At 71.2% G+C, this 57,059-nt stretch carries 47 protein-coding genes (2 of these 47 cut by a window edge); 18 read left to right on the top strand and 29 right to left on the bottom strand.

The window, feature by feature from the left end:
* Both ACLJQZ_RS13940 and ACLJQZ_RS13935 read right to left on the bottom strand, forming a co-directional pair.
* On the bottom strand, window positions 1-550 hold the 5' portion of the coding sequence (locus ACLJQZ_RS13940) for a DUF3159 domain-containing protein (RefSeq protein WP_247049019.1). 173 nt of this gene lie to the left of the window's left edge; 550 of the gene's 723 nt are visible here — the first part of the coding sequence; its start codon is at window positions 548-550; the stop codon falls past the left edge of the window.
* 9 nt (window positions 551-559) lie between these two features.
* A complete protein-coding gene (locus ACLJQZ_RS13935) occupies window positions 560-940 on the bottom strand; it encodes an OB-fold nucleic acid binding domain-containing protein (protein ID WP_247049018.1) in 381 nt (126 codons plus the stop codon).
* 105 nt (window positions 941-1,045) lie between these two features.
* On the opposite strand from ACLJQZ_RS13935, the gene ACLJQZ_RS13930 reads away from it, so the two are divergent.
* The gene (locus tag ACLJQZ_RS13930; protein WP_410620411.1) at window positions 1,046-1,789 is read left to right on the top strand and encodes an alpha/beta fold hydrolase; all 744 of its coding nucleotides are present in this window, start codon (window positions 1,046-1,048) and stop codon (window positions 1,787-1,789) included.
* Between the two features lie 27 nt (window positions 1,790-1,816).
* Here the strand turns inward: ACLJQZ_RS13930 and ACLJQZ_RS13925 are convergent, their stop codons facing one another.
* Window positions 1,817-2,476, bottom strand: coding sequence for a DUF3710 domain-containing protein (locus tag ACLJQZ_RS13925; RefSeq protein ID WP_326947698.1), 660 nt, complete (start codon window positions 2,474-2,476; stop codon window positions 1,817-1,819).
* Complete coding sequence (dut, locus tag ACLJQZ_RS13920; RefSeq protein ID WP_326947697.1) at window positions 2,476-2,979, bottom strand: dUTP diphosphatase; 504 nt, start codon at window positions 2,977-2,979, stop codon at window positions 2,476-2,478. The genes ACLJQZ_RS13925 and dut overlap by 1 nt, the downstream gene beginning before the upstream one ends.
* A 24-nt stretch (window positions 2,980-3,003) precedes the next feature.
* On the opposite strand from dut, the gene ACLJQZ_RS13915 reads away from it, so the two are divergent.
* A complete protein-coding gene (locus tag ACLJQZ_RS13915) occupies window positions 3,004-3,486 on the top strand; it encodes a DUF3093 domain-containing protein (RefSeq protein ID WP_410620410.1) in 483 nt (160 codons plus the stop codon).
* Between the two features lie 136 nt (window positions 3,487-3,622).
* Here the strand turns inward: ACLJQZ_RS13915 and ACLJQZ_RS13910 are convergent, their stop codons facing one another.
* Complete coding sequence (locus ACLJQZ_RS13910; protein WP_086676737.1) at window positions 3,623-3,931, bottom strand: DUF4193 domain-containing protein; 309 nt, start codon at window positions 3,929-3,931, stop codon at window positions 3,623-3,625.
* A 517-nt stretch (window positions 3,932-4,448) separates the two neighbouring features.
* Here ACLJQZ_RS13910 and cei point away from each other — a divergent pair.
* The gene (gene cei / locus ACLJQZ_RS13905; protein ID WP_410620409.1) at window positions 4,449-5,132 is read left to right on the top strand and encodes an envelope integrity protein Cei; all 684 of its coding nucleotides are present in this window, start codon (window positions 4,449-4,451) and stop codon (window positions 5,130-5,132) included.
* A gap of 290 nt (window positions 5,133-5,422) precedes the next feature.
* Here cei and ACLJQZ_RS13900 read toward each other — a convergent pair whose 3' ends face one another.
* Window positions 5,423-6,244 carry an inositol monophosphatase family protein gene (locus ACLJQZ_RS13900; RefSeq protein WP_410620408.1) on the bottom strand — a complete coding sequence of 274 codons (822 nt, stop codon included), beginning with the start codon at window positions 6,242-6,244 and terminating at the stop codon, window positions 5,423-5,425.
* Between the two features lie 64 nt (window positions 6,245-6,308).
* Between ACLJQZ_RS13900 and ppgK the strand changes: the two genes are divergently transcribed.
* From ppgK to ACLJQZ_RS13885, 3 genes are all read left to right on the top strand, one after another.
* Window positions 6,309-7,076 carry a polyphosphate--glucose phosphotransferase gene (gene ppgK / locus ACLJQZ_RS13895; RefSeq protein WP_371827686.1) on the top strand — a complete coding sequence of 256 codons (768 nt, stop codon included), beginning with the start codon at window positions 6,309-6,311 and terminating at the stop codon, window positions 7,074-7,076.
* Between the two features lie 243 nt (window positions 7,077-7,319).
* Window positions 7,320-8,711 carry an RNA polymerase sigma factor gene (locus tag ACLJQZ_RS13890; RefSeq protein ID WP_410620407.1) on the top strand — a complete coding sequence of 464 codons (1,392 nt, stop codon included), beginning with the start codon at window positions 7,320-7,322 and terminating at the stop codon, window positions 8,709-8,711.
* A 103-nt stretch (window positions 8,712-8,814) separates the two neighbouring features.
* Entirely contained in the window at window positions 8,815-9,666 is an 852-nt protein-coding gene (locus tag ACLJQZ_RS13885) for an LLM class flavin-dependent oxidoreductase (RefSeq protein WP_410620406.1), read from the top strand.
* A 105-nt stretch (window positions 9,667-9,771) separates the two neighbouring features.
* On the opposite strand, the gene ACLJQZ_RS13880 is transcribed toward ACLJQZ_RS13885, so the two are convergent.
* The 10 genes from ACLJQZ_RS13880 to malQ all read right to left on the bottom strand — a co-directional run bounded on the left by ACLJQZ_RS13880 (window position 9,772) and on the right by malQ (window position 28,376).
* Window positions 9,772-10,164 (bottom strand): hypothetical protein, encoded by a 393-nt coding sequence (locus ACLJQZ_RS13880; protein ID WP_247049010.1) that lies wholly within the window; start codon window positions 10,162-10,164, stop codon window positions 9,772-9,774.
* Between the two features lie 226 nt (window positions 10,165-10,390).
* Window positions 10,391-12,601, bottom strand: coding sequence for a 1,4-alpha-glucan branching protein GlgB (gene glgB / locus ACLJQZ_RS13875; protein WP_410620435.1), 2,211 nt, complete (start codon window positions 12,599-12,601; stop codon window positions 10,391-10,393).
* 5 nt (window positions 12,602-12,606) lie between these two features.
* Window positions 12,607-13,977, bottom strand: coding sequence for a maltokinase N-terminal cap-like domain-containing protein (locus tag ACLJQZ_RS13870; protein ID WP_410620405.1), 1,371 nt, complete (start codon window positions 13,975-13,977; stop codon window positions 12,607-12,609).
* Between the two features lie 5 nt (window positions 13,978-13,982).
* Window positions 13,983-15,791: a maltose alpha-D-glucosyltransferase gene (gene treS, locus ACLJQZ_RS13865; protein WP_410620404.1), complete on the bottom strand. Its 1,809-nt coding sequence runs from the start codon at window positions 15,789-15,791 to the stop codon at window positions 13,983-13,985.
* 46 nt (window positions 15,792-15,837) lie between these two features.
* The gene (locus ACLJQZ_RS13860) at window positions 15,838-17,820 is read right to left on the bottom strand and encodes an alpha-1,4-glucan--maltose-1-phosphate maltosyltransferase (protein WP_410620403.1); all 1,983 of its coding nucleotides are present in this window, start codon (window positions 17,818-17,820) and stop codon (window positions 15,838-15,840) included.
* A gap of 178 nt (window positions 17,821-17,998) precedes the next feature.
* Complete coding sequence (gene glgX / locus ACLJQZ_RS13855; protein WP_410620402.1) at window positions 17,999-20,146, bottom strand: glycogen debranching protein GlgX; 2,148 nt, start codon at window positions 20,144-20,146, stop codon at window positions 17,999-18,001.
* Between the two features lie 70 nt (window positions 20,147-20,216).
* Window positions 20,217-21,932 (bottom strand): malto-oligosyltrehalose trehalohydrolase, encoded by a 1,716-nt coding sequence (treZ, locus tag ACLJQZ_RS13850; RefSeq protein ID WP_410620401.1) that lies wholly within the window; start codon window positions 21,930-21,932, stop codon window positions 20,217-20,219.
* Window positions 21,929-24,205, bottom strand: coding sequence for a malto-oligosyltrehalose synthase (gene treY / locus ACLJQZ_RS13845; protein ID WP_410620400.1), 2,277 nt, complete (start codon window positions 24,203-24,205; stop codon window positions 21,929-21,931). Before treY ends, treZ begins: the two co-directional genes overlap by 4 nt.
* On the bottom strand, window positions 24,202-26,322 hold the full coding sequence (gene glgX / locus ACLJQZ_RS13840) for a glycogen debranching protein GlgX (protein WP_410620434.1): 2,121 nt from the start codon (window positions 26,320-26,322) through the stop codon (window positions 24,202-24,204). Before glgX (ACLJQZ_RS13840) ends, treY begins: the two co-directional genes overlap by 4 nt.
* An 89-nt stretch (window positions 26,323-26,411) precedes the next feature.
* Entirely contained in the window at window positions 26,412-28,376 is a 1,965-nt protein-coding gene (malQ, locus tag ACLJQZ_RS13835; RefSeq protein WP_410620399.1) for a 4-alpha-glucanotransferase, read from the bottom strand.
* Window positions 28,377-28,545: 169 nt separating this feature from the next.
* On the opposite strand from malQ, the gene ACLJQZ_RS13830 reads away from it, so the two are divergent.
* Window positions 28,546-29,991 (top strand): amino acid permease, encoded by a 1,446-nt coding sequence (locus tag ACLJQZ_RS13830; RefSeq protein ID WP_410620433.1) that lies wholly within the window; start codon window positions 28,546-28,548, stop codon window positions 29,989-29,991.
* Here the strand turns inward: ACLJQZ_RS13830 and ACLJQZ_RS13825 are convergent.
* From ACLJQZ_RS13825 to ACLJQZ_RS13815, 3 genes are all read right to left on the bottom strand, one after another.
* On the bottom strand, window positions 29,969-30,751 hold the full coding sequence (locus tag ACLJQZ_RS13825) for a DUF6885 family protein (RefSeq protein WP_410620398.1): 783 nt from the start codon (window positions 30,749-30,751) through the stop codon (window positions 29,969-29,971). The genes ACLJQZ_RS13830 and ACLJQZ_RS13825 overlap by 23 nt on opposite strands.
* Window positions 30,752-30,759: 8 nt before the next feature.
* A complete protein-coding gene (locus ACLJQZ_RS13820; RefSeq protein WP_410620397.1) occupies window positions 30,760-31,059 on the bottom strand; it encodes a hypothetical protein in 300 nt (99 codons plus the stop codon).
* A gap of 161 nt (window positions 31,060-31,220) precedes the next feature.
* Window positions 31,221-32,024: an EamA family transporter gene (locus ACLJQZ_RS13815; protein ID WP_247063520.1), complete on the bottom strand. Its 804-nt coding sequence runs from the start codon at window positions 32,022-32,024 to the stop codon at window positions 31,221-31,223.
* Window positions 32,025-32,365: 341 nt separating this feature from the next.
* On the opposite strand from ACLJQZ_RS13815, the gene ACLJQZ_RS13810 reads away from it, so the two are divergent.
* Complete coding sequence (locus ACLJQZ_RS13810; RefSeq protein WP_247063514.1) at window positions 32,366-32,542, top strand: hypothetical protein; 177 nt, start codon at window positions 32,366-32,368, stop codon at window positions 32,540-32,542.
* A 166-nt stretch (window positions 32,543-32,708) separates the two neighbouring features.
* Here ACLJQZ_RS13810 and ACLJQZ_RS13805 read toward each other — a convergent pair whose 3' ends face one another.
* The 5 genes from ACLJQZ_RS13805 to ACLJQZ_RS13785 all read right to left on the bottom strand — a co-directional run bounded on the left by ACLJQZ_RS13805 (window position 32,709) and on the right by ACLJQZ_RS13785 (window position 39,857).
* Window positions 32,709-33,890, bottom strand: coding sequence for an ROK family protein (locus tag ACLJQZ_RS13805; protein WP_410620396.1), 1,182 nt, complete (start codon window positions 33,888-33,890; stop codon window positions 32,709-32,711).
* An 11-nt stretch (window positions 33,891-33,901) separates the two neighbouring features.
* Window positions 33,902-35,365: a sugar ABC transporter permease gene (locus ACLJQZ_RS13800; protein ID WP_410620395.1), complete on the bottom strand. Its 1,464-nt coding sequence runs from the start codon at window positions 35,363-35,365 to the stop codon at window positions 33,902-33,904.
* Window positions 35,366-35,385: 20 nt separating this feature from the next.
* Entirely contained in the window at window positions 35,386-36,159 is a 774-nt protein-coding gene (locus tag ACLJQZ_RS13795) for an ATP-binding cassette domain-containing protein (RefSeq protein WP_328458781.1), read from the bottom strand.
* A 138-nt stretch (window positions 36,160-36,297) separates the two neighbouring features.
* Complete coding sequence (locus ACLJQZ_RS13790; RefSeq protein WP_410620394.1) at window positions 36,298-37,437, bottom strand: sugar ABC transporter substrate-binding protein; 1,140 nt, start codon at window positions 37,435-37,437, stop codon at window positions 36,298-36,300.
* Between the two features lie 680 nt (window positions 37,438-38,117).
* Window positions 38,118-39,857 carry a DEAD/DEAH box helicase gene (locus ACLJQZ_RS13785; protein ID WP_410620393.1) on the bottom strand — a complete coding sequence of 580 codons (1,740 nt, stop codon included), beginning with the start codon at window positions 39,855-39,857 and terminating at the stop codon, window positions 38,118-38,120.
* Between the two features lie 209 nt (window positions 39,858-40,066).
* Between ACLJQZ_RS13785 and ACLJQZ_RS13780 the strand changes: the two genes are divergently transcribed.
* Both ACLJQZ_RS13780 and ACLJQZ_RS13775 read left to right on the top strand, forming a co-directional pair.
* Complete coding sequence (locus ACLJQZ_RS13780; protein ID WP_410620392.1) at window positions 40,067-41,245, top strand: YihY/virulence factor BrkB family protein; 1,179 nt, start codon at window positions 40,067-40,069, stop codon at window positions 41,243-41,245.
* 88 nt (window positions 41,246-41,333) lie between these two features.
* Entirely contained in the window at window positions 41,334-44,489 is a 3,156-nt protein-coding gene (locus ACLJQZ_RS13775) for an efflux RND transporter permease subunit (protein WP_410620391.1), read from the top strand.
* A gap of 251 nt (window positions 44,490-44,740) precedes the next feature.
* Here the strand turns inward: ACLJQZ_RS13775 and ACLJQZ_RS13770 are convergent, their stop codons facing one another.
* Entirely contained in the window at window positions 44,741-45,577 is an 837-nt protein-coding gene (locus tag ACLJQZ_RS13770) for a hypothetical protein (protein ID WP_410620390.1), read from the bottom strand.
* Between the two features lie 179 nt (window positions 45,578-45,756).
* Window positions 45,757-45,999, bottom strand: coding sequence for a DUF3039 domain-containing protein (locus tag ACLJQZ_RS13765; protein ID WP_410620389.1), 243 nt, complete (start codon window positions 45,997-45,999; stop codon window positions 45,757-45,759).
* A gap of 67 nt (window positions 46,000-46,066) precedes the next feature.
* Between ACLJQZ_RS13765 and ACLJQZ_RS13760 the strand changes: the two genes are divergently transcribed.
* The 4 genes from ACLJQZ_RS13760 to ACLJQZ_RS13745 are packed head-to-tail and all read left to right on the top strand — an operon-like array spanning window position 46,067 to window position 49,259.
* Window positions 46,067-46,855 (top strand): sporulation protein, encoded by a 789-nt coding sequence (locus ACLJQZ_RS13760; protein WP_410620388.1) that lies wholly within the window; start codon window positions 46,067-46,069, stop codon window positions 46,853-46,855.
* Window positions 46,856-46,857: 2 nt separating this feature from the next.
* Window positions 46,858-47,475, top strand: coding sequence for an HD domain-containing protein (locus ACLJQZ_RS13755; protein WP_410620387.1), 618 nt, complete (start codon window positions 46,858-46,860; stop codon window positions 47,473-47,475).
* 9 nt (window positions 47,476-47,484) lie between these two features.
* Window positions 47,485-48,390, top strand: a complete 906-nt coding sequence (locus tag ACLJQZ_RS13750; protein WP_410620386.1) for a pseudouridine-5'-phosphate glycosidase — start codon at window positions 47,485-47,487, stop codon at window positions 48,388-48,390.
* Window positions 48,387-49,259: a carbohydrate kinase family protein gene (locus ACLJQZ_RS13745; protein ID WP_410620385.1), complete on the top strand. Its 873-nt coding sequence runs from the start codon at window positions 48,387-48,389 to the stop codon at window positions 49,257-49,259. Before ACLJQZ_RS13750 ends, ACLJQZ_RS13745 begins: the two co-directional genes overlap by 4 nt.
* Here ACLJQZ_RS13745 and ACLJQZ_RS13740 read toward each other — a convergent pair.
* The gene (locus ACLJQZ_RS13740) at window positions 49,256-49,591 is read right to left on the bottom strand and encodes a DUF3099 domain-containing protein (RefSeq protein ID WP_410620432.1); all 336 of its coding nucleotides are present in this window, start codon (window positions 49,589-49,591) and stop codon (window positions 49,256-49,258) included. The genes ACLJQZ_RS13745 and ACLJQZ_RS13740 overlap by 4 nt on opposite strands.
* Window positions 49,592-49,608: 17 nt before the next feature.
* Window positions 49,609-50,874, bottom strand: a complete 1,266-nt coding sequence (locus ACLJQZ_RS13735) for an amidohydrolase (protein ID WP_410620384.1) — start codon at window positions 50,872-50,874, stop codon at window positions 49,609-49,611.
* 28 nt (window positions 50,875-50,902) lie between these two features.
* Here ACLJQZ_RS13735 and ACLJQZ_RS13730 point away from each other — a divergent pair, with 28 nt between their 5' ends.
* The 4 genes from ACLJQZ_RS13730 (at window position 50,903) to ACLJQZ_RS13715 (ending at window position 56,452) form a co-directional block, all read left to right on the top strand.
* Window positions 50,903-52,402: a methyltransferase gene (locus tag ACLJQZ_RS13730; protein ID WP_410620383.1), complete on the top strand. Its 1,500-nt coding sequence runs from the start codon at window positions 50,903-50,905 to the stop codon at window positions 52,400-52,402.
* Entirely contained in the window at window positions 52,399-52,824 is a 426-nt protein-coding gene (gene dtd, locus ACLJQZ_RS13725) for a D-aminoacyl-tRNA deacylase (RefSeq protein ID WP_410620382.1), read from the top strand. The genes ACLJQZ_RS13730 and dtd overlap by 4 nt, the downstream gene beginning before the upstream one ends.
* Before the next feature lie 286 nt (window positions 52,825-53,110).
* On the top strand, window positions 53,111-54,139 hold the full coding sequence (locus ACLJQZ_RS13720) for a sigma-70 family RNA polymerase sigma factor (RefSeq protein WP_410620381.1): 1,029 nt from the start codon (window positions 53,111-53,113) through the stop codon (window positions 54,137-54,139).
* Window positions 54,140-54,790: 651 nt separating this feature from the next.
* Window positions 54,791-56,452 carry a fumarate hydratase gene (locus tag ACLJQZ_RS13715; protein ID WP_410620380.1) on the top strand — a complete coding sequence of 554 codons (1,662 nt, stop codon included), beginning with the start codon at window positions 54,791-54,793 and terminating at the stop codon, window positions 56,450-56,452.
* A 130-nt stretch (window positions 56,453-56,582) separates the two neighbouring features.
* On the opposite strand, the gene ACLJQZ_RS13710 is transcribed toward ACLJQZ_RS13715, so the two are convergent.
* Window positions 56,583-57,059: the 3' portion of a hypothetical protein gene (locus ACLJQZ_RS13710; RefSeq protein WP_410620379.1), read on the bottom strand. Its footprint extends 198 nt past the window's final position; the window shows 477 of its 675 coding nt (coding positions 199-675); its start codon lies off the right edge, out of view; its stop codon occupies window positions 56,583-56,585.

Here is a 57,059-nt window from a genome sequence, read left to right as displayed (position 1 = left end):
CGAAGGCCAGCCAGCCGGTGTAGTCCTCCTGGTAGAGCCACCGCTGCACGACGAACCGGGCGGCGAAGATCGCCGCCATGGCCAGCGTGGCGACGTCGTAGCCGTAGCGGGACGGCTTGTCCTTGCGCCACGCCTGGCCGGTGCCGTTGAGCATGTTCCAGACGACGCCCGCGATCGGGTAGCGCACCACCACCGACAGCACGAAGATCCCGCAGTAGACGAGGCTCGCGTAGATCCCGAAGAGGAAGAACCCCTTCGCGGACCCGGTGCGGTAGGCGATGAACGCCGCGATGGCGACGCCGAAGAACCCGGAGATCGCCGGCTGCAGCGGCTCCTTGCGCACCAGCCGCAGCACGGTGATCGCCACCGCGCTGCCGATCGAGGTCCAGATGGCCGCGGTCAGGCCGAAGAAGGAGTTCGCCAGGACGAACACGATCACCGGCAGCGACGAGTAGATCAGGCCGGACACGCCGCCCATCTGCTCGAGCAGGGTCGGCTGCGGTTCGTCGGCGTCTTCGGTCTTCTTCTCGCTCGGGGCGGGATCAGTCACGATAGGTGATCAACTCACTGGGCTCTGGAGTTCGTAATAGGGGTTGTACAGCACCTTCTGGCCGTCACGCGTGGCCATCCGGCCGCGCACCTTGATCGTCCGGCCCGGCTCGATGCCCGCGATCCGGCGGCGGCCGAGCCAGATTAGCGTCACGCCCTGTGTCCCGTCGAACAGCTCCGCCTCCAGCGTGGCGGCTTCGTTGGTCGGGCAGAGCTCGACACTGCGGAGTCTCCCCAGCACGGTGACCTCTTCGCCGGAGCGGCAGTCGCAGGCGCGCTGCGCGCCTTCGGCGTCCGACCTCATCGACATCTCGTCGGCGTCGAGATCCTCGACGTCGCTGGTCAGCTTGCGAACCAACCGGCTGAAGTAGCCGCCGTCTTTGGCGGACATAGGTGCTCCTGTGCTCCGGGGCCCCCGACTTGGTCTTTGCGGCCCGAACGTTTCCAGCGTACTGCGGTCCCCGTCAGGGAAACGCCTTTGCGCAAAGATCGCAACGTGACGTCCGCAATCCCCGCTCCCGCCGCTGTGCTGCTGCCCGGCACCGGCTCCGACGAGGTGTTCGTCCGCGCGGTCTTCGCCGGCCCGCTGCGCGCCCTCGGCGTCCCGCTCCTCACGCCGGCGCCGCCACCGGGGGCGACGCTGGCCGACGGCTACCTGGCGGTCCTCGACGCGCTGGCGGACGAACACGGCGAACTGCTCGTAGGCGGCATTTCGTTCGGCGCCCACCTGGCCGCGGAGTGGGCCGTGCGCAATCCCGGCCGTTGCGGGGGCCTGCTGGCCGCGCTCCCGGCCTGGAACGGCGATCCGGGCCCAGCGCCCGCGTCGCTCGCCGCGACGCTGTCGGCGGATCTGGTGGCCCGTTCCGGGGTCGACGGCGCGCTGGCGCAGACGGCAGGCAGCCCGGACTGGCTGCGGGCGGAACTGGACCGCGCCTGGCGCCGGCACGGCGACGGCCTGGCGGCGAGCCTGCGCGTCGCGGCGGCCCGCCCGGCGCCGTCGCTGGCCGAGCTGGCGGCACTGAAGGTGCCCGCGGGCGTCGGCACGTGCACCGACGACCCGATACACCCGACGAAAGTCGCATCCGAGTGGGCCGCGACCCTCCCTCGAGCGGCTCTCGGCGCGACGACCCTGGCCGCGCTGGGCGCCGACCGCGAGTCACTGGGCCGCGCGACGGTGCTCGCCTTCCTGCGGGCCCTCGAAAGCCGTGAAGGCCCCCTTCCCGGCGCTTATGGCCGGTAAGGGGGCCTTCACGGCTTTTGTCGAGCGTCAGCCCTGTTGCTGGGCGGCGATGTGCTCCGCGACCGCCTCGGGGAGCGTGATGGTCAGCGGCGTCCGGACCGGCATCGGCGCGTCACCGCGGTCGACGATCGTGCGGCGGACGATGTCCCGCAGCACCTCCACCGCCGCCGCGGCCTCCGACTGCGGCCCGGCGATGACGCCACGCAGCATCCAGCGCGGCCGGTCGATGCCGACGAAGCGCAGCGAGACGTCGCCGACGATGGCCGAGATCTCCAGGCCCCACGCGCCGCGGCCGATGTTGACCTTGGCGCCGTCGGCCCGCAGCTGGTCGGCCAGCTCGGTGCTGACCTCCCGCCACAGCCCGCCGGTGCGCGGCGCGGCGTACGCGCTGACCGTGATCTGGCCCTGCTCGGTGACGACGTGCACGGCCCGCACGCCGCTGGTCTCGGGGTCCATCTCGACCTGGACCTGCGACCCGTCGGGCACCGGCACCTTCACCGAGCCGAGGTCGATCCGCGGGACGCCGTCGTCCTCGAAGTCCGCGACGTCGAACGGGCCGTCGGAGACGTCCGACAGCTCGGAGTCCTCGCTGAACTCGTCGTCCTCGATCGTGTCGTCGGCATCGGGCGCGGCGTGCCGTCCCGCGGACCCGCCCTCGGTCCGCCGCTTGCGTCCGAAAATCCCCACTACTTCTCCGTTCCTTCCCCAGCCACGGCGCTCGCCGCGAGCGCGTCTGCTCCCAGTGTGGCGTGTCCGCCCGTGGAGCCGTAGCCGCCGGCGCCCCGTTCGGTCGCGTCGAGCTCGGCGACCTCGACGAACTCCGCGTGCTCGACCCGCTGCACGACCAGCTGGGCGATGCGGTCCCCGCGGGTGAGCTTCACCGGGTGCACCGGGTCGTGGTTGATCAGGCAGACCTTGATCTCACCGCGGTAGCCCGCGTCGATCGTGCCCGGGGTGTTGACCACCGAGAGACCGACCCGGGCGGCCAGGCCCGACCGGGGGTGGACGAACCCCGCGAAACCCGGGGGGAGCGCGATCGCGACACCGGTGCCGACCACCCCGCGTTCCCCGGGTTCGAGCACGATATCCGAGGTCGTGACGAGATCGGCGCCCGCGTCGCCCGGTCGGGCGTAGGCGGGCAGCGGGACATCCGGGTCGAGCCGGGAGAGGAGTACCTGAACGCTGGACACGGGCGGCGAGATTACTCTCTACCCGTGGGTGAATCAGCGAAGACGGCCTCGAGCGCCGCGGTCCGGCACTCCGAGCGGCTCTACGTCCCGTGGTGGGGCTGGCCGCTGCCGGTCCTGGGCGCGATCCTGCTGGCGGCCGAGATCGACCTCGGGTACCCGGGGATCCGGGCCTGGCTGCCGTACGTGATCGCGTTGCCGGTCGTGGTGGCGCTGCTGCTGTCGCTCGGCAAGTCCCGGATCCGCGTCACCGGCGGTGACGAGCCCGAGCTGTGGGTGGGCGACGCGCACCTGCCGCTGCGCTACGTCGGCGAGGTGGAGATCTTCGACTCCGGCGCCAAGCGCAAGGCGCTCGGCCGCGACGGCGACCCCGCGGCGTACGTGCTGCACCGCGGCTGGGTCGGCCCGGCCGTGCGGATCCGGCTCACCGACCCCGCGGACCCGACGCCGTACTGGCTGTTCAGCACCCGGCACCCGGAGCGCGTCGCCGAACTGCTCAAGGGCGCCTGACCGCCCGGAGACGTGGAAGGGGGCCGGCCTGCCGGCCGGCCCCCTTGTCCCCAGCGCGCTTCGAGCCCTCCCCTGATCCCTCAGGGCTCTCCGTCGCGTCTGTTCGTCCCGAACCCTGGTCCGAGCTCCCGCGCCCTCAGGCGCAGTCGCGGCAGATCAGGCGTCCACCGCTCTCCTCGGCCAGCCTGCTGCGGTGGTGCACCAGGAAGCACACGGAGCAGGTGAACTCGTCCGCCTGCTTCGGCACCACCTTCACGGTCATGTCCTCACCGGAAAGCCCGGAGAGGTCGGCACCCGGAAGCTCGAAGTTCTCGGCGGTCGCGTCCTCGTCGACGTCGACGACGCCGGACTGGTTCTCGTTCCGCCGGGCCTTGAGCTCCTCCAACGAGTCTTCGGCCAGCTCGTCGGCTTCGCTGCGGCGCGGAGCGTCGTAGTCGGTAGCCATGTGTCCCTCACCCCTGCGATCAGCATTGTGTAGTCGTTTTCCCGGACCCTCGGGTGCGCCCGCGAGTCCGCCGTGCCGCTGGTCAACGTTCCAGGGCCGCTGTTTGTGCCCGACGGCCGGAGTGACCGAGGTCTCTCTCGTTTTGGGCCTCGTCCTGCGGCCGGAGCCCGGGAAGGGTAGCTCACGCCTTCGCGGCTTCTGCAACGAGTCAGACATTGCCGGGGATTCGTCACCCGACAGGGGGAACCCGCAGGTAAGACGCGTTGTCGTCCATTCGGGTTGCCCCCGGATGGAGAACCTCACGGGGGGCCCGTGTCCGCTTGCCCCGGCCGACCCCCGCGTGGTGCGATCGCCGCACGGGGACAGGTCCCCGGGCGGCGCCCGGGACCACGGCGGGGCCCGGGAAACCGGCGGGGTGACCCGGACCCGCGCACGCGGGTCGCAGCGCCTAGGCTGATCGGCCACGACGGTGCCGACGAGCTGCCGTCGGGTTCTGGGTTCGGGAAGGGACGGGCAGGTGGCGTCGGGGAACGGCATCGGGGACCGTGCGGCGCGGCCGTACCGCAGGCACAAGCCGCTGCCGGCGCTGATCGTCATCGGCGTGCTGGCGCTCGGCGCGATCATCGTCTGGATCAACGCCGCGGTCGGCAAGGGCGACGTCGACGAGGCCGTCCGGTGCGACCCGCAGGCCAGCCCGCCGCCGGGTGTCACGTTCAGCACACTCCCCCACAACGCCCTCGACGACCGCGCGCCGGTGCCGCCGGACAAGGTCGCGGTGAAGGTCCTCAACGCGTCGAGCACGCGCGGCCAGGGCAGCATCACGACGACGGCGCTGCACGAGCTCGGGTTCACCAACACCGGCGAGCCGGCCAACGACCCCGCCTACGAAAACCGCGAAGCGAAGTGCCGCGGCCAGATCCGCTTCGGCGAGAACGGCATCACCGCGGCCCGCACGCTCGGCCTCGTGGTGCCCTGCACCGAGCTGGTCCAGGACAACCGCAAGGACGCGAGCGTCGACCTCGTCACCGGCACCAACTTCGGCGACATCCGCCCGCGCGCCGAGGCCCGCCAGGTCCTCACCCAGCTCGCCGAGTGGTCCAAGGCCCACCAGGGCGGCGGCGGCAACGAGCAGTCGGCGGGCGCCCAGGCCCCGGTCATCGACCAGACCCTGCTGGCCTCGGCCCGCGACGTCCAGTGCTGACCCCCTAACCCGACCCTCTGCGTACGCGACCCGACCCTCCAGGCACGCGAGCCGACCCTCCAGACACGCGACCCGACCCTCCAGGCACGCGAGCCGACCCTCCAGACACGCGAACCGACCATCTGGGCACGCGAGCCGACCGGCCGGGTAAGCGGGTCGTCCGCCCAGGCGCGAGTCGTCTCCTCAATCACGCGTGTCGTCCGCCCAATCACGCGTGTCGTCCGCCCAGACACGCGCGATGCCCTCCCGATCACGCGTGTCCGGCCCTCAGGGGCCCCGCAACGGCCGTCTCAGACGTCCGCGGCCCCGCACTCCCCCAGCGCCTTCCGCAGCGGCTCCGCGATCGACGGCGCCGCCGCGTACGTCGCGTCCGCGCCGAGGTCCGGCGCCGACCCCGGCAGCACGACCGTCGCGCCCGCCTCCGCCGCGATCAGCGCGCCCGCGGCCCAGTCCCAGCGGTGCAGGCCGTGCTCGACGTACGCGTCCAGCCAGCCCGCCGCCACCGCGCACAGGTCGAGCGACGCCGCGCCGTTGCGACGGATGTCGCGCACCCGCCCGAGCAGTCCCGCCGCGAACCGCGCCTGCCGCGACCGCCGCTCCGCCGAGTACGCGAACCCGGTCCCGACGAGCGTCAGCTCCAGCCGCGACGGCGCCGAGACGCCCAGCCGGCGGCCGTCGAGCCACGCGCCCTGGCCGCGCGCGGCCGACCACACCCGCCCGCTCGCCGGCTCGACGACGGCGCCGGCCACCGACACCCCGCCGATCTGCGCGGCGACGGACACGCCGAACCACGGCAGGCCGTAGAGGAAGTTGACCGTGCCGTCGATCGGGTCGACGACCCACGTGACGCCGTCGTCGCCCGCGGTCCCGCCGCCCTCCTCGCCCAGCACCGGCTCGCCGGGCCGCAGTTCGGCGAGCCGGTCGCGGACGAGCCGCTCCGACTCGTGGTCGACGGCGGTGACCACGTCGGTGTCCGCGGACTTGGTGTCCACGGCGACCGGCCGGCCCGCCGCCATCCCGGCCCAGGCCTCGCGGACCAGCTCGGCGGCGTCCGTCGCGACCTGCACCGCGACGCTTTTCAGCAACGACTCGTCAACTCCCACGTCCGCCATGTCACCACATCCGGTTAAAGTCTCCGAGGCAGGCTTCTGAATCGTGCGAGAAGGGACCACGTCCGTGGTGGAGGCGACCCGCCGAGGTTTCGGCATCGACATCGGCGGCAGCGGGATCAAGGGCGCGTTGGTCGACCTGGACCGGGGGCAGCTCATCGGCGACCGGATCCGGATCGAGACGCCCAAGCCGTCCACCCCGTCGGCGGTGGCGGACGTCGTCGCCGAGATCGTGGCGCAGGCGGGCTGGGGCGGGCCGGTCGGCGTGACCCTGCCGGCGGTCGTGAAGAAGGGCGTCGCGCACACCGCGGCCAACATCGACAAGCAGTGGATCGGCACCGACGCCGACGCGCTGTTCGCCAAGCGGCTCGGGGTCGGCGTCGACCAGGTCGCGATGCTCAACGACGCCGACGCGGCCGGCATGGCGGAGATCCGCTTCGGCGACCCCGTCGCGCGCACCGGCGTCACGGCGCTGCTGACCTTCGGCACCGGCATCGGCAGCGCGGTGTTCCAGGACGGCAAGCTCGTCCCGAACACCGAGTTCGGTCACCTGGAGATCGACGGCCACGACGCGGAGAAGCGCGCGGCCGCGTCGGTGAAGGACAACGAGGGCCTGACCTACCCCGAATGGTCCAAGCGGGTGCACCGTTATCTGACCGTGCTGGAAAACCTGATCTGGCCGGATCTGTTCATCGTCGGCGGCGGTGTCAGCAAGAAGGCCGAGAAATGGGTGCCGCTGCTGGACATCCGGACTCCGGTGCTGGTCGCGAAGCTGCTGAACAACGCCGGGATCGTCGGGGCCGCGGCCGCCGCGGCCGAGGGCATCCAGCACTAGATCCGGCGCTGGAACGGCGCTGGAACGGCGCTGGATCCAGGGCCGGTTTCGACGCCGATTCGACACCTCCGGCAGGCCGGAGGGTGATCGCTTCGCGACGCACGCGCGTACCGCCGTTACAATGGAACACGGCCCACGGCTGCGGAGGCCAAAACCGCAGGCCGAGGCGTGTTCCCCGAATGTGGGGCAGCAGTGGCTCCTAGTCCGCTGCTCGTCATGATCGACCGCTGCGAAAGGGCGTAAGTGGCAGCCGCAAGAACCGCAACCCGAGGCGGGACGAAGACAGCGACCGCAGCCGGCGAGCCGGCCGAAGAGGCAGCCACCGGGACGGCGAAGCCAGCGGCACGCAAGACCACCACGGCCAAGAAGGCTCCGGCGAAGAAGGCACCGGCGAAGAAGCCCGGGACCAAGGGCGAGGACGGCGAGCCCGACGGTCCCGAGGGCATCGAAGGCGAGCTCGACTCGCCCGACCTGGCGGACCTGGAAGAAGTCGAGGTCGACGTCGATGTCGTCGTCGTCGACGAGACGGTCGTCGAAGAGCCGGAAGCCGACGACGACGACGAGGAATCCGACGAGGAGACCCCGGCGCAGCGCCGTCGCGGCGCGGCCGCCGACAAGGCGGCCGCGGCCAAGAGCCCCGACAGCCCGGACTTCGTCTGGGACGAGGAGGAGTCGGAGGCCCTGCGCCAGGCGCGCAAGGACGCCGAGCTCACCGCGTCGGCCGACTCCGTGCGTGCCTACCTCAAGCAGATCGGCAAGGTCGCGCTGCTGAACGCGGAGGAGGAGGTGGAGCTCGCCAAGCGGATCGAGGCCGGGCTCTACGCCGCCGAGCGGGTGCGCACGGCCGAAGAAGAGGGCGAGAAGCTCGTCACGCAGATGCGCCGCGATCTCAAGTGGATCGTGCGTGACGGCGAGCGGGCCAAGAACCACCTCCTGGAGGCGAACCTCCGGCTCGTGGTGTCGCTGGCCAAGCGCTACACCGGCCGCGGCATGGCGTTCCTGGACCTCATCCAGGAGGGCAACCTCGGCCTGATCCGCGCGGTGGAGAAGTTCGACTACACCAAGGGCTACAAGTTCTCGACGTACGCCACGTGGTGGATCCGCCAGGCGATCACCCGCGCGATGGCCGACCAGGCCCGCACCATCCGCATCCCGGTGCACATGGTCGAGGTCATCAACAAGCTCGGCCGCATACAGCGTGAGCTGCTCCAGGACCTCGGCCGCGAGCCGACCCCGGAAGAGCTGGCCAAGGAAATGGACATCTCCCCGGAGAAGGTCCTGGAGATCCAGCAGTACGCGCGTGAGCCGATCTCGCTCGACCAGACCATCGGCGACGAGGGCGACTCCCAGCTCGGTGACTTCATCGAAGACTCCGAAGCCGTCGTCGCGGTCGACGCCGTGTCGTTCACGCTGCTGCAGGACCAGCTCCAGTCGGTGCTGCAGACGCTGTCCGAGCGCGAGGCGGGCGTCGTCCGGCTGCGCTTCGGCCTGACGGACGGCCAGCCGCGCACGCTCGACGAGATCGGCCAGGTGTACGGGGTGACCCGTGAGCGCATCCGGCAGATCGAGTCGAAGACGATGTCGAAGCTGCGTCACCCGTCGCGGTCCCAGGTGCTGCGCGACTATCTCGACTGATTTTCCTTCGTTATCAACGAAGAACCCCGCCACGATCGTGGCGGGGTTCTTCGTTTTCCGGGATGGTGGGATGGAGATCATTTTCCCTCGTGAGGAGCCTCCATTGCAGATCGGCATCGGATTGCCGAACCAGGTCCGGGACATGCGCCCGGCCCTCCTTCCCAGCTGGGCCGCGCGCGCCGAGGCCGCCGGGTTCTCGACGCTCGGCACGGTCGGCCGGATCGCCTACCCCGGTGTGATGGACACCGTCGCGCTGGCCGCCGCGGCCGGCGCGACGTCGCGGATCGGCTTGGTCAGCAACGTCCTGCTCGGCACCGTGTGGCCGCCCGTGCTGCTGGCGAAGGAGATCGCCGGCATCGACGGCGTCTCCGGCGGCCGGCTCACCCTCGGCATCGGGATCGGCGGCCGGCCGGACGACTTCGTCACCGACGGGCTCGGCCCGAAGGGGCTCGGCAAGCGGATCGACGCCGACCTCGAGGTCTACCGGGACGTCTGGAACGGCGAGCCCGTCGGCGGCGGGGTCAACGCGGCGGTACCGGCCGGCACGCGCGAGGTGCCGCTGCTGTTCGGCGGGTTCGCGCCGAACGCCCTGGCCCGGATGGCGAAGCACGGCCAGGGCTACGTCGGCGGCTCGATGCCGCCCGCGATGGTCGCCGACGCCTTCGACAAGGCCCGTGCGGCCTGGCGTGACGGCGGTCGCGAGGGCGAACCGCGGCTCGTCGCCATCGTCTACTACGCGCTCGGCGAGCCGGACACCGGACGCGAGAAGGTCGGCGACTACTACAGCAACATGGGCGAGATGGCCAAGGTCGTCGTGGACAACGTCCGCACGACGCCGGAAGCCGTGCGGGCCGCGGTGAAGGAGTTCGCCGCCCTCGGTGCGGACGAGCTGATCTTCAACCCGGCCACCGACGAGATCGACGACGTCGAGCGGCTCGCCGAGATCGTGCTGTGATACCGCCGGGACGTAGTCGTCGCAGGCGGCCAGTGGCCGAGGCCAGTGGCGTCCACAACGGACAGCCGGATCACGGTGCCGCCGGGCGTACACGTCCTGTACAACTCAGGGGACGGCCAGGCCGCGCTCCCGCAGCGACTGCTCGACGCGCAGGCGTTCGATCTCGCGGTCCATGCCCTCGGGCAGCTCGGCGAGCCGGTGCGGGACGCCGATCTGCCGGCAGGCCTGGGCGAGCAGCTCGTCGTAGGCCTGCCGGGTGCCGTACCGCCGCGCGGCCGAGGTGCCGGACGGGTAGTCGACGAGCAGCCGGTGTACCCGGCGCAGGTCCGCGGCGACCCGCTCGATCGGCGGCCCTTGCGGCTGCGGCTTCGCGAACTTCTCCCGCGCCCGCCGCAGCAGGGCCGGGGCGCGCAGGGCGCACCAGAAGAGCACCGTGGGGATGATGCAGACCACGGCGAACAGGATCAGGTTCCCGAGGACGCCTCCGGCGCCGGCCATGCCCTCATCGTAAGCCCGCGACGCGGGCCCGCCGGACCCGTTTTCGCGTCAACTCCCGTGATCAGAACGCCAACTCATGTGATTGGGAGGTCAACTCGCGTGATTGGGAGGTCAACTCGCGTGATTGGGAGGTCGACACGGCCGTTGTGGCCGTGTCGACCCTCCCATCACGCGTGTCGGCTTCCGGATCACGCGTGTCGACCCTTTGAGCACGCGTGAAGGGCTGCTACGGGAGTTCGGGGACCGCCGGGGGTGTTTCCTCGGCGAGCCAGAGGACTCCGGCGGGCGGGAGCTGGAGGATCGCCGAGGCCGGCTGGCCGTGCCAGGGTGAGGTGACCGCTTCCACCGCGCCCAGGTTGCCGACGCCCGAGCCGCCGTAGGCTTCGGCGTCGGTGTTGACCACCTCGCGCCAGCGGCCCGCGGACGGGAGGCCGACCCGGTAATCGTGGTGCGGGACGCCGGCGAAGTTGGCGACGCACGCCAAGCGCGAGCCGTCGGCGCCGATACGCAGGAAGCTCAGGACGTTGCCGCCGGAGTCGTTGGCGTCGATCCAGGCGAAGCCCTCCGGCGAGGTGTCCTGGCTGAACAGCGCCGGCGTCGTCTTGTACACCGAGTTCAGCGCCCGCAGCAGGTCCTGCACACCGCGGTGCAGCGGCTCGTCGAGCAGGTGCCAGTCGAGCGACCGCTGCTCGGACCACTCCTGCGGCTGGCCGAACTCGCCGCCCATGAACAGCAGCTGCTTGCCCGGGTGGGCCCACATGAACGCCAGCAGCGAGCGCAGCCCGGCCGCCTTGTTCCAGTCGTCGCCCGGCATCCGGCCCCACAGGGATCCCTTGCCGTGCACCACTTCGTCGTGCGACAGCGGCAGGACGAAGTTCTCGCTCCACGCGTACACGAGCGAGAACGTCATCTCGTTGTGGTGGTAGGCGCGGTGGATCGGCTCGTGGGACAGGTAGCGGAGCGTGTCGTGCATCCACCCCATGTTCCACTTGAAGCCGAAACCGAGACCGCCCAAGTGGGTCGGGCGCGTGACGCCCGGCCAGGCGGTCGACTCCTCGGCCACCATCACCACGCCCGGGTGTCGCTTGTAGACGGTCGCGTTCAGCTCCTGCAGGAACCGCACCGCGTCCAGGTTCTCGCGGCCGCCGTACTGGTTCGGCAGCCACTCCCCTTCCTTGCGGGAGTAGTCGAGGTAGAGCATCGACGCCACCGCGTCGACGCGCAGGCCGTCGAGGTGGAACTCCTCGATCCAGAACAGCGCGTTGGCGACGAGGAAGTTGCGGACCTCGTTGCGGCCGAAGTCGAACACGAGCGTGCCCCAGTCGGGCTGCTCGCCGCGGCGCGGGTCCGCGTGCTCGTACAGCGCCGTGCCGTCGAACTTCGCCAGCGCCCAGATGTCCTTGGGGAAGTGCGCGGGCACCCAGTCGACGAGCACGCCGATCCCCCGCTGGTGCAGGCGGTCGACGAAGTAGCGGAAGTCGTCGGGCGAGCCGAAGCGGGACGTCGGCGCGTAGTACGACGTCACCTGGTAGCCCCAGGAGCCGCCGAACGGGTGCTCCGACACCGGCAGCAGCTCGACGTGCGTGAAGCCGGTCTCGACGACGTAGTCGCCGAGCTGGTCGGCCAGCTCGCGGTAATTCAGGCCGGGCCGCCACGAGCCGAGGTGGACCTCGTAGGCGCTCATCGGCGCCGCGGCCCAGTTGGTCGCCTCGCGCCGCGCGACCCACTCGTCGTCTTCCCAGACGTACTCGGACCGGGTGACGACCGAGGCCGTCGCCGGCGGGTGTTCCGCGCCGAACGCCATCGGGTCGGCCTTTTCCTGCCAGTTCCCGTCGGCACCGAGGATGCGGAACTTGTAGCAGGCGCCGACCTCGACGCCGGGCACGAACAGCTCCCAGATCCCGGACGAGCCGAGCGAGCGCATCGCGTGCCCGCGCCCGTCCCAGCCGTTGAAGTCGCCGATCACGCGGATGCCGCGGGCGTTCGGCGCCCAGACGGCGAACGACGTGCCCTCGACGGCTCCGCCGGGCGTGTCGTAGGAGCGCACGTGCGCGCCGAGCGCCTCCCAGAGCCGCTCGTGCCGTCCTTCGCCGATCAGGTGCAGGTCCAGCTCGCCGACCGTGGGCAGCCAGCGGTACGGGTCGTCGGCGGTGACGCTGTGGCCGTCGTACTCGACCTCCAGCCGGTAGTCGCCGGGGTGCTCCGGGACGGCGACGGCGAAGAGCGCGTCGATCACCGGCTCCATCGGGTACCGGTGCTCACCGATGCTCAGCGCGACGGCCTTGGCCCCGGGCAGCAGCGCCCGCGCCGCGAACCCCTGGCCCACGGCGTGCACGCCCAGCACCGAGTGCGGGTCGTGGTGCGAGCCGGCCAGCAGCCGGTCGATGTCGGCGGCCGGCGGGGCCGCGTCCGGGAGGTTCTCCGGTACCGCGTTCACGTGCTTCACCCATCTCCCCGCATGATCCGGGCGATCGAGGCGAGCGGGACGCCCAGCCAATCGGGCCGGTTCGCGTGCTCGTAGCTCACTTCGTAGATCGCCTTGTCCAGTTCGAATGCCCGCAACAGCTCACCCTGGTCGCGGGGGTCGGCCCCGACCGCGGCGTAGCCCTCGCAGAACGCCGTGCGGTTGCGGGCCGACCACTCGTGCGCCCGCTCGACGTGCTCCGGATCCGGCTGCCCGACCAGCATCTGCTGGGCCGCGTAGTCGAACGACCTCAGCATGCCCGCCACGTCGCGCAACGGCGACCTGAGCGCGTGCCGCTCCTCGACCGGGGCCGCGGGCTCGCCCTCGAAGTCGATGAGCAGCCAGCCGGTGACCGTCCGCAGCACCTGGCCCAGGTGCAGGTCGCCGTGGATGAACTGCATCGAGACCGCGTCGGCGGGCAGCGTCCGGAGCGTCTCGAACGACGCCCGCAGCGCCGGCGCGTACGCGGCCAGTTCCGGGACCAGCCCGGCGACGGTGTCCAGCCGCGCGATCATGGCCTTCATCGTGCGGTCCAGCTCGTCGGCGTCGACGCCCTCGGTGCCGAGCGCCGAAGCCAGATCCGCGTGCACCTCGGCGACCGCGCGGCCCAGCCGTTCGGCTTCGCCGGCGAAGTCGCCGCCGACCTCCTCGGCGTGCCGCTCCGGGCCGGCCATCAGGTCGCGGACGCTGGTGGTGGCCATCGCCCAGCCGTCGACCGCGTCCGGGATGAACTGCTGGAGCATGCCGACCGTGGTCGGCTCGCCGTCCAGGTCGCCGGTGATCGAGCCGAGCGGCTGCGCGATGTGCTTGCTGCCGATCTCCTGCAGCGCGCGGTGCAGGAGCAGGTCCTTGTTCTGGCCCGGGGTCAGCTTGCGGAACAGCTTGAGGATGTACTGCCCGCCGTAGACCAGGGAGGTGTTGCTCTGCTCCGACGAGATCGGCCGGGCGCGCAGCCCGGTCTCCAGCTCGACGCCGGGCTCGTGCCCGAAGCCGAGCGCGCCGACGCGGCCCTCGCTCGCCATCAGGTCCAGCAGCACGCCGGTCAGGTCCGCGTCCGCGGACGCCTCGTAGGCGTTCAGGTCGCCGCCGGCGACGATCCAGCTGCCCGACGCGATCTCCGGTGGGTGCGTCCGCCGGCCGACGAGCAGCTGGTAAGGCTCGCGGCGGTCGCCCTGGATCACCTCGATGACCAGGTGCAGCAGCTGCGGGTCGCCTTCGACCAGCTCGGTCACGCCGAGCGGCCGGACACCGGTCACCGGCCGGTCCTTGCCGGCGAACCAGCGCTGGGCCGGCAGCCACCGGGCCAGATCGCCGGTCAGTGCGTCGACCAGCTCACTGGTCTCGGACACGGAACTCACCTCGCTTCGCCTTCGTCTCCCGGGGTCGTCAGCTGGAACCAGTAGAAGCCGTGCCCCGGCAGCGTCAGCAGGTAGGACAGCTCCCCGATGCCCGGGAAGCGCACGCCGCCGGTCAGCTCGACCGGCACGCACCCGCGGTGCGCGGACAGGTCCAGCTCCACCGGCTGCGGGAAGCGGGAGAGGTTGTTCACGCAGAGCACCGTGTCCTCACCGCCGTCCGGGCGCCGCCACTGGCGCTTGTAGGCCAGCACGCTCGGGTTGGAGCCGCCGAGGTCGACGAACTCCCCTTCGGCGAAGGCGTGGTGCTGCTTGCGCACTTCGATCATCCGCCGGGTCCAGTTGAGCAGGGAGGAATCGTTGTTGGACTGGGCTTCGACGTTCAGGCCCTGGTAGCCGTAGACCGGGTCCATGATCACCGGGAGGTAGATCCGGCCCGGGTCGCAGGAGGAGAACCCGGCGTTGCGGTCCGGGGTCCACTGCATGGGTGTGCGCACCGCGTCGCGGTCGCCGAGCCAGATGTTGTCTCCCATGCCGATCTCGTCACCGTAGTACAGAACGGGCGAGCCCGGGAGGGACAACAGCATCGCCGTGAACAGCTCCTGCTGGTTCCGGTCGTTGTCGAGCAGCGGGGCCAGCCGCCGGCGGATGCCGATGTTGGCCTTCATCCGCGGGTCCTTGGCGTACTCCGTGTACATGTAGTCGCGCTCTTCGTCGGTGACCATCTCGAGGGTCAGCTCGTCGTGGTTGCGCAGGAAGATGCCCCACTGGGTGCCGTCGGGGATCTGCGGGGTCTGGGTGAGGATCTCCGAGATCGGGAACCGGGACTCGCGGCGCACGGCCATGAAGATCCGCGGCATCAGCGGAAAGTGGAACGCCATGTGGCACTCGTCGCCGCCGACCGCCGGGTCGCCGAAGTACTCGACGACGTCGGAGGGCCACTGGTTCGCCTCGGCCAGCAGGATCCGGCCGGGGTACTCGTCGTCGACGACCTTGCGGCAGCGCTTGAGGAACTCGTGCGTGCGCGGCAGGTTCTCGCAGTTGGTGCCCTCCTGCTCGAACAGGTACGGCACGGCGTCGAGGCGGAAGCCGTCGATGCCCAGGTCCAGCCAGAACCGCAGGGTGTCGATCATGGCGTTCTGGACGTCGGGGTTCTCGAAGTTCAGGTCGGGCTGGTGGGAGAAGAACCGGTGCCAGTAGAACTGGCCGCGCACCGGGTCGTACGTCCAGTTGGACGACTCGGTGTCGACGAAGATGATCCGCGCGTCGGCGTAGCGGGAGTCGTCGTCGCTCCACACGTAGTAGTCGCCGTACGGGCCGTCCGGGTCGCTGCGCGACTGCTGGAACCACGGGTGCGCGTCCGACGTGTGGTTGAGCACCAGGTCGGTGATCACGCGGATGCCGCGCCGGTGCGCCTCGTTCAGCAGGAAGACGAAGTCCTCGACGCTGCCGAACTCCGGCAGCACGGCCCGGAAGTCGCTGATGTCGTACCCGCCGTCGCGCAGCGGCGACGCGTAGAACGGCGGCAGCCACAGGCAGTCGATGCCCAGCCACGCCAGGTAGTCCAGCCGGCCGGCCAGGCCGCGCAGGTCGCCGGTGCCGTCGCCGTTCGAGTCGGCGAAGGCGCGCACCAGCACCTCGTAGAACACCGCGCCCTTGAACCACGCCGGGTTGCTCGGCGCCTGTTGCGCCGAGCGGAAGTCCTCGGCCTGGGGTTCGACCAGCAGCCCGTCGGCCGTCATGGCCTCACCGGTGTGCGGCACGCCCTCGAGCCCGAGCGCCGCGTCGGGGCGGGTCTCCTCCGCCATGTGTTCCACCTCTAGTCCTTCAAGTCCTTCAAGTCCCTAAGCCCGCTTACCCGGCCAGCCGGCGCCGGACCGAGACCACGTGGGCCACGGCCCGCCACGGTTCGAGCCGGACGAAGTTGACCTGTCCCCAGTCCCACGTGTCGCCGGTGACCTCGTCGTGGGCGATCAGCCGCTCGTGCGCCTCGAAACCGAGCGCGCCCGTGTCGAGCCAGAGCGTGCCCTCCTGCGCCGCGTACGGGTCGAGGCTGACGACGGTGACCACCGTGTCACCGGTGGCCGGGTCCTGTTTGGAGTAGGCCAGCAGTGCGTCGTTGTCGACGTGGTGGAAGTGCAGGGTGCGCATCTGCTGCAGCGCGGGGTGCGCGCGGCGGACGGCGTTCAGCTTCGCGATCCACGGCTCCAGCGACCGGCCCTCGGCGAGCGCGCGGTCGAAATCGCGCGGGCGCAGCTGGTACTTCTCGGAGTCCAGGTACTCCTCGCTGCCGTCGCGGACCGGGGCGTGCTCGAACAGCTCGTAGCCCGAGTAGACACCCCACGTCGGCGCGATCGTCGCGGCGAGCGCGGCCCGCAGCGCGAACATGCCCGGGCCGCCGCGCTGCAGCGACTCGTGGAGGATGTCCGGGGTGTTGACGAACAGGTTCGGCCGGCCCTCGTTCCAGTGGTCCCGCAGGTCCACGGCGAAGTCGATCAGCTCCTGCTTGCCGGTCCGCCAGGTGAAGTAGGTGTAGCTCTGGGTGAAGCCGAGCCGGGCCAGGCCCCACAGCCGCGCCGGGCGGGTGAACGCCTCGGCCAGGAACAGGACGTCCGGGTGGGCGTCCTTCACCGACTGGATCAGCCAGGCCCAGAAGTCCGGCGGCTTGGTGTGCGGGTTGTCGACCCGGAAGATCTTGACCCCGTGCTCGGCCCAGACCAGCATGACCCGCAGCATCTCCTCGTAGACGGCCTTGGGGTCGTTGTCGAAGTTGATCGGGTAGATGTCCTGGTACTTCTTCGGCGGGTTCTCCGCGTACGCGATCGAGCCGTCCGGGCGTGTGGTGAAGAACTCGGGGTGCTTGAGGACCCACGGGTGGTCGGGCGCGGCCTGCAGCGCGAAGTCGAGCGCCACCTCCATGCCGAGCTCCGCCGAGCGGGCGACGAAGGCGTCGAAGTCGTCAAAGGTGCCGAGGTCCGGGTGGATGGCGTCGTGCCCGCCCTCGTCGGCGCCGATCGCCCACGGCGAGCCGACGTCGTCCGGGGTCGCGTCGAGGGTGTTGTTGGGGCCCTTGCGGTTCACCCGGCCGATCGGGTGGATCGGCGGCAGGTAGACGACGTCGAAGCCCATCTTGGCGACCCGGTCGAGCGCGGCCGCGGCGGTGGTGAACGTGCCGTGCACGGCCTTGCCCTCGGCGTCGAGGCCGCCGGTGGAGCGCGGGAACAGCTCGTACCAGGAGCCGAAGGCGGCGCGCTTGCGGTCGACCCACAGCTTGAGCGGCTTGCCCTTGGTGATCAGCTCCCGCACCGGGAACTCGTGCATGAGCTGGCGGACCTCCGGCGACAGCGCGGGCCCGACGCGCTCCGCGAGGCTCAGCTCGTCGTTGCGCAGCGCGACGACCGCGCCGGTGAGGAGCGCTTTCTCCGCCCGGCGGTCCGGCCGGCGCGAGACGCGCTCCAGCAGCCGGGCGCCGTTCTCGATGTCGTTGGCCAGGTCCTCGGGCCCCTGCCCGGCGGCGACCTTCACCTCGACGGCGTGTTCCCACGTCGCCCAGGGATCGCTCCAGGCGTCGATCCGGTAGGTCCAGAGCCCGGTGACGTCGGGGACGATCACCGCGGCGAACTCGTCGGGGTGATCGGGTCCGCGCGGCACCATCCGCGCCTGGCGCGTCAGGCGGTCGCCGGGACCGCGCCACGCGACGGTGGCCGCGACGGCGTCATGGCCTTCTCTCCAGACCGTCGCGGTGACGGGAATGTGTTCCCCCACAACGGCTTTGGCCGGATACCGGCCGCAGCTCACGCTGGGGGAGACGTCGTCGATACCGAGCCGGCCGGTCATGGGCAACGCCCCTCGTTCTATGGGTGTGGACGCAGGCGTCGTCAGTCTGCCCGACTCGATCACGCACGATCGAGGCAGGGCTCTCTTGTTCTGTACCCAGACTCGTTCGAGTGAAACGCTTTCCGCACAAAGGTTCCCGGCGGATGTCCGGCGGGTTACGGCCGGACGGCGGTACGCGTCAGTAGGGTTCGGCCGGGGGGTCCGCGGCGAGGCGTGGGGCGCGCAGCAGGAGCAGGGAACGGGACTGGAGCGTCACCCGGCTCTTGGGCTCCAGCGGACCCGGGTTGCCCGGGCTGCCGTCGCCGGTGCTCGTGTCGAGGGTCGGCTTGAACGTCTCGCCGTACTCGCGGCCCGGCAGGACGACCTCCGTGGACTCGTCGCCCGCGTGCAGCCACAGCAGCCACGAGTGGTCCGGGACCAGCGCGCCCTCGCGGTTGCGGGCCTGGCTGTTCGAGCCGTCGATCCACATGCCGAGCGTGCGGCGGTCGGCGAACCAGTCGCTCTCGCCGAACTCCTCGCCGTCCGGGCGGAACCAGACCAGGTCCGGCTTGCCGGTCGGCGTGGTCCGGCCTTCGAAGAACTCCGGCTGCCGCAGCGCCGGGCTGTTGGCGCGCAGCCGGACGACGCGGCGGGCGAACGCGAGCATCGTCTCGGCCTCGGTGTCCCCCGGCGTCCAGTCGAACCAGGACGTCTCGTCGTCGAGACAGTAGGCGTTGTTGTTGCCGTGCTGGGTGCGCCAGAACTCGTCGCCCGCGGTGAGCATCGGGGTGCCGGTGGACAGCAGCAGCGTCGCGAACAGGTTCCGCGCCTGCCGGGTGCGCAGCTCGCGGATCTCCGCGTCGCCCGTCTCTCCCTCCGCGCCGTGGTTCCACGAGCGGTTGTCGTTGGTGCCGTCGCGGTTGTCCTCGCCGTTGGCCTCGTTGTGCTTTTCGTTGTAGGACACCAGGTCCCGCAGCGTGAAGCCGTCGTGGGCGGTGATGAAGTTGATCGACTGCCACGGCCGGCGCAGGTTGTGGTCGTACAGGTCGGACGAACCGGACAGCCGGTAGGCCAGGTCGCGGACGCCGGTCGCGCCGCGCCAGAAGTCGCGGATCGTGTCGCGGTAGCGGCCGTTCCACTCCGCCCACTGGGCGCCGAAGCCGCCGACGCGGTAGCCCTCGCCGGTCGCGTCCCACGGCTCGGCGATCAGCTTGCAGCGCGAGAGCACCGGGTCGGTGGTGATCGCGGTGAGCAGCGTCGAGGCGGCGTCGAACGCGCCGCCGCGCGGCCGGCCCAGCGTGCTGGCCAGGTCGAACCGGAAGCCGTCGACGCCCAGCTCCTGCGTCCAGTACCGCAGCGAGTCGGTCACCAGCCGGACCACGGTCGGCGAGCCGGCCTCCAGGGTGTTGCCGCAGCCGGTGATGTCGGCCATGTGGCCGCGGTCGGTGTGCAGGTAGTACACCGGCGCGTTGAGCCCGCGGAAGCTCAGCGTCGGCCCGTCCGGCCCGCCCTCGCAGGTGTGGTTGAACACGACGTCGACGATCACCTCGATGCCGGCCGCGTGCAGCGCCGCCACCATCAGCCGGAACTCCTCGACCTCGTGGCCGGGCTCGCTGGCGTAGGCCGCGTGCGGCGCGAAGAAGCCGAGCGGCGAGTACCCCCAGTAGTTGTGCCGGCCGCCGCGGACCAGGGACGGCTCGTCGAGGAAGGTGTGCACCGGCAGCAGCTCCACCGAGGTGACGCCGAGCCGGGTCAGGTACTCGATGGCCACCGGGTGGGCCAGGCCCAGGTAGGTGCCGCGCAGCGCCTCGGGGATGAACGGGTGCTGCTGAGTGAAGCCCTTGACGTGCACCTCGTAGATCACCGCCTCCTCGAACGGCACCTCGGGGTGGGCCCCGGTGTCCGGGCCGCCGGGCGAGGTGACGACCGACAGCGGCACGCTGCCCAGCGAGTCCACTGTGGACATCGGGCCGCGGTCCGGGTCGCCGGTGAAGCCCTGGGCGGCGGTCAGGTCGGTGAGCTGCCCGGTGATCTGCCGGGCGTACGGGTCCAGCAGCAGCTTGTGCGGGTTGCAGCGCAGGCCGCGGGCCGGGTCGTAGGGCCCGTGGACGCGGTAGCCGTAGCGCTGCCCGGGCGTCACGCCGGGCACCAGGCCGTGCCAGACGCCGAACGTGCGTTCGGTGAGCGCGATGCGCCGCTGCGAGCCGTCGGCGTCGATCAGGCACAGGTCGACGGCGTCCGCGACGGCGGAGGTGATGGCGAACCGGACCCCGCCCGCCTCGGGGTGGGCGCCGAGCGGGAACGGGCGTCCGGCGAGGACATGGTCGGCGGAGGGTCGGGTAGCCATTCCTGAATCGTCCCAGATCCAGGCCGGGGTGCGCGCGCCCGGCGGTCGAGTGGCCGCCGGGCAACCGCCGTCAGGGTGTCGTTTCGGCCAGGACGAAGGTCTCGGGCGGCAGGTGCGCGGCCCCACCGTCCAAGGTGGCCGGAGCCCAGGCGAGCAGCTCCTTCGTGGCCCCGAGCGGCAGTGTGACGTCGCCCGGGCCGAAGTTGCACGCCAGCCGCAGCCCGCCGCGCCGCAGCACGAGCCACGACCCGTCCGGCGCGGCGTCGATCCGCAGGTCGGGCGTCCACGGGTCGGCCAGCTCGGGCCGCTCGCGGCGCAGCCGGATCAGCGCGCGGTAGACGTCGAGGACCTCCCGGTGCTCCGGCTGGTCCACTTCGGCCCAGTCGAGCCGCGAGCGCTCGACCGTGGCCGGGTCCATCGGGTCGGGGACGTCGGTCTCGCCCCAGCCGTGCCGGGCGAACTCGCGACGGCGTCCGGTGCGGACCGCCTCGGCCAGCTCCGGGTCCGGGAAGGAGGCGAAGAACTGCCACGGCGTGCTCGCCGCCCACTCCTCCCCCATGAACACCATCGGCGTGAACGGCGAGCAGAACAGGATGGCCGCGCCGCAGGCCAGCCGGCCCGTCGGCACGGTGGCCGAGAGCCGGTCGCCGGCCGCGCGGTTGCCGATCTGGTCGTGGTCCTGCAGGTAGGCGAGGAAGCGGTGGCCGGGCACGCTCCGGGTGTCCACCGGGCGGCCGTGGGTCCGCTCGCGGAACGACGACCAGGTACCGGCGTGGAAGAAAACGTCGTGGAGCACGCGCTGCAGCGCGTCCGGCGCGGCGAAGTCCGCGTAGTAGCCCTCGTCCTCCCCGGTCAGCCGGACGTGCATCGCGTGGTGGAAGTCGTCCGACCACTGGGCCTGCAGGCCGTAACCACCGCGCTCGCGGGGCGTGACCAGCTTCGGGTCGTTGAGGTCGGACTCGGCGATCAGCGTCAGCGGCCGGGCCAGCGCCGTCGACAGCGTCTCGACCTCGACGGCGAGCTGTTCGAGCAGGTGGACGGCCCGCCGGTCGAGCAACGCGTGGACGGCGTCCAGGCGCAGCGCGTCCAGGTGGAAGTCGCGGAACCAGGCGAGCGCGTTGTCGACGACGTACCGGCGGACCTCGTCCGAGCCCGGCCCGTCGAGGTTGAGCCCGGGACCCCAGTCGTTCTGGCCGGCGAAGTACGGCCCGAACCGGTCGAGGTAGGCGCCCGAGGGCCCGAGGTGGTTGTAGACGACGTCGAGCGCCACGGCGAGGCCGCGTGCGTGCGCCGCGTCGACGAACCGCTTCAGCCCGTCCGGCCCGCCGTAGGGCTCGTGGACCGCGCCCCAGAGGACGCCGTCGTAACCCCAGCCCGCGGTGCCGTCGAAGGAGTTCACCGGCAGCAGCTCGACGTGCGTGATGCCCAGCTCCACCAGGTGGTCGAGCCGGTCGATCGCGGCGTCGAAGGTGCCGCCGGGGGTGAAGGTGCCGATGTGCAGCTCGTAGACGACGCCGCCGGCCAGCTGCCGCCCGTGCCAGGCGTCGTCGGTCCAGTCGAACTCGGCGTGGTCGTAGACCCGCGACTCTTTGTGCACGCCGTGCGGCTGCCACCGCGACCGCGGGTCCGGCAGCGGCTCGTCGGAGTCGTCGATCAGGAAGGCGTAGTTGATGCCCTCGGCTTCGGCGGACCACCAGCCGCCCTCGCCGCGGGTCATCTCGTGCACGTCGGCGTCGACCTGAACGCGGACGCGCTCGGCCGACGGGGCCCACACGGTGAACGTCATGCGTCTCCTCGCACGAGCAGGGCCACCGGGTAGCGGCCGAACAGCGTGGCCAGGTCCGGGGTGGCGTCCCGGCCGGTCAGGACGTCGGTCCAGACGCCGTCGGGCAGCGGCAGGACGGTGTCGCGCCAGCCGCCCGCGGCCGCGAGGCCGATCGGCAGCCGCGTCACGGCGACGACCAGGCCGGGGCTGCGGGTGTAGGCCAGCACGTGGTCCGCGGCGACGCCCTCGGCGCGCAGCGGGCGGTAGCCGTGGAACAGCGCGGGGTGCTCCTGGCGCAGCTTCAGCGCCTTGTGCGTCACCAGCAGCTTCGCGGCGCCCGAGGCGTCGATCTCCGGCTGCTCGCCGTCGACGACCCGGGCCAGGATCTCGCGGCGGGCCGCGTAGTCGACCGGACGGCGGTTGTCCGGGTCGACCAGCGAGAAGTCCCACAGCTCGGTGCCCTGGTAGACGTCCGGGACGCCCGGCGCGGTCAGCTGCACCAGCTTCTGGCCGAGCGAGTTGCTCCAGCCCGGACCCTCGATCCGGCCGACGAACGCCGAGATGTCCGCGGCCAGCTCGGCGTCGCCCATGACGTCGTCCGGCCAGGCCGCGACGGCCTTCTCGAACTCCTCGTCGTGGTCGGTCCAGCTGGTGCGGAGCTTGGCCTCCTTGGCCGCCTTGTCGAGGTAGTCCCGCAGCCGGGGCGGCTCGATCGGCCAGGTCGACACCAGCGTCTGCCAGGCCAGCAGGTTGAGCGACGGCTCGGCGATCCCCCGGCGCGCGGTCCAGCGGCGGACGGCGTCGGCGAACTCGCCGGGCACCTCCGCCAGCACCGTCGCGCGGGCCCGGGTGTCCTCGGACCGCTTGGTGTCGTGGGTGGTCAGCGTCGTCATCGCGGCCGGGTACCCGGCGTCGCGCGCCGCCGCCAGCCGGTGGAACTCCTCGACGTCCAGGCCGAACCGGTCCGGGTTGCCGCCGACCTCGTTGAGCGCGGCGAACCGGGTGTAGCGGTAGAAGGTGGTGTCCTCGGTGCCCTTCGCGACGACCATGCCGGACGTCTGCTGGATCCGCGTGGCCAGCTCGCCGTCCGGTTCGGCGCGCACCTGCGTGTCGAGGGCGTCGAGCGCTTCACCCAGGTCGGGCCGGGCTTCCCGGGCCGCGGCGATGGCCGTCGCCCAGTGCTGTTCGCCTTCGGGCAGGTAGGAGCGGTAGACCGGGAACGCCACCATGGTCTCGGCGACGGCTTCCCTGGCGGCCTCGACGTTCTCGTGACGAAGCAGCGCCGCGATCCGCCGGACCTCGGCGACCAGGATCCGGTCGGTGACCAGGCGGCGGGCCTCGGCCTCGACGTCGTGGTAGCCGGTCCGGACGCCGAGCTCGTCCGCCAGCGCGGTGTACGCGGGCTCGGCGGCCGCGTCGACGAAGACCCCGGCGATCTCGCGCAGGGCGTCGTAGCCGGTGGTGCCGTCGACCGGCCAGGTCTGCGGCAGCGGCTCGCCCGGGTGCAGGATCTTCTCCGCGACGATCCACGCGCCGGGCGCGTTCTCCCGCAGCCGCCGGAAGTAGCCACCCGGGTCGGCGAGGCCGTCCGGGTGGTCGACGCGCAGGCCGGTGACGTCCCCGTCGGCGACCCAGCGCAGCACCTCGCCGTGCGTCTCGGCGAACACCACCGGGTCCTCGACGCGGACCGCGGCCAGGTTCGTGATGTCGAAGAACCGGCGGTAGGTCAGCTCCGCGTTGCCGCGCCGCCAGCCGACCAGCCGGTAGTGCTGGCGCTCGTGCACCTCCTGCGGCGTGCCGTCGCCGGTGCCGGGCGCGATCGGGAACCGGTGGTCGTAGTAGACGAGCTCGTCGCCTTCCACGGTCAGCTCCGACACGGCGTCGTCGTCACCCAGCACCGGCAGCAGGATCGGGCCGCGGTCCCAGTCGACGTCGTAGAAGGCGGCGTGCGCCGAGTCGCGGCCGTGCGTGAGCACGTCCCACCACCAGCGGTTCACCTTCGGCGTCTCCACCGACATGTGGTTCGGCACGATGTCGACGACCAGGCCGAGCCCGGCCTCCCGGAGCCGCTTGGACAGCTCCTGGCGGGCTTCCTCGCCGCCCAGCTCGGGCCGCGCCCGGGTCGGGTCGACGACGTCGTAACCGTGGGTCGAGCCCGGCGTCGCGTCGAGCACCGGCGACGCGTAGAGCGCGCCGATGCCCAGGTCGCGCAGGTAGCCGGTCAGCTCGGCGGCGTCGGCGAAGGTGAACTCCGGGCGCAACTGCACCCGGTAGGTCGACTCCGGAACCGTCATTCCGTCTCCGTTCGCTGCAGCACGATCAGGGACCGGGCGGGCAGCGTCAGCTTGCCGCCGCCCTCGATGGGCTCCGCGTCCGTGGGCTCGACCTCGCCGGTCGCGGAGTCGACGACGACCGTCCACGCCTCGCCGTAGCCGTTGCCCGGCAGCGTCGCGTCGATGTCCTCGTAGTGCGCGTTGAAGGCGAGCAGGAACGAGTCGTCCTCCACCGCCATGCCGCGCGGGTCGAGGTCGGGGATGGCCTTGCCGTTGAGGAAGACCACGACGGCCTTGCCGAAGCCGTCGTCCCAGTTCTGCTCGGTCATCTCCTCGCCGGCCGGGGTGAACCAGGCGATGTCGCCGAGCTTGTCGCCCTTGCCGACCGGGCCGCCCTGGAAGAACCGGCGGCGGCGGAACACCGGGTGCCGGTGCCGGAACGCCGTCAGCCCGCCGACGAACTGGACCAGGCCGGCGTTCTGCTTGGCCAGCTCCCAGTCCATCCAGGCGAGCTCGGAGTCCTGGCAGTAGACGTTGTTGTTGCCCTGCTGGGTACGGCCGATCTCGTCGCCGTGCAGGATCATCGGCACGCCCTGCGACAGGAGGATCGTGGCGAGCATGTTGCGCTGCTGGCGGATGCGCAGCTCGTTCACTTGCGCGTCGTCGGTCTCGCCCTCGACACCGCAGTTCCACGAGCGGTTGTCGTCGGCGCCGTCGCGGCCGTCCTCGCCGTTGGCCTCGTTGTGCTTCTCGTTGTAGGACACCAGGTCCCGCAGCGTGAAGCCGTCGTGCGCGGTGACGAAGTTGATCGACGCGAACGGGCGGCGGCCGTCGTCCTGGTAGAGGTCCGACGAGCCGGTGATCCGCGACGCGAACTCGCCCAGCGTCGACGGCTCGCCGCGCCAGAAGTCGCGGACGGTGTCGCGGTACTGCCCGTTCCACTCCGTCCACAGGGGAGGGAAGTTGCCGACCTGGTAGCCACCGGGGCCGACGTCCCACGGCTCGGCGATGAGCTTGACCTGGCTCACGATCGGGTCCTGCTGCACGAGGTCGAAGAACGTGGACAGCCGGTCGACGTCGTAGAACTCCCGCGCCAGCGCCGAAGCGAGGTCGAAGCGGAAGCCGTCGACGTGCATCTCGGTCACCCAGTACCGCAGCGAGTCCATGATCAGCTGCAGCGTGTGCGGGTTGCGCACGTTCATCGAGTTGCCGGTGCCCGTGTAGTCCATGTAGTACTCGGGCTCCCCCTCCACCAGCCGGTAGTAGGCCTCGTTGTCGATGCCGCGCATCGACAGGGTCGGCCCGAGGTGGTTGCCCTCCGCGGTGTGGTTGTAAACCACGTCGAGGATCACTTCGATGCCGGCCTCGTGGAAGGCCTTGACCATGCCCTTGAACTCCTGGACCTGGCCGCCCTCGCCGGGCATCGCCGCGTACGCGTCGTGCGGCGCGAAGAACCCGATCGTGTTGTAGCCCCAGTAGTTCGTGAGGCCCTTCTCCTCCAGGCCGTGGTCGGAGACGAACTGGTGCACCGGCAGCAGCTCCACGGCGGTGACGCCGATCTTCTGCAGGTGCTCGACCACGGCGGGGTGCGCCATCCCGGCGTACGTGCCGCGCAGCGCTTCCGGCACGAACGGGTGATTCACCGTCATGCCCTTGACGTGCGCCTCGTAGATGACCGTCTCGTTGTAGGGCCGCCGCGGCTGGCGGTCGTTGCCCCAGTCGAAGAACGGGTTCGCCACCAGCGAGTACGGCACGCGCCCCGCCGAGTCGGCGTCGTTGCGCTCCTCCGGGTTGTCGAACTGGTAGCCGAACAGTGATTCGTCCCACTTCACGCCGTGCGAGACGGCCTTCGCGTAGGGGTCGATCAGGAGCTTGTTCGGGTTGCAGCGCAGGCCGCGGCTCGGGTCGTACGGTCCGTGCACGCGGAAGCCGTAGCGCTGGCCGGGGCCGACGTTGAGCAGGTAACCGTGGTGGACGAAGCCGTCGACCTCTTCGAGCGCGTGCCGCGTCTCGTTGCCTTCGCCGTCGAACAGGCACAGCTCGACCTGCTCGGCCACTTCGGAGAACAGGGCGAAGTTCGTCCCGACTCCGTCGTAGGTGGCGCCGAGCGGATAGGGCGTTCCGGGCCAGGGCCGCACTGGTGTCTCCTCGAGCTTCGGGTGGTACCGGGGGAGCGTCCACATGCGCGGACGCGAATCACAGGGGGTCGTGCGCTGCCGTATACCCGCTATCCGGGTAAAGGACGCGCCGCAGCCAGCGGCGCCACCGCGGCGCGCACTCCCCTCGCGGTGAAGAAGCCGTCGACGCTGACGGGAAGGGGAATCCGCCAGTTAGGATACTGGTCGACCGTGCCGGGCAGATTCGGCTGCCGCACCTGGCCCGCGACGTCGGCCGGCGAGGTCAGCACCAGGCGGGACGCGGCCGAGGCCAGCAGCGTGTGCAGCGCGACGACCGGGTCGTCGTCCGGGATCCCTTCCCGGGCAAGGAGTTCCCACAGGGCTTGACGTTCCTCCGCCGCGGCTGCGCGTTCGGCCTCGACGCCGCGGTCCAGCAGGCCCAGCTCGGCACGCACCCGGACGTGCTCGGCGGCCAGCCAGCCGGCGGCCGTCGGCAGGTCGTGGGTGGAGATGCTGGCCATCGCGTCCGGGTCCCATTCGGACGGCGGCGTGAACGGCTGGCCCGGCTCGTCCCAGTCGCGCTGGAACCACAGCACGGCCGAGCTGAGCATGCCGCGCTCGTGCAGCGTCTCGGTGACGACGTCCTCGACCGTGCCGAGGTCCTCCCCCACGACCACCGCGCCGGCGCGGTGCGCTTCGAGCGCCAGTACGCCGACCATCGCCTCGGCGTCGTAGTGCACGTAGGTGCCGCGGTGCGCGGGCTCGCCCGGGGGGATCCACCACAGCCGCCAGAGCCCGGCGATGTGGTCGACGCGGATGCCGTCGGCGTAGCGCAGCACACCCCGGATGACGTCCCGCAACGGCGCGTACCCGGCCTCGGCGAGCTTGTCCGGCCGCCACGGCGGCAGGTTCCAGTCCTGGCCCTGCTGGTTGAAGGCGTCCGGCGGCGCGCCGACCCGCACGTCGGCGGCGAAGACGTCGCGCACGGCCCAGGTGTCGGCCCCGCCGGGGTGCACGCCGACCGGCAGGTCGTGCACGATCCCGACGGTCATCCCGGCGTCACGCGCGGCGCGGCGGGCCTCGGCCAGCTGCTCGCGGCAGAGGTGCTGGAGCCAGACGTAGAAGCCGACACGGTCCTTCAGCTCTTCGCGTGCTTCGGCGACTTCGGGGCCGGCCGGGTCGCGCAGCGGCCCGGGCCAGTCCCGCCAGTCGGCGCCGTGCTGCTCGGCGAGAGCGCAGAAGACGGCGAAGCCGCGGAGGTCGTCGTCCTCGGGCAGGTCTTCGACGCGGTGCGGCCAGAGCAGCTCGAGCGCGGCACGCTTGGCCGTCCAGACGGCGTCGTAGTCGATCAGTTCGCCGTCGCGGTCCGGGGCCAGCGAGCGGACGGCCTCCTGCGTCGCGTCGTCGGCCCGCTCGAAGGTCTCGGTGGCGGTGACGCGCAGGTAGACGGGGTTGGCGAAGCGACGGCTCGCCGGCGAGTACGGCGAGCGCTCGACGGGGTGGGCGGGGCTGAAGGCCTGGACCGGGTTGACCAGCAGCACGCCCGCGTCGAGCTCGGCGGCGGAGCGGGCCGCGAACGTCGCGAGGTCGGCGTAGTCGCCGATGCCCCAGGAGCCGGCCGAGTGCAGGGAGTAGAGCTGCAGCATCCAGCCCCAGGCGGGGTGGACGGCGGGCAGCTTCGCCGGGACGACGGCGAGCACGACGTCCTGCTCGGCGGTGACCACCCGGTGCCAGCCGAGCGGCAGGTCCGCCGGCAGCTCACCCTGAACTCGCCGGCGGGTGCCGTCCTCGAGCACGACCTCGGCGTCCGTGCCGAGCGCCCGGGTGACGCCCTCCTGGACGACGATGGTCGGCGGCAGCGCGCCCGCCGGCCGGGCTTCGCGCACGGCGGCCAGGGCCGCGCCGATCGCGTCCTCGCCGGTCGCGTCGACCCCGAACTGCCGCAGCACGGCGACGACGACGTCGTCGTCCACCTCGACCCACACCTGGTCCGAGTTCTCGTACCGGGTGGCGATGCCGTGGGCGTCGGCGAGCTCGTGCAGGGGGCTGCGGGCGGGGCGGTCTTCGGGAGGCATCACGGGGGGCATCTCGGGGGGCACTGGCACAGCATTCCGGTGCCCGGCCGTTCGCGCCATCCGCACCCGCCGACATCACTCGGCACCGGCGGTGGTTGCTTCCTGCCGATCTGCGAAAAGGCTCGTGACCTTCTAACTTCTCCTCATGGGTGTGCGGAGAACGTTGAACGTGGACGAGGTCCTGAAGCGCCAGGACTCGGGTGAGCTCAAACGGCGGCTGCGCGGCCGCGACCTGATCGGGTTCGGCATCGGGATCATCATCGGGACCGGCATCTTCACCCTCGCGGGCGTCGAGGCGAAGACGCACGCCGGGCCGGCGGTGACGCTCTCGTTCGTGCTCGGTGCCGCCGTCGCCGGGCTGGCGGCGCTCTGTTACGCCGAGCTCGCGTCGAGCGTCCCGACGGCGGGAAGCGCCTACACGTACGCCTTCGCCACGCTCGGCGAGATCTTCGCCTGGATCATCGGCTGGGACCTGCTGCTCGAATTCGCGCTCGGTGCCGCCGTGGTCGCCCGCGGCTGGTCCGGTTACCTGGCGAACCTGCTCGGGCTGTCGCCGGACTGGTTCGGCGAGGACGCGAAGGTCAACGTCGGCGCCGTCGCCATCATCGCGGTGCTGACCGTGGTCGCCGTGCTGGGGATCAAGGAGTCGGCCTGGCTGACGAACCTCCTGGTGTGCGTGAAGGTCGCCGTCTGCGTCCTGGTCCTCGCCGTGGGCCTGTTCTTCGTCAAGGGCTCGAACCTGACGCCGTTCATCCCGACGGCGAAGCCGCCCGAGGGCGGGTCGAGCGTGCTGGAGCAGCCGATCGTGCAGGCGGCCCTCGGTCTGGAGCAGTCCGTCTACGGCATCGCCGGCATGATCACCGCCGCCGCCGTGGTCTTCTTCGCCTACACCGGCTTCGAAGCGCTCGCGAACCTCGGCGAGGAGACGCTGAACCCGAAGAAGGACCTGCGGGTCGGCATCCTCGGCGCGCTGGCCGTCTGCGCGGTGCTCTACATCGGCGTCTCGATCGTCCTCACCGGGATGATCCCCTTCACCGACATCGACACCGGCGCGCCGCTGGCCGACGCGTTCGACAAGGTCGGCCAGCACTGGGTCGGCGCGCTCATCTCGCTCGGCGCGGTGACCGGCCTGACGTCGGTGATGATGGTGGAGCTGGTCACGATCGGCCGGATCGGCTTCGCGATGGGCCGCGACGGCCTGCTGCCCAAGAAGCTCGGCACCGCGCACCCGAAGTGGGGCACCCCGCACCGGATGACCATCGGCGGGGCGGTGCTGATCGCCGTGCTGGCCGCGTTCATCCCGATCTCCGAGCTGGCCGACATGGTGAGCATCGGCGCGCTGTCGGCGATGATCATCGTCGCGGTGGCCGTCCCGGTGCTGCGCCGCCGCCGGCCCGACCTGGACCGGCCGTTCACCGTGCCGTTCTCGCCGGTGATCCCGATCGTCGCGGCGGTGGCGTGCTTCTACCTGATGCTGAACCTGAACGTGCTGACGTGGATCCGGTTCGCGGTCTGGCTGGCGCTCGGGCTGGTCATCTACTTCACCTACGGCCGCCGCCACTCCCGCTTCGCGCCCGAGAACGCCGGCAGCGTCAATCCCAAAACGACGGAGTGAGGTCAGCGGCGCGGACCGCCTCGCGGGCCACCGCGGCGCGGTCCGCGTCGACGACCACCATGACCCCCAGCTCGGCCAGCGCCGCCGTGAGCCATTCCAGCGGCTGGTCGTGGATCCCGTTGTCCCCCAAGGAAGCGTACGTGTCCACAACGGACACCAGCGTCCCCTCGGCGCCGATCCGGACGCCCGCCAGGAGCACGAAGTGGCCGCCCGGCGGCCGCCAGCGCGACGTCCACAGTGGCGGGACGCCGGTGTCGAGGTAGTCGAGCAGCGCGCGTTCCGGGGTGTCGTCGGCACCGAGCTCCGCACCGTCGATCCGGGCGACCACCGCGACGCGCGGCAGGTCCCACAGCCCGGCCAGCAGGGCGAGCAGCGACTCGGTGCTCCACTCCCCCGCCGCGGGCACCGCGGCCAGCGCGCCGCCGGACAACGCCGCTACGGCCGTCGCCAATCCGGACACGCGCGTGCCCGCCGCGAGCGGATCGCCGACGACTTTCGGCGGCAACCGGAAGTCAGTCCGCCCCGGCTCGCCCGGAGGACGCACCGCCGGCCCGCGGACAGTGCCCGCGGCCGCCGCGACGGCGTCCTGGTCGAGCACGTCGACGCCGGCCGCCCGCAGCGCCGCGAGGCCGCAGAACGCCGCCGCCAGCCCGTCCTTCTGCGGCAGCTCGGCCTGGGCCACCGCGGCCAGCCGGGCCCCGCCCGGCAGCCACCGCACCCCGGACAGGTCGAGCTGCCCGCCGTCGATCCCCGAAGACATCGATCCCCTCAGTACCCTCCTGCCGCCAGGCTCGAGTATCCCCGCCCGGCGGCGACGACGGCCATCACGATCCGGCGCCCATCGGCGGAGCCGCCAGCCGAGCGGCCCTCACCAGCCAACACAGTGACCAGAACGGCCAACACAGTGACCAGAGCGGCCAACACGCCCGGGACTACCGGCGTGTTGGCCGCTCCGGTCGGCGTGTTGGCCGCTCCGGTCGGCATGTTGGCCGCTCCGGTCGGCATGTTGGCCGCTCCGGTCGGCATGTTGGCCGCTCCGGTCGGCATGTTGGCCGTTCCGGTCGGCATGTTGGCCGTTCCGGTCGGCGTGTTGGCCGTTCCGGGTGGCTGCAGCCGGCTTCGCCGGAGCCCTGACCCTCTCCGGGGCGGCCCGCCCGGAACCGGCTCTCGGCCGCGAGGTCGGCCGCGTCGAACGTGACCAAACTGGTGCTGGATTCGCACGGCCGGACCTAGCCCGGCGGCTCCGGGGACGGCCGGGAAGGGGCCTCACGTCGCCGCAGGGCCACGCCGGCGACCACCGCCAGGGTCCCCAGCGCCTCCGGCAGGGTCGGCACCTGGTGCAGCAGCAGGAAGCCCGTCACGCCCGCCGTCACCGGGAGCAAGGCCAGCAGCACCGCGAACCGGGCCTGGCCCAGGCGGCGCAGGACCACCTGGTCGAGCGCGTACGGCACCACCGTCGACAGCACGCCCACGCCGATGCCGAGCAGGAGCATGCGTGGCGAAGACCACACTTCTCCCGTGCCGAACGCCAGGGGCGAGAGCACGACCGTCGCCGCGGCGAAGCCGATCGCGAGGCTGTCGATGCCGTCGCCGTCGGTCGCCACCCGCTTGCCGATCAGGATATAGCCCGCCCACGCGGCCGCCGCGGCCAGGGCGAACAGCACCCCCAGGGCACTGCCGGACAGCCGGACGTCGGCGATCGCCACCACCCCGGCGACCACCAGCAGCAGGGCCAGCACGTCGCGCCGGGTGCGGGAGCCCGCGGCGGCCACCACCACGGGCCCGGCGAACTCCAGCGCGACGACCGTGCCCAGCGGGAGCCGGGCGATCGCCTCGTAGAACAGCACGTTCATGCCCGCGGTCACGATCCCGAAGACGCACGCCAGCAGCAGCCGCCGGCCCCGCCAGGCCGCGCGCGGCGGGCGCCGCCAGGCCAGCAGCACCACCGCCGCGCCCAGGCACCGCAGCCAGGCCACCCCGGCCGGCGTCGCGTGGCCGAAAAGGTCGACCGCGATGGCCGCTCCGGCGTACATGGAAATTCCGCTGAGAACGAACAACAGCGGGGCGGGTACCGCGGAAACCCTCCGGACCGGCGTCAAGGAACTCACGACTCCATGGTGCCTGACCACGGAAAATGTGACTCTCCGGGTAATCCACTCCTGCATTGCGGGATCCGGCTACGACATCCGGGGTAAATCGACGTGACTCGGGTCCCACCGGCGCGGGAACACTTGCGGGCCGCGAAACGTCTGGAAGAGTGGAAGCACGAACACCGCGGAGCCGGAGACGATCGCCGTAGCCGACATCAGTCCGAAGTGGGCGTAGCTGGATCGATGGCACCGGGCAACCGGTGCCGGGACGGAGGGAGACCCCCATGACAACGCCGACGCTCACCCGCCCCGAACTGACCGCCCTCGACCGCTGTGACCGGTGCGGGGCCGCAGCTCAGGTACGCGCCGTCCTCAAGGGCGGCGAGCTTCTCTTCTGCGGGCACCACGCCCGAGAGCACGAGGCCAAGCTCAAGGAACTGTCCGCCGACATCCAGCGGTAACGACCTAGACACACGAAGGCGGTCAGTGCGCACAGGCACTGGCCGCCTTCGTATTTCTCTAACCGGCACAGTCGACCGGTACAGCTGCAAGTTGCCGATTGCCGCGCCGGAAATCACGGACAGGCCTCGGAATGCCGTGATTCCGGACACGAAACCGGACAGGAAATCAGACAGAATCCAGCACGACTTCGAACGCGACTTCGGCGGCGCCCAAGAGCTTCACGTCGGCACCCAGCGCCGAGCTGATGATCCGCGTGCCGCCGACCGCCCGGCTCACCAGGCTGCGCCGGCGGACCTCCGCGCCGACGTGCCGCAGGACCGCCTCCGGCAGCACCGTCAGCAGGTCGCCGAGGATCACCAGCTGCGGCCCGAGCAGGTTGACGACGTTGATCAGCCCGAGGGTCAGCCACTCGGCGAACTCCGCGAGCCGCGTCATCGCCGCTTCGGAGTCCCGGCCGAGCTCGCGCAGCTCGAACAGGATCGCGCCGCGCGGGGTGTCCTCGGCCAGCCCGAGCGCCCGGCACAACGCGGCCTCGCCGACCTCGGTCTCCCAGCAGCCGCTGCTGCCGCAGTAGCAGGGGCGCCCGTCCGGCCGGATCACCATGTGCCCGATCTCGCCGACGTACCCCGCGCCGCCCCGCAGGGCCGCGCCTTCGGCGATGACACCGCCGCCGACCCCGACGTCCGCCGAGATGTACACCATGTCGGAGGACCCGCGGGCCGCTCCGCGCAGGTGCTCGGCGACCGCGCCGAGCTCGGCGTCGTTGCCGACCAGGATCGGGATCTGCAGGACACCGCCCAGCCGCTCGCCGAGCGCGACGTCGGTCCAGCGCAGGTTGGGTGCTTCGTGCACGTACCCGTCCGCGCGCCGGACGACGCCCGGGACCGACACCCCGACCGCCACCGGGCTCACGTCGAGGTCGCCGGCCAGGACGGTCGCCGACTCGATGACGTGGGTGATCACTTCTTCGGGCCGGTTCATCCGGCCCCGCAGGTTCCAGCTGTTGCGGCCCAGGATCTGGCCGCCCAGCCCCACAAGCGCGATCGCGACGTGCTCGACCTGCAGGTCGACCGCGAGCACGACCGCCGCGTGCGGCTGGGGCAGGACCAGGAGCGAGGGGCGGCCCGCCCCCCGTCCCGGCCTCGGCACCTTCTCCTCGACGACACCGGCTTCCGCCAGCCCGTCGACGAGGGTCTTGATCGTGCTCCGGTTGAGCCCCAGCTCGGCGGCCAGGGTCGCCCGGGTGCTCGGCCCGCCGACGTGCAGCAGGCGGAGCAGGGTCGTGCGGTTGTGCCGGCGCACCTCGTCCGGTCGCGCGACGGGTGAGCTGGACACGGGCTTGATCATCCCATGCTGGTTCAGCGCGTCGACGCAGCCGCGCGGCGCCGCGACAGCGCGTCGACCGTGGCGGCGAGCAGGAGGACCAGGCCGGTGATGATGTTGACCACCGCGGCCGGCTGCTTGAGCAGGCCCAGGCCGTTGATGACCACCGCGATGACCAGGCCACCGACGACGGCGTCGGCCACCCGGCCCTTGCCGCCGAACAGCGACGTGCCGCCGATGACGGCCGCGCCGACCGAGTACAGCAGCGTGTTGAGGCCACCGGACTGCGGGCTGACCGAACCGACCTTCGACGCGGCGACGATGCCGCCGATGGCCGCGACCGCCGAGCCGATGACGAACACGCTCGCCCGGATCTTCGGCACGTCGATACCGGCGCGGCGGGCGGCTTCCTTGTTGCCGCCGACCGCGTAGACGTAGCGGCCGTACTTGGTCCGGTTGAGCACGTAGGTCCCGGCCACCAGCAGCACCAGCATGATCGGGATGACGTACGGGACGCCCTCGATCGTGACGACCGCCTTGTTCGGCGAGCGGTTGATCGTCAGCAGCCAGGTGCCCACCGCCGACAGCACGACGAGCGCGCCGACCTTGACCAGCACCAGCGCCGTCGGCTGCACGACCAGGCCGCGCTGGAGCCGCCGGAAGTGGCTGATCAGGGTGATCACCGCGAACCCGCCGGCGGCGACGAGGAAGAAGATCCAGCTGCCGAGGATGTTCAGGTTGCCGTTGGCGATCTTGTACAGGATGTCCGAGTTGGTGATGCCGATCGTGCCGCCTTCACCGATGAACTGCAGCAGGACGCCCTGCCACACGATGAACAGCGCCAGCGTCACGACGAAGGACGGCATGCCGATCTTCGAGACGAGGAAGCCGGTGATGCAGCCGATCGCGGTGCCGACGCAGATGGCCAGCAGGATCTCGAGCCACGCGCTGGCCGGGACGCCGACCGCGACGAGCAGCAGGCCGATCAGCGAAAGCACGGCGCCGGCCCAGATCCGCTGGTAGGCCGACAGCAGCATGGCCACGGCGAGGACCGCGATGAACGTGATGAACACGCCGGAGCCCAAGGTGCCCAGCAGGTTTCCGGCGTGCACGTAGTGCAGGGCCATCACCGACGCGGCGGTGCCGGAGGCCACACCGGCGGCGAGGTCGATCTCGCCGAGCAGCAGCACGAAGACGATGCCCATCGCGATGATGATCACGCCCGCGCCCTGCGGGAACACGTTGGCGATGTTGGCCAGCGTGAAGAAGTTGTCCGACAGCGCGCTGAACAGGACGACCAGCACGAGCAGGCCGAACAACGACGGCAGCGAGCCGAGCTCACCGGCCCGGATGCGGGCGAAGTAGTCACGGAGCGCTTCGCCGGTTGACATCGATGTCGTGTCGATGCCGAAGTCGGTGATCGCCGCGGTGGGGTTCTGGGTCTGCGCGAGCGCGTCGGCGGGAGAGCCGACTTCGTGCTTGGCAGGGGTTTCAGTCATTTCCGGTTCTTTCTTCCCGCTCACAGGACCACGGCTTCGGGCCGGGCCAGGCCGAGGTCACCGGAGCGACCCGCGGTGATCAGTTCCACGACCTGGCCGTGGCTGACGTCCTTCGTGTGCACCTCGGCGACGAGGCGGCCGAGGTAGAGCACCGAGATGCGGTCGGCGACCTCGAACACGTCGGCCATGTTGTGGCTGATCAGCACGACGCCGAGGCCCTGCTCGGCCAGCCGGCGGACCAGGTCCAGCACCTGCCGGGTCTGCGCGACACCGAGGGCGGCGGTCGGCTCGTCCAGCACGACGACCTTGCTGTTCCACAGCACCGACTTGGCGATGGCCACGGTCTGGCGCTGACCACCGGACAGCGAGGAGACCGGCGTCCGGACCGACTTCACGGTGCGCACCGACAGGGAGGCCAGCGTCTCGCGAGCGGCCTTCTCCATGCTGGCTTCGTCCAGCTTCCAGCTGCTCCCGCGCTCACGGCCGAGGAACATGTTCTGGACGATGTCGAGGTTGTCGGCGAGGGCGAGATCCTGGTAGACGATCTCGATGCCGAGGTCCGCCGCGTCGCGCGGGCCGCGGATGTGGGCGTCCTCGCCGTTGAACCGCACGGCCCCCGAGTCGTACGGGTGGATGCCGGCGATGCACTTGACGAGGGTCGACTTGCCGGCGCCGTTGTCGCCGACCAGGGCGGTCACTTCGCCCGCACGCACGTCGAAGTCCACGTCGTGGAGGACGTGGACGGGGCCGAAGCTCTTGTTCAGGCCCTTGATCTCGAGGATGGGCTCACTCATGGATGGCATTTCTCCGAATTTCTTATGCCCTGTGCCGCCGCTCCGCCGATCGGCAAGCGAGGAGTGGGGACCGGGCCGGGGCGCGCCGTCGGGGTGCGCGTCCCGGCCCGGCTGTTCATGGGTACTACTGCCGACGGCTCAGGAGATGCCGAGCGAGGTGCACTTGGCGGCGAGGTCGCCACCGCAGATCTCGGTCGCCTTCACGTAGCCCTGGGTCACGACGGTCTTGATGTCCTTCTCCAGGATCAGGGTCGGCGTGAGCAGCACGGACTTGATGTCGCGGTTGTTCTTCGGGTCGTGGAGCTTGCCCGTCGCGATCGCGTCCGCACCGGCGGTGTCGCCCTTGGCGAGGGCGGCGGCCAGCTTGGCGGTGGCCTCGGCCTCTTCCTTGATCGGCTTGAAGATCGTCAGGTACTGGTCGCCGCGCATGATGGCCATGAGGCCGTCCGCGGTGGCGTCCTGGCCCGTGACCGGGACCTTGCCGTTGAGGCCGTTCTTCTTGAGGATCGTGATGACCGCGCCGGCCAGGCCGTCGTTCGCCGCCACGACGCCGTCGACCTTGCCGCCGTTGCCCTGCAGGATCTGCTCGAAGGTGGTGCCGCCGAGCTGGTTGTCCCAGTCGTTGATCGGCTGCTTCTGGACCAGCTTCAGCGCGTTGCTGGCGAACAGGGGCGCGAGGACGGAGTCCTGACCCTTGGTGAACAGCGTCGCGTTGTTGTCGGTCGGGGCACCCTCGATCTGGATGACCTGCGCGCCCGGGGTGGCCTTCAGCTTGTCCGCGAGGCCCTGGCCCTGCAGCTGGCCGACCTTCTCGTTGTCGAACGAGACGTAGTAGTCGGCGGAACCGCCGAGGCTCGGCCGGTCGTAGTCGATGACCGGGATGCCGGCGCCCTTCGCCTTCGCCTCGACAGCGGCACCGACGGCCGGGTCGGACGGGGCGATGATCAGGGCCTTGACGCCGGAGCTGATGAAGCCGTCGGCCAGGGTGGAGAACTTCTGGGCGTCACCCTGGGCGTTCTGGATGTCGGGCTCGAAGCCCTGCGCCGTGAGAGCGGCCTGCAGCATCGGCTTGTCGAAGGCTTCCCAGCGGGCCGAGGTGGCGGTCTCCGGCAGGATGACGCCGACCTTGCCGCTGGCGCCGCCGGCGGCGGCCGGAGCGGACGACGAGGCGGAGCTGCTCCCCGCGCCCCCGCTGTCCGAACTGTTTGCACCACACGCGGAGAGCACCAAGCCGGTGCTCACCGTGGCGGCGAGGAGGGTAAGGGTTCTGCTGCGCATCCTCGTTCCTTCCGGATCCAAGCATTGTGTCGATCGGCCCGCGACTGCTGTCCCGGGCCTTGCGGGGCGGTGATCCGGAGGGGCCCCCGGCGCACCGTCGCGCATATGTTGTGGGCGACAACATATGCCGCTGAGCGGCTGCGGGGAAGATAGCTGGATCGATTAAATGACACCAATTGGACACGGTTCGGCAACACAGGCTGACCGTCGCCCGGAAAGAGTAGATCCGCTGACGATGTGATCGCCACTACTCACCGTGTGTTACATCCAGGTTTCTTGACGGCGTGAAGGTAGCCCGGCCGCCGCAGTCCCGGACACCGAGCGTGGGCGGCGGCGAAGCCGTGGTGATCCCACCGACCGCTCCCGTTCCTGGTCGCCGACTTGCGAAACCTTTCGCCCGGACTGCCCGAAGTGCCTTTCGCCCGGGAACGGACGGGCAGGGCGCCGGTGACAACCGGGTACGCAGCGTCACAGCTCCTGGAGGGGTTTGTGCTGGTGACGCCGGGAGCGGAGGGTGACCGCCGGGGTTCAGCCTCCCGGGCGACACGGTCTCACCCGGTGGAGCCGGCGAGGTGGGGTGCGCAGGTACCTCCGCGGGACCGGGACGGAGACCCCGCGGCGAAGTGCCTGACCCTTGACCGAGCGGCCGGGCAGCATGCCGCAGACCGCGCCGGCGAGCGTCACCAGGAGCGGAGGGTGACGATCCGTTCTTCCAGCTGCTCCATGGTCGCCATCGCCGTGGGCGGGCCGCCGCAGACCCGGCGCAGCTCGTTGTGGATCGCGCCGTGCGGCTTCTTCGTGCGGTGGTGGTACATGCCCACCAGGGCGTTCAGCTCCTTGCGCAACGTGCCCAGCCGCTCGCTCACCGAGGCCGAGCGGGCCGGTGCCGCCGGGGCGGCCTCCTCGGCCTTGGGCTTGCGGCGCTTCTCGTCCGCGACCTGCTCTTCCTGCCGCTTGCGCAGCAGCGCGCGGACCTGGTCCGGCTCCAGCAGCCCCGGCAGGCCGAGGTACTCCTGCTCCTCGTCGGAGCCCGAGAAGACCGCCGTGCCGAAGGAGTTGCCGTCGTAGATGACCTGGTCCAGCTCGGCCGAGGCGCCCAACGAGGTGAACGCCTTCTCCTCCTCGCCCGGCTCGTCCTCGGTGCGGTTGGCCTGGGCGAGCAGCTCGTCCTCCCAGCCCTCCTGCTCGCGGTGGGGCTTGCCCAGCACGTGGTCGCGCTGCGCCTCCAGCTCGCTCGCCAGCTCCAGCAGCACCGGCACCGACGGCAGGAAGACGCTCGCCGTCTCGCCCTTCTTCCGGGCCCGCACGTACCGGCCGATCGCCTGGGCGAAGAACAGCGGGGTCGACGCGCTCGTGGCGTACACGCCGACGGCCAGCCGCGGGACGTCGACGCCTTCCGACACCATCCGGACGGCGACGATCCAGCGTTCGTTCGTCTCGGAGAACTCCTTGATCCGGCCCGAGGCCTTCGGGTCGTCCGAGAGCACCAGCGTCGGCGCCTGGCCCGAGAGCCGCTCCAGGATCTTCGCGTACGCCCGCGCCGACTCCTGGTCGGTGGCGATGACCAGGCCGCCCGCGTCCGGCACGCTCTGGCGCACCTGCGACAACCGCGTGTCGGCGGCGTGCAGCACCGCCGGCATCCACTCGCCCGCCGGGTCGAGGGCCGTGCGCCACGCGCGGGCGTTCTGCTCCGCGGTCAGCGGCTCGCCGAGCCGCGCGGTGAACTCCTCCCCCGCGCTGGTGCGCCAGGAGGCCTCACCCGAATAGGCGAGGAAGACGACCGGCCGGACCACGCCGTCGGCCAGCGCGTCGGCGTAGCCGTACGAGTGGTCGGCCTTGCTGCGCTGGAAGCCGCCGGCGTCCGGCTCGTAGGTGACGAACGGGATGGCCGAGTCGTCGGACCGGAACGGCGTCCCGGTCAGCGAGAGCCGCCGCACAGCGGGAGTGAAGGCCTCGCGGATCGCGTCACCCCAGGACTTCGCGTCACCGCCGTGGTGGATCTCGTCGAGGATGACCAGCGTCTTGCGGTTCTCGGTGCGCACCCGGTGCAACGTCGGGTGCGCGGCGACCTGCGCGTACGTCAGCGCGACGCCGTTGTAGTCCGACGAGGTGACGCCGGTGGTGTTGCGGAAGTTCGAGTCGATCTGGATCCCGGCCACGGCCGCCGCCGACGCCCACTGGTGCTTCAGGTGCTCGGTCGGGGTGACGATGGTGACGGCCTCGATCGTGCGGTCCGACAGCAGTTCGGCCGCGATCCGCAGGCCGAACACGGTCTTGCCGGCGCCGGGCGTCGCCACCGCGAGGAAGTCCTTGGGCCGCGTCGTCAGGTACTTGGTCAGTGCCCGCCGCTGCCACGCCCGCAGCGGGCGCGCGGTCGAGTCCTTCTCCGCGGGAGGCGCCCCGAGCTGCGTCCCCGTCATGCCGGTCCCCCCTCGCTCAACTGCCGCTCAAGTGCTCTGACGTGCGAAAACCCTCACTGTGGTACCGACTTCGGCGTCAGTTGCAGCGGTGAGGGCACTGGGGCGAGTCTACCGGCCCGGTCCGACAGTTCCGGGCACCGGCACGGGTGATGTCCCCCGACACGCCCGGGTGCAGGGGTGGTGACGAGCCAAATCTCCACGGATGGACCATGCTGGACACCGTCATGGGTGAGGTGCAGCCGTCCGCAGCGACGAAGGTGGCCCGCAAGGGGCCGTGGCGCCTCCTCACGCGCACGCTCGGCAAGGCCTGGGAGGGCAACATCTTCTCGGAGGCCGCGGAAGCGGCCTTCTGGCAGACGCTCTCGCTGCCGCCGCTGCTGCTGGGCCTGCTCGGCAGCCTGGGTTTCGTCGGCGAGTGGTTCGGCCAGGACGTCGTCGCGCAGGTGCACGACCGGATCATCGGCTTCTGCCGCACCGTCTTCAGCGCCAACGCCGTCCAGGACATCATCGAACCGACGGTGAACAGCATCCTCACCGTCGGCAAGGGCGAGATCGTCTCGATCGGCTTCCTCATCTCGCTGTGGGCCGGCTCGTCGGCGATGTCGTCGTTCGTGGACGCGATCACCGTCGCCCACGACCAGTACGGCGTCCGCAACGACGTCTGGCAGCGGATCTTCGCGCTGCTGCTCTACCTGTGCGGCCTGGTGGTCCTGGTGGTCGGCCTGCCGCTGCTGGCGATCGGCCCGGACCTGCTGCCCGAGTTCTTCCCGTCGGACTGGCGCCCGACCGTGGCGTCGTGGGTGAGCGCGCTCTACTTCCCGGCGCTCGGCGCGATGATCACCCTCGCGCTGACGACGTTGTACAAGCTCGCGCTGCCGCGGAAGCTGCCGTGGCACCGCGGGCTCCCGGGCGCGGTGCTCGCCATGGTCGTGTTCCTGCTCTCCTCGGTCGGCCTGCGCGTCTACCTGAACTGGATCACCAAGACCGGCTACACCTACGGCGCGCTGGCCGCGCCGATCGCGTTCCTGCTGCTGATGTTCTTCATCGGGCTGGCCGTGGTCGGCGGCGCGTACTTCAACAGCGCGCTCCAGGAGCTGTGGCCGGCGAAGGCGACCCGGCGCCAGCGCCGCAAGTGGCGCCGGCTGGAGATGGAACGCGCCTCCGAGCGGCTGCGCACCGAGGACGGGCGCAAGCTGTGGGAGCGCTCGACGATGCCGCTGCGCCGCCCCCGCGCCGAGGACGTGAACGGCGCCGCGGAGGCACCCGACGGCGAGGCACCGTCCGATGAGGACGGATCGTCGTCACCCAGCGCGCCGGAATCGGCACCCAGCGCTGCTCAGGGTGGGGGCTCATCCGAAGGGACCACCCGGAATCCACCCACAGGCTGAGTCGCTCCTCAGTTCGGACATGGCACGCTCAGCGGGTCACTGACGCAGGCGTCGGTCGCCGCGTCGTTCCCGAGGGGGTTCCCAAGTCATGTCCGTGCTGGCCAGATTGAGCCTGCGCAACCGAAGCCTGATCGGCCTGCTCGCGCTCGTCATCGTCGGCTTCGGTGCCTTCGCGCTGCCGCAGATCAAGCAGCAGCTGTTCCCGTCGCTGCAGTTCCCGCAGGCGCAGATCGTCACCGCGTACGCGGGCGCGTCCCCGGACGCGGTCGACAAGCAGGTCACCGAGCCCCTCGAAGGCGGGCTCCAGGGGCTGAAGGGCCTCAAGGAGCTGGATTCGACGTCTTCCGACGGCGTGTCCCGGGTCGTCGCGCAGTTCGAGTTCGGGACCGACGTCGACGCCGCCGTCTCGCAGATCCAGCAGGCGGTGAACCAGGTCCGGACCCGGCTGCCGCAGAACTCCGAGCCTGCCGTGTCCGCGGGCAGCACCGACGACCTGCCGGTCGTGCTGGTCGCCGCCGGCACCGCCGGGGACCCGCAGCAGCTGGCCCCCGCGCTGACCGACCAGGTCGCGCCGGAGCTGCGCAAGATCGACGGCGTCCGCACGGTCACCGTCACCGGCGTGCAGCAGCCGCGGCTCACGATCACCCTCGACTACGCGAAGCTGGCCGCCGCGGGCGTCGACCCGACGTCGATCGCCACCGCGCTGCAGACCGCGGGCGCGGCCGTGCCGGCCGGGACGCTCACCGAAGGCGGCAAGACGCTGTCGGTCCAGGTCGGCGGCGCGCAGACCACTGTGGACACGATCCGCAACCTCTACCTCACGCCCAGCGCCGCGGCCGGGGCCTCCCGCGCGGGCGCTCCGGCGCGCGGGCCGGTGAAGCTCGGTGACGTCGCCGACGTCCAGACCGGGTTCGCCCCGCCGACGTCGATCACGCGCACCAACGGCAAGCCGAGCCTCGGCCTCTCGATCACCATGGTGGACAACGGGAACGCCGTCGCGATCTCCGACGCGGTGCGCGACAAGCTGCCCGACCTGGCGAAGAAGACCGGCTCCGAGATGAGCGTCGTGTTCGACCAGGGCACGCCGGTGAAGGACGCGATCAGCGGCCTGACCACCGAAGGCCTGCTGGGCCTGGCGTTCGCCGTCATCGTCATCCTGCTGTTCCTGCTGTCGGTGCGCTCGACGCTGGTGACCGCGGTCTCGATCCCGCTGTCGGTGGTCGTCGCGTTGCTGGCGCTGTGGACCGGCGACCTGTCGCTCAACCTGCTCACCCTCGGCGCGCTGACCATCGCGATCGGCCGGGTGGTCGACGACTCGATCGTGGTGCTGGAGAACATCAAACGCCACCTCGCGTACGGCGAGGAGAAGCAGCGGGCCGTGCTCGACGGCGTCCGCGAGGTGGCCGGCGCGGTGACGTCGTCCACGCTGACGACCGTCGCGGTGTTCCTGCCGATCGCGTTCGTCGGCGGGTTCGTCGGGGAGCTGTTCTCGCCGTTCGCGATCACCGTGACGGTGGCGCTGCTGGCGTCGCTGCTCGTGTCGCTGACCGTGGTCCCGGTGCTCGCGTACTGGTTCCTCAAGCAGCCGGAGGTGCCCGCGGACGCCATCGAGGCCGAGCGGGCGCGCGAAGCCGCCGTCGAGAAGGAGCGCCGCGGCCTGCTGCAGCGCGCCTACCTGCCGGTAATCCGGTTCGCCACCAAGCGGCGGCTCACCGTCGTCCTGCTGGCGCTGCTGATCTTCGCCGGCACCGTCGGGCTCGCGACGCGCCTGAACACCAACTTCCTCGACCAGTCCGGCGGCACCACGCTGAACATGACGCAAAAGCTGCCCGCGGGCACCAGCGTCGAGGCCAAGGAGAAGGCCGCTACGGCGGTCGAGCAGGCCCTGGCGGCCGAGAAGTCCGTGCAGACCTACCAGGTCAGCGTCGGCGGAGGTGGCGCTTTCGGCGGCTTCGGCGGCGGCGGCACGTCGACCAGCATCTCCGTCACCGTCGCGAAGGACACCGACCTCGACGCGCTGTCGAGCCGGCTGCGCGACAAGCTGACGTCGCGGCCCGAGCTGGGCGAGATCAAGATCGGCGCCGACGCCTCCGGGTTCAACTCCGACCAGGTCTCGGTCACCGTGACCGCGCCGTCGGAAGCGGCGCTGAAGCCCGCGTCCGACCAGGTGCAGCAGGCGCTGCAAGGGGTTTCCGGGCTGACCGAGGTGACCAGCGACCTGTCCGTCGGCTCGCCGCGGGTGCAGGTCGAGGTGGACGACGCCGCGGCCGCCGCGCGCGGGCTGTCGGCGAGCACCATCGGCCAGGTCGCCAACCAGGCGATCGCCGGGCGCACGGTGACACAGCTCCCGGTCGACGGGCAGCGCACGGACGTCGTGCTCCGCGCCGGCACCGCGCCGGTGTCCGTGGACCAGGTCAAGGGCCTGCCGATCCCCGGTCCGGCCGGCGTCGTCCGGCTGGACGAGGTCGCGAAGGTGTCCACTGTGGACGGCCCGGCGTCGGTGCACCGCACCGGCGGCGACCTCAGCACCACCGTCACGGCGAAGAACACCGGGGACAACCTGAGCAAGACGACCGCGGCCATCCAGTCCAAGCTGGACGGAATCACGTTCGCCGGCGGCGCGTCGTACTCGCTCGGCGGCGTGAGCCAGGACCAGCAGGAGGCGTTCTCGAACCTCTTCCTGGCGCTGCTCGCGGCCATCGCGATCGTGTTCCTGATCATGGTGGCGACGTTCCGCAGCCTGATCCAGCCGCTGATCCTGCTGGTGTCGATCCCGTTCGCGGCGACCGGCGCGATCGGGCTGCTGCTGGCCACCGGCACCGCGCTCGGCCTGCCGTCGCTGATCGGCATGCTGATGCTCGTCGGCATCGTCGTGACCAACGCGATCGTGCTGATCGACCTGATCAACCAGTACCGCGCCGAAGGGATGAGCGTCGCCGACGCCGTCACCGAAGGCGGCCGGCGCCGGCTGCGGCCGATCCTGATGACCGCGGCGGCGACGATCTTCGCGCTGGTCCCGATGGCGCTGGGCATCACCGGCCAGGGCGGGTTCATCGGCCAGCCCCTGGCGATCGTGGTGATCGGCGGCCTGGTCAGCTCGACGCTGCTGACGCTGGTGCTGGTCCCGACCCTCTACACGATGGTCGAGACCCGCAAGGAGCGCCGCCACGCGCGCCGCGAAGCCCGCCGGCACCCGGTCGAGGCCCCGGAGTCGGAGTCCCTGGACCCCGCCCCCACCGCCTGACCCGCGCACACAGATGGACGACACGCCGCACCCGGCTCGCGGGTGCGGCGTGTCGTCCGTTCGGGCTCGCGCAAAGCCGTAGCCGGACGAAGCATCGCCCCCGTGATCAGAACGCCGACTCGCGTGATCCGAGGGTCGACTCGCGTGATCCGAGGGTCGACACGGCGAGGCTCGACCAGCTTCGGCGTGTCGTCCGTCTGATCACGCGTGTCGACTCCTCAATCACGCGAGTCGACCCTTCGATCACACGGCTACTGCTTGAAGCGGTAGGTCATGCTGTCGAAGACGATGCAGATGCTCGGCGACATCACGATCACCCGCAGGGTGTTGTCCCGCTCGTCGAAGTCGAGGCCCTCGACCTCGAAGGTCCCGCTGCAGCCGCTGCGCAGTGGCAGCTGGCCGAGCGAGGTGACGTGGCCGGCGACGTCCGAGCCGGTCGGCGGCCCGGCGAGGTCGACCTGCAACAGCGGCTTGGTCGTGCCGAAGAGGCTGCCGTCCGGGTCGTCGGACGAGCAGAGCAGCCGGGTCGCGGTCTGGAAGTCGCAGCCCTGGACGTCGCGGACCGGGTGGTCGAGCCGGATCGTCCCGGCCAGGGGCAGGTTCTGCGCGGGGGTCGTGAACACCGCGCCGGGCATCGGGTGGACCAGGAGCCGGTCCATCGTGCCGTACTCGCCCTCGACCAGCCAGCGCGCGTCGGGCGAGACGGCGGCGAACGAGTTGTTGTTCGCCTCCCACGACTCGAGGCTGTGCTTGTAGTTCGCCCACGAGCCGTCCGGTGCCTGGACGCGGTAGAGCTTCCCGCCCCGGTCGTCGCGCTGGTAGGGCTCGACGTACCAGCCCTGCGCCGACCCGGGGTCGCCGACGTGGTTCCAGCCCTGGGAGTTCAGGTCGGCCGGGATGGTGCTGAGCCCGGTGTAGCGGATGGTGGTGCCCGACGGCCGCACGATCGTCGCGAGCCCCTGGCTCTCGTCGAGGGCGCGGGCCTGGTCCTTGCCGACCTCGGTCCAGCCGGTGACGGCCTGCGCCAGCGCGGGCGCGAACACGGTGAGCAGGGCGGCTACGGCGACGATGATCCCGGTTCTGCGCATGACGCCTCCGGTGGGAGTGGGAAACCTGGCGAACCGGATCTACCAGCACTCCCGGGCGTCGCGCACCCGTCTAATGAAGGGTTTTCACGTTTGACCCCGAGATCTGTCCCCTTTTGGACAGCACTGCGGACATGGTTGAACCCCGGCGGACGACGTCAGCCGGGGTTCCGGGCGGCGGATCACTCGCCGGGGCGCAGCCCGTCGAAGATCTCCTTGCAGGCCGGGCAGACCGGCGAACCGGGCTTCGGCGACTTCGTCACCGGGAAGACCTCACCGCACAGCGCCACCACGTGATTGCCCATGACCGCGCTCTCGGCGATCTTGGCCTTCTTCACGTAGTGGAACATCTTCGGTGTGTCGTCGTCGGTGGTCTCCGTGCCCTCGGGCGTGGTTTCCGGCTTCGTCAGCGTCTCGGTGCTCACCCGGCCATTGTGCCCCAGTCCCGCCGAAGCTCGTACGAAAGCCCCTCGACCTGGCAGGATCGGCGGCATGTTCCAGAAGGTGCTCGCGACGTTCGGCTCGGGCGGAGCGAAGATCGACGCCCGCCTGCTCGACCGCACGGCCGCCCCCGGCCGCCCGTTGCACGGCGAGGTCCTGCTGCTCGGCGGCGAGGTCGACCAGGAGATCAACGCGCTGGGCGTGACGCTGCTGGCCCGCGTCCAGGTCACCGGCGAGGACAAGACCGAAGACCTCCCGTTCGGTGCGCAGCAGCTCGTCGGCCGCGAGACCATCCGCGCCGGCCAGCAGGTGCGCGTGCCGTTCGAGATCCCGCTGCCCTGGGAGACGCCGGTCACGAGCGTCTTCGGCAAGCCCCTGGCAGGGACGGCGGTCGGCGTGCGCGCCGAGCTGGACCTCGCGGCTGCGGTATCCGACCCGTTCGACGCCGACGCCGTCGCGATCGAGCCGCTCCCGGCGCAGAAGCGGGTCCTCGACGCGCTGGGCCGGATCGGTTTTGTCTACCACGAAGCGATCCTGGAGCAGGGCCGGATCAACGGCGCGAACCAGCAGCTCGCCTTCTTCCAGGAGATCCGCTTCGCGCCTTCGCCGCGCTTCGCGAGCGTCTTTTCCCAGGTCGCGGTCACGTTCCTGACGTCGTCGGAGCGCACCGACGTCATCCTGGAGGTCACCAAGCGGGTCCGGGTGAGCAAGACCGGCGGCTTCGGCGGCCGCGGCCAGGAGTTCCTCGGCCTGTTCACGATGAAGCCGGACGTCAACTGGGAGAAGCAGCTCGAAGATTGGTTCGACCAGGTGGCGCGGCCGCGCGGGATCTTCGACTAGCCGTGGACTGGCCCGCAGCGATCGCCGCGCTCGGCGGCACGCCGGATGCCTGGCCCCGGCTCGAAAGCCGTTACGGAGAGCCCCATCGCCGTTACCACACGCTCACCCACGCGGCCGCCGTCGCGCGTGACTCCGCCTGGCTGGCCGGCGGTCTCGGCGAGACCGACCGGGCCGTCGTCGCCGTCGCCGCGTGGACGCACGACGTCGTCTACGACGCGAACCCCGGCGAAGACGAGCGCGCGAGCGCGGTTTGGGCCCGGGAAGCGCTGACCGGGGTCGCCGAAGCGCACGTCGAGCGCGTCGAAGGCCTGATCCTCGCCACGATCAAACACGACGCGCCCGCCGACGACCACCTCGCCACCGCGCTGCTCGACGCCGATCTCGCCATCCTCGGCGCGCCCGAAGCGCAGTACGCCGGGTACGCCCAGGCCGTGCGCGAGGAGTACGCGAAGTACCCCGGCGACGTCTGGCGCGAAGGGCGCATCGCCGTCCTCGAAGGCATGCTGTCGCGGACGCTCTACCGCAGCGAAGCCGCGCGGACACGCTGGGCGAGCGCCGCCACGGCGAACCTGACGGCCGAGCTGACCCGCTGGCGCCGGGAGCGACCCGATCACCGATGATGGTTCCTCGTGACCACCCCACTCAACCTGCACGAAGAGGTCGCTTCCGCGCTGCGTGACGGGCACCCCGTCGTCGCGCTGGAGAGCACCATCCTGTCCCACGGCCTGCCGCCGGGCCGCAACCTCGACGTCGCCCGGCGCCTCGAGCGCGTGGTGCGCGCCGGCGGCGCCGTCCCGGCCACCATCGCGGTGCTCGACGGGCGGGTCGTCGTCGGCCTCTCCCCCGCCGAGCTGGAGCGCGTCTGCGCGCCGGACGCCGGGCTGGACAAGCTGTCGCTGCGCGACCTCGGCCCGGCCGTCGGCCTCGGCCGCTCGGGCGCGACGACCGTGGCGAGCACGTCGGCGCTGGCCGCCGCGGCCGGGATCGGGATGTTCGCCACCGGCGGCCTGGGCGGGGTGCACGTCGGCGCCGCGCAGAGCTGGGACGTCTCGGCGGACCTCGGCGTGCTCGCGAAGGTGCCGACCGTGGTCGTCTGCTCCGGCGTGAAGTCGGTGCTCGACATCCCGGCGACCCTGGAGGTGCTGGAGACGAACTCGGTGCCGGTGCTGGGGTACCGCACCGACGACTTCCCGGCGTTCTACCTGCGCTCGTCCGGGCACGCCGTGGGCTGGCGGGTGGACGACGCGAAGCAGGCCGCCGCGGTGGTCGCCGCGCACCGCGCGTACGCGGATTCCGGTGTCCTGCTGGCGAACCCGATACCCGAAGTGTCCGAAATGGACAGAGAGCTGCACGACCGGCTGCTCGCCGAGGGCCTGGCGCTGGTGGCCGAGCGGGGCGTGCACGGCGCCGAGGTCACGCCGGTGCTGCTGGAGCACTTCCACACCGCGAGCGGCGGGGTGAGCATCGACGCGAACGAGGCGCTGGTGCTGAACAACGCGAAGCTGGCGACCGCGGTCGCGGTGGCGCTGGCATGACCGGCATCGTGGTGGTCGGCGACGCGGCCCTCGACGTGATCGCGCGGCACGACAAGCCGTTGCCGCACGGCGGCGACGCCCGCGCGAAGATCCGGTTCACCGGCGGCGGCTCGGGCGCCAACACGGCGCTGTGGCTGCGTTCGCTGGACGCGGACACGACGCTGCTCGCGCGCATCGGCGACGACCCGGGCGGCCGGCTGATCAAGGCCGAGCTGGAGGCCGCGGGCGTGCGCTGCGCGTTCGCGGTCGACGCCGAGGCGCCGACGTGCTGCGTCGTGGTGATGGTCGACGCCACCGGACAACGGAGCATGCTCGCCGACCGCGGCGCCAACCAGCGCTTCGCGCCCGAGGACGTCACGCCGGAGGCGCTGGCCGGAGCGGGGCACCTGCACCTGTCCGGGTACGTGCTGCTCGACCCGCCGTCGCGGGCCGCGGGTCTCGCGTCGCTGGCGCTGGCCCGCGAGCTGGGCCTGACGACGTCGGTGGACCCGCAGGCGGCGGCGCACATCACCGACCCGGCGGCGTTCCTCGACGACGTCCGCGGCGTCGATCTGCTGATGCCGAACACCGAGGAGCTGGTCGCGCTGACCGGGTCCGCGGATCCGGCGTCGGCGAAGGAGCTGCTCGCCGCGGTCGGCGCGGTGGTGGTCACCGCCGGCCTGAACGGCGCGAGCTGGGTCGACGACAGCGGCGTCACGAGCGTGCCCGCGATCGAGGCCGACTGCGTGGACTCGACGGGCGCGGGCGACGCGTTCGACGCGGGCGTGCTCACCGGCTGGCTGGCCGGGGAGTCCACAGTGGACATCCTGCGCCACGGGACGCGGCTCGGCGCGCTCGCCGTCGGGAAGGTGGGCCCGCAACCCGGCTAACCGTCGATGACGCGGTGGGTGGTGTGCTCGATCGCCGTCGGCTCGGCCTGGAAGCGGTTGACCTTCTCGGTCTTGCGCGGCGGGCTGTCGTTGGCGATCAGCACCGCGATCCACGGCAGCGGCACCGAGATCGCGAGGAACCCGAGCGCCAGCCACCACACGTGGTAGGTCAGCCCGGCGAGGATCAGACACGGGATGCGGCACGCCATCATGATGACGTACTTGCGCTTGCGAGCCCTGAACTGCTCTTCGTACGACGGGGCCGCCCCGGTGATCAGCACCGGGTCCGAGTCGTTGGCGGGCATGGTCACTGCACCACCTCCGCTCTCCATCGTCTCACCAGTGCGGCTCATGCGACACCGGGGTGGGCCAAGCGGCTCAACGCCGCGGAGACGAGCGTCTCGATGCCCGTGCGCAGGGTCGGGTGCAGCACCGGGGCGAACCGCGGCGAGTGGTTGGACGGGATGTCGCGCTCGAAGCGGCCTTCGGTCATCGCCGTGATCACCGTCTCCGGGTCGAACCCGCCGACCAGCCAGAACACCGACGGCGCGCCGGCCGCGCGGCCGAACTCGCTGAAGTCCTCACTGCCGGTGATCAGCGGCGCCGGCATGGTCACCTCGGGGCCGAAGTGGGCGAGGAAGACCTCGGCGAGCGTGTTGTTGGCCGCCTCGTCGTTCTCCGTGATCGGGTAGGAGCCGTACCGGACGATCTCGGGCGGCTTCGGCGCGCCGGCCGTGGCGGCCTCGCCGTTGACGATCCGTTCCACCGCGGCCAGCACGCGCTCGCGGACCGCTTGGTCGAACGACCGGACGTTGACCTCCAGGACGGCGTCGTCGGCGATCACGTTGCTCGCGGTGCCCACGTGCAGCGAGCCGACGGTGACGACGGCCGAGTCGGTCGCGGCGATCTCGCGCGAGACGATCGTCTGCAGCTTGAGCACGACGGACGCGGCCAGCACGGCCGGGTCGACGGTCGTCTCGGGGCGCGAACCGTGGCCGCCGCGGCCGTGCAGGGTGATCCGCAGGGTGTCGGTGGCGGCCATGATCACGCCGGGGCGGGTGAGCACCCAGCCCGCCGGGCCCGGCACCAGGTGCTGGCCGAACACGACGTCGGGCTTCCCGGCGATGTCGAACAGGCCGTCGCGGACCATCGCCGACGCGCCGCCCGCGCTCTCCTCCCCCGGCTGGAACACCACGAGCAGCGTGCCGGACCAGGCGTCGCGGCCGCGCGCGAGCAGCGTCGCGGCCCCGGACAGCCAGGTGGCGTGCATGTCGTGCCCGCAGGCGTGCATGACCGGGACGTCGGTGCCGTGCTCGTCGGTGCCGCGCTCGGTGCTCGCGTACGACAGCCCGGTCTTCTCCTCGACCGGCAGCGCGTCGATGTCGGCGCGCAGCTGCACCGTGGGGCCCTCGCCGTTGCGCAGCACACCCAGTACCCCGGTGCCGGCGATGCCGGTGTGCACCTCGTAGCCGTCGCGCTCCAGCCGCCGGGCCAGCTCCGCGGCCGTGCGCGTCTCGGCGAAGGAGAGCTCGGGGTGGCGGTGGAGGTCGATGTACAGCGCTTCGAGCTCGGGCAGCGCCGCGTCGAGCGGGGTGAGGACGCGTTCAAGGGTCACGAGGGCCATCGTGGCAGCATTACCCACCGTGAGCACGCGAAGCGTACTGCCCGACCTGTCCGATGACGTCTGCGCGCGGCTGCGCGAGGCCTTCCGGCGCACCTCCTACGACGCCGACGGCGTGGTGGACGCCCTCGGCGGCGCCGCACACGCGGCGCTGGGCCGCGGCGAGCCGGAACCGGCGGACCGGGCGAGCCGGGACGCGGGTGACCTCGGCACGCTGATCCGGCTGTTCCTGCTGGGCGGGACGGAGCCAGAGACCGCGGCCAAGGCCGCGTTCGCGCCGCTGACGCCCGAAGATGCCGTGGCGGCGGGCCTGCTCGACGCCGTCGCCGGCGGCTACCGCGCCGCCCTCGACGTCCGCCCGCACGGCGACGAGGAGGGCTCCTGGTGGGTCGTCTCCGACCTCGACGCCGACGTCCTCGGCGCGACCGTGCCCGAGGACCACGTCCTCGGCGTCGGGCACGCGTCGCTGTCGCTGATCCGCGCGACCACCCGCCGGCCGGTCGGCACCCTGCTCGACCTGGGCACCGGCAACGGCGTCCAGGCGCTGCACGCGACCCGGCACGCCCGGCGCGTCACCGCCACCGACGTCTCCGCGCGGGCCCTCGCGCTGGCCGCCGCGACGTTCCGGGTCAACGAGCTGGACGTCGAGCTGGTCCGCGGCGAGTGGTTCGCGCCGGTCGCGCGGCGGAAGTTCGACCAGGTCGTCTGCAATCCGCCGTTCGTGGTCGGGCCGGCGCGCGTCGACTACACCTACCGCGACTCCGGGCTGGCGGGCGACGACGCGAGCGCGCTCGTCATCCGGCAGCTGCCGGGGTTCCTGAACGACGACGGCGTCGGCCAGCTGCTGGCTTCCTGGCTGCACACCGGCACCGAGGACTGGGCCGACCGGGTGAGCCGCTGGCTGCCCGCCGAGACCGACGCCTGGTTCGTCCAGCGCGACGTCGCCGACCCGGCGCTCTACGTCGGCACGTGGCTGCGGGACGCGGGCATCGACCCGCGCTCGCCCGAAGGCCGGGTGAAGGCGGCGGCGTGGCTTGACTGGTTCGCGGCCAACGACGTCCGGGGCATCGGCTTCGGTTTCGTGACGCTGCGCCGTGCGGCCGGCCGCACGCCGACCGTGGTGTGCGAGGACCTGCGGCAGGCCTACGACGACCCGCTGGGCCCGGAAGCCGCGGGCTGGCTGGACCGCGTCGAATGGCTGCGCAATTCCGGTTCCCTACTCGATGTCCGATTTGTCGTACCCGACACCGTTTTGCTGGAAAGCGTCGAAGAACCAGGCGACGAAGGCTGGACGACGTCGATCCGGCGGCTGCACCGCACCGACGGCCCGGGCTGGCAGCACGAGGTCGACGACCTGGCCGCACGACTGCTCGCGGGCTGCCGCGGCGCGCTGCCGCTGGAGGACCTCATCGAGCTGCTCGCGGCCGCCCAGGGCCGCGAAGCGGACGAGCTGGCCGCCGCCGCGCTGCCCGTCGTCCGGGAGCTCGTGCGGCACGGGATGCTCGTGCCGGCGGGACGATGAGGGCGGTCGCGGCCCGCGTCACCCGGGCGGACGTAACGGTCGAGGGCGCGGTGGTCGGCGCCATCACCGAACCGGGTTTGCTTGTACTGCTGGGAATCCACGTCGGCGACGACGCGGCGAAGGCGGCGACGATGGCGCGCAAATTGCACGAGTTGCGCATCCTGCGTGACGAGGAATCATGCGCCACGGTGAATGCGCCGTTGCTCGTGGTGAGCCAGTTCACGCTCTACGGCGACACGAAGAAAGGGCGCCGGCCGTCGTGGACGCAGGCCGCCCGGCCCGAGGTCGCCGAGCCGTTGGTGGACGCCGTGGTCGCTGACCTGCGCGAGCGCGGCGCGCACGTCGAAACGGGGCGTTTCGGGGCGATGATGGCGGTCTCGAGCGTGAACGACGGTCCGTTCACCGTTCTCGTAGAGGTCTAGACCACTCTGGAGCGGTTCACTTCCTGACCGAATTCTCAAGGTCTTCTCAGGTTTCCCGGACCCTGATCCTTCTCAGGAAAAGCTCAGCATTGGTGGAGCAACCAGAGCGCTCCGGCAGCCGTCTCCTTTTCAGCGAGCCGGGAACGTTTTGGGAACCCGGAGCGTTGTGCCAGATGTCCAGCCAAGCCGGCCGGACCGGCGTACCGGGTTCCACAGGCCTCGGTCCGCGGGTACGCACCCGGCGTGACCCACCGCAGCACGTTCAGCCCGTGACCGGGGAGGCAGAATGTCAGTCCAGACTCTCGAACGCGAGTCGCGCGGGATTCGCGAACGTATTCCGAGCCAGTTCTCCGAGGAGCCGCCGAGCGCGGGGGCGCTCGCCGACGGCGACCTCGACGCCCCGAGCCCGGCCGCCGACCTGGTCCGCGTCTACCTCAACGGTATCGGCAAGACGGCGCTGCTGTCGGCCGCCGACGAGGTGGAGCTCGCGAAGCGCATCGAAGCCGGCGTTTTCGCCCAGCACACGCTGGACACCGGTGAAAACCTCACGTCCAAGCGCCGCACGGAGATGTCCGCCCTGGTGCGCGACGGGCACGTGGCGAAGAACCACCTGCTCGAGGCCAACCTGCGCCTGGTCGTCTCGCTGGCCAAGCGGTACACCGGCCGGGGGATGCCGCTGCTGGACCTGATCCAGGAGGGGAACCTGGGCCTGATCCGCGCGGTGGAGAAGTTCGACTACTCCAAGGGGTTCAAGTTCTCGACCTACGCCACCTGGTGGATCCGGCAGGCCATCACCCGGGGCATGGCCGACCAGGGCCGCACCATCCGCCTCCCGGTCCACCTGGTGGAACAGGTCAACAAGCTCGCCCGCATCAAGCGCGACCTGCACCAGCAGCTCGGGCGGGACGCGACGCACGACGAGCTGGCCGCGGAGTCCGGCATCCCGGCCCACAAGATCTCCGACCTGCTCGACCACTCGCGTGACCCGGTAAGCCTGGACATGCCGGTGGGCGCGGAAGAGGACGCCCCGCTCGGTGACTTCATCGAGGACTCCGAGGCGACCGACGCCGAGAGCGCCGTGATCTCGGGCCTGCTGCAGGACGACCTGCGCCGCGTGCTCGCGACGCTGGACGACCGCGAGCAGCACGTCATCCGGCTGCGCTACGGCCTGGACGACGGCCAGCCCCGCACGCTCGACCAGATCGGCAAGCACTTCGGGCTCTCCCGCGAGCGCGTCCGCCAGATCGAGCGCGAGGTCATGTCCAAGCTCCGCCAGGGCGAGCGCGCGGACCGGCTCCGCGCCTACGCCAGCTGATCCACGCTCTGTCGTCCACCTACTGTTATCCACCTCGGACGGGGCGGGCCGCGCACACTGTGCGTGCCCGCCCCGTTTTCGTGCCCGATTCCGCGATTGTTCCCGCAGTTCAGGGGCACGATCGGAAAATAAGCCACCAAAATGGGGTTTCGGCCCCACATGACGTGGGTAGCAAACCTTCGCAACACCCGTTCGGCCGGATTGACTTATGACCTACGTCACGCCACTGTCGGGTGAAGGCCGGTGGGGTACGGCGACAAGCCTCGCGCCTGGATGTGCACGCATCCGGGCGCTTTCCCCGGGAGGTCGGGTCCGTCGGGGTGGACCCGGCCTCCCGACCCAAACCCCAGGTGCCGGCGTCGCTCAGCTCACGTACCCAGGCAGTCGGCTCGCCTGCTCGGTCGGCCTGCTCCCCGCGCCGGACCGGGTTTTCCACAGCCCCGCCGTGATGTGGACACCCAGGCCCCGGCCAGCGCTTTCCCCGGGTTTCGTCGGGCGCCCCCGATAAGCTGGACAAGGGCACGCCCCCCAGGGAGGGTGGGGGCGCGATTGCGGGCCGTGGGGTGGCCCACAGTGGCCGGATGCCTCTGGGGTGTGGGCGTCACACCTGCGTAAGGTGGACCGATCCGGAGCTGGCAAAGGAGCCTGGCAGTGCCGTCCACCACCACTTTTCAGCACACCGATGTCCTCCCGCTGGGCAAGGACACCATTACCGAGTACCGGCTGGTCACCGACGAAGGCGTCGAGACCTTCGAAGCCGCCGGGCGGAAGTTCCTGAAGGTCGACCCCGCGGTGCTGACCACCCTGGCGCGCACGGCCATCACCGACATCCAGCACCTGTTGCGCACGTCACACCTGACGCAGCTGCGCGCGATCGTCGACGACCCCGAGGCGAGCGGCAACGACCGCTTCGTCGCCATGGACCTGCTCCGCAACGCCGCCATCTCGGCCGGCGGCGTGCTGCCCATGTGCCAGGACACCGGTACCGCGATCGTCATCGGCAAGCGCGGCGAAGGCGTCCTCACCGGCGGTGACGACGAGCGCGCGCTCTCGCAGGGCATCTTCGACGCCTATCAGCAGCTCAACCTGCGGTACTCGCAGATGGCGCCGGTCAGCTTCTGGGACGAGCGCAACACGGGCACGAACCTCCCGGCGCAGGTCGAGCTCTACCACAAGGACGGCCAGGACGACCCGGCCTACGAGTTCCTCTTCATGGCCAAGGGCGGCGGCAGCGCCAACAAGACGTTCCTCTACCAGGAAACGAAAGCCGTCCTGAACCCGAAGCGGCTCGCCCGCTTCCTCGACGAGAAGCTGCGCGGCCTCGGCACCGCGGCCTGCCCGCCGTACCACCTCGCGATCGTCGTCGGCGGCATGTCCGCCGAGTTCAACCTGAAGGTCGCGAAGCTCGCCTCCGCGCGCTACCTCGACACCCTCCCGCAGGAGGGCTCCGAGCTCGGCCACGCCTTCCGCGACCCGAGCCTCGAGCAGCAGGTCCTCGAGATGACGCGCCAGTTCGGCATCGGCGCGCAGTTCGGCGGGAAGTACTTCTGCCACGACGTCCGCGTCATCCGGCTCCCCCGCCACGGCGCCTCGTGCCCGGTCGGCATCGCCGTCTCCTGCTCGGCCGACCGGCAGGCCAAGGCCAAGATCACCGCGGACGGCGTGTTCATCGAGCAGCTCGAACGCGACCCGGCCCGCTTCCTGCCCGAGGTCACCGAGGAGGACCTCTCCGACGACGTCGTGTCCGTCGACCTCAACCGGCCGATGGACCAGATTCGCGCGCAGCTCTCGCAGCTGCCGGTGAAGACGCGGCTTTCGCTGTCCGGGCCGCTGGTCGTCGCCCGCGACATCGCGCACGCGAAGATCGCCGAACGCCTCGACGCCGGCGAGGAGATGCCGGAGTACCTCAAGAACCACCCGGTGTACTACGCGGGCCCGGCGAAGACGCCGGAGGGCTACGCGTCCGGCTCGTTCGGGCCGACGACGGCCGGGCGGATGGACTCCTACGTCGCGCAGTTCCAGGCCGCGGGCGGCTCACTCGTCATGCTGGCCAAGGGAAACCGCTCGAAGCAGGTGACGTCGGCGTGCGAGGAGCACGGCGGTTTCTACCTCGGTTCGATCGGCGGCCCGGCCGCGCGGCTGGCGCAGGACTGCATCAAGAAGGTCGACGTCCTCGAGTACGCCGAGCTCGGCATGGAAGCCGTCTGGAAGATCGAGGTCGAGGACTTCCCCGCGTTCATCGTGATCGACGACAAGGGCAACGACTTCTTCGCCAGCACCGGCGATCCGGTGCTGCAGATCAGCTTCCGCTGACCCGGTAGCGCCCGCAACGCACACGAAGCCCCTCCGGCCGTCCACAGTGGCCGGAGGGGCTTCGTCGCGTGATCAGGGCGGGGAAGGGAGCACCAGCCCGCCGCCAGTGCTCCCCTCCTTCCCTGCTCCCTCAGCCGACGCGCTCGATCCGCGCGCGCCGGATGAGGAACTTTCCGGGTTCCCGAACCTGTTCGAAGGCCGCGTTGTTGAGCAGCGCGCAGCTGCCCGACACCGACGTCACCGTCACGGTGGTGGACTTCGAGTTGTCGAGGTTCGTCACCTTCAGCTTGGTCCCCGCGGGGAACTGGTTGCTCGACGCCGCCGGCGCACCGGCCTCGCCCGAGAGCGTCACGGTCGAGCCGGCGCACACCACGTCGCCCGTCGCGGCACCGTTCTGGTTCTGCTGCTGCGCCGGAGCCTGCTGTGCGGGCGCCTGCTGGGCCGGAGCCTGTTGCGCCGGAGCCTGCTGGACGGGTGCCGGGGCCGCCTGGCCGTTGTTCGCGACGACGTTCGCGGTGCACTCCGCGACCACCCGCCGTTGCTGGATGAGGTCCACCACCGCCTGGCGGTTGGCGATCCTCGCGGCCGACTGCGCGTCCGGGTTCGC

The sequence above is a fragment of the Amycolatopsis sp. cmx-8-4 genome (assembly GCF_046548675.1).
In the GTDB taxonomy this organism is placed as follows: domain Bacteria; phylum Actinomycetota; class Actinomycetes; order Mycobacteriales; family Pseudonocardiaceae; genus Amycolatopsis.
This window is presented reverse-complemented; position numbering and strand designations above follow the sequence as displayed.

What these genes read in the sequence shown, in the direction of transcription:
- ACLJQZ_RS13745 (WP_410620385.1), top strand. Translation starts at nt 48,387, where the DNA reads ATGACCGGCATCGTGGTGGTCGGCGACGCGGCCCTCGACGTGATCGCG.
- ACLJQZ_RS13780 (WP_410620392.1), top strand. Translation starts at nt 40,067, where the DNA reads ATGCTGGACACCGTCATGGGTGAGGTGCAGCCGTCCGCAGCGACGAAG.
- ACLJQZ_RS13910 (WP_086676737.1), bottom strand. Translation starts at nt 3,931, where the DNA reads ATGGCTACCGACTACGACGCTCCGCGCCGCAGCGAAGCCGACGAGCTG.
- ACLJQZ_RS13820 (WP_410620397.1), bottom strand. Translation starts at nt 31,059, where the DNA reads ATGCCGACCGGAACGGCCAACATGCCGACCGGAGCGGCCAACATGCCG.
- ACLJQZ_RS13740 (WP_410620432.1), bottom strand. Translation starts at nt 49,591, where the DNA reads ATGGAGAGCGGAGGTGGTGCAGTGACCATGCCCGCCAACGACTCGGAC.
- ACLJQZ_RS13795 (WP_328458781.1), bottom strand. Translation starts at nt 36,159, where the DNA reads ATGAGTGAGCCCATCCTCGAGATCAAGGGCCTGAACAAGAGCTTCGGC.
- ACLJQZ_RS13860 (WP_410620403.1), bottom strand. Translation starts at nt 17,820, where the DNA reads ATGACCGGCCGGCTCGGTATCGACGACGTCTCCCCCAGCGTGAGCTGC.
- ACLJQZ_RS13790 (WP_410620394.1), bottom strand. Translation starts at nt 37,437, where the DNA reads ATGCGCAGCAGAACCCTTACCCTCCTCGCCGCCACGGTGAGCACCGGC.
- ACLJQZ_RS13805 (WP_410620396.1), bottom strand. Translation starts at nt 33,890, where the DNA reads ATGATCAAGCCCGTGTCCAGCTCACCCGTCGCGCGACCGGACGAGGTG.
- ACLJQZ_RS13770 (WP_410620390.1), bottom strand. Translation starts at nt 45,577, where the DNA reads ATGCGCAGAACCGGGATCATCGTCGCCGTAGCCGCCCTGCTCACCGTG.
- treZ (WP_410620401.1), bottom strand. Translation starts at nt 21,932, where the DNA reads ATGACGTTCACCGTGTGGGCCCCGTCGGCCGAGCGCGTCCGCGTTCAG.
- ACLJQZ_RS13880 (WP_247049010.1), bottom strand. Translation starts at nt 10,164, where the DNA reads ATGGCCGGCGCCGGAGGCGTCCTCGGGAACCTGATCCTGTTCGCCGTG.
- treS (WP_410620404.1), bottom strand. Translation starts at nt 15,791, where the DNA reads ATGGCGGAGGAGACCCGCCCCGACGCGGCGCTCGGGCTCGAGGGCGTG.
- ACLJQZ_RS13935 (WP_247049018.1), bottom strand. Translation starts at nt 940, where the DNA reads ATGTCCGCCAAAGACGGCGGCTACTTCAGCCGGTTGGTTCGCAAGCTG.
- dtd (WP_410620382.1), top strand. Translation starts at nt 52,399, where the DNA reads ATGAGGGCGGTCGCGGCCCGCGTCACCCGGGCGGACGTAACGGTCGAG.
- ACLJQZ_RS13815 (WP_247063520.1), bottom strand. Translation starts at nt 32,024, where the DNA reads ATGTACGCCGGAGCGGCCATCGCGGTCGACCTTTTCGGCCACGCGACG.
- ACLJQZ_RS13900 (WP_410620408.1), bottom strand. Translation starts at nt 6,244, where the DNA reads ATGGCGGACGTGGGAGTTGACGAGTCGTTGCTGAAAAGCGTCGCGGTG.
- treY (WP_410620400.1), bottom strand. Translation starts at nt 24,205, where the DNA reads ATGACGGTTCCGGAGTCGACCTACCGGGTGCAGTTGCGCCCGGAGTTC.
- ACLJQZ_RS13825 (WP_410620398.1), bottom strand. Translation starts at nt 30,751, where the DNA reads ATGTCTTCGGGGATCGACGGCGGGCAGCTCGACCTGTCCGGGGTGCGG.
- ACLJQZ_RS13720 (WP_410620381.1), top strand. Translation starts at nt 53,111, where the DNA reads ATGTCAGTCCAGACTCTCGAACGCGAGTCGCGCGGGATTCGCGAACGT.
- malQ (WP_410620399.1), bottom strand. Translation starts at nt 28,376, where the DNA reads ATGCCTCCCGAAGACCGCCCCGCCCGCAGCCCCCTGCACGAGCTCGCC.
- ACLJQZ_RS13810 (WP_247063514.1), top strand. Translation starts at nt 32,366, where the DNA reads ATGACAACGCCGACGCTCACCCGCCCCGAACTGACCGCCCTCGACCGC.
- glgX (WP_410620402.1), bottom strand. Translation starts at nt 20,146, where the DNA reads ATGGCTACCCGACCCTCCGCCGACCATGTCCTCGCCGGACGCCCGTTC.
- ACLJQZ_RS13785 (WP_410620393.1), bottom strand. Translation starts at nt 39,857, where the DNA reads ATGACGGGGACGCAGCTCGGGGCGCCTCCCGCGGAGAAGGACTCGACC.
- ACLJQZ_RS13760 (WP_410620388.1), top strand. Translation starts at nt 46,067, where the DNA reads ATGTTCCAGAAGGTGCTCGCGACGTTCGGCTCGGGCGGAGCGAAGATC.
- ACLJQZ_RS13800 (WP_410620395.1), bottom strand. Translation starts at nt 35,365, where the DNA reads ATGACTGAAACCCCTGCCAAGCACGAAGTCGGCTCTCCCGCCGACGCG.
- ACLJQZ_RS13775 (WP_410620391.1), top strand. Translation starts at nt 41,334, where the DNA reads ATGTCCGTGCTGGCCAGATTGAGCCTGCGCAACCGAAGCCTGATCGGC.